The 57,671-nt window shown below is 70.4% G+C and carries 36 protein-coding genes (1 of these 36 running past the window's edge); 31 read left to right on the top strand and 5 right to left on the bottom strand.

The features are described from left to right. The first annotated feature begins 1,989 nt into the window (after positions 1-1,989). Positions 1,990-2,139 carry a hypothetical protein gene (locus tag MRBLWO14_RS06725; RefSeq protein ID WP_341935683.1) on the top strand — a complete coding sequence of 50 codons (150 nt, stop codon included), beginning with the start codon at positions 1,990-1,992 and terminating at the stop codon, positions 2,137-2,139. A 175-nt stretch (positions 2,140-2,314) separates the two neighbouring features. Further along, positions 2,315-5,476 carry a S8 family serine peptidase gene (locus MRBLWO14_RS06720; RefSeq protein WP_341935682.1) on the top strand — a complete coding sequence of 1,054 codons (3,162 nt, stop codon included), beginning with the start codon at positions 2,315-2,317 and terminating at the stop codon, positions 5,474-5,476. A 136-nt stretch (positions 5,477-5,612) separates the two neighbouring features. Here MRBLWO14_RS06720 and MRBLWO14_RS06715 read toward each other — a convergent pair whose 3' ends face one another. Both MRBLWO14_RS06715 and MRBLWO14_RS06710 read right to left on the bottom strand, forming a co-directional pair. Then, positions 5,613-6,530 (bottom strand): pirin family protein, encoded by a 918-nt coding sequence (locus MRBLWO14_RS06715; protein ID WP_341935681.1) that lies wholly within the window; start codon positions 6,528-6,530, stop codon positions 5,613-5,615. Continuing rightward, complete coding sequence (locus tag MRBLWO14_RS06710; RefSeq protein WP_341935680.1) at positions 6,530-6,904, bottom strand: GNAT family N-acetyltransferase; 375 nt, start codon at positions 6,902-6,904, stop codon at positions 6,530-6,532. The genes MRBLWO14_RS06715 and MRBLWO14_RS06710 overlap by 1 nt, the downstream gene beginning before the upstream one ends. A 114-nt stretch (positions 6,905-7,018) precedes the next feature. Here MRBLWO14_RS06710 and recQ point away from each other — a divergent pair, with 114 nt between their 5' ends. After that, the gene (recQ, locus tag MRBLWO14_RS06705; RefSeq protein ID WP_341935679.1) at positions 7,019-9,067 is read left to right on the top strand and encodes a DNA helicase RecQ; all 2,049 of its coding nucleotides are present in this window, start codon (positions 7,019-7,021) and stop codon (positions 9,065-9,067) included. A gap of 17 nt (positions 9,068-9,084) precedes the next feature. Here the strand turns inward: recQ and MRBLWO14_RS06700 are convergent, their stop codons facing one another. After that, a complete protein-coding gene (locus MRBLWO14_RS06700; RefSeq protein WP_341935678.1) occupies positions 9,085-10,368 on the bottom strand; it encodes a TetR/AcrR family transcriptional regulator in 1,284 nt (427 codons plus the stop codon). 138 nt (positions 10,369-10,506) lie between these two features. Here MRBLWO14_RS06700 and MRBLWO14_RS06695 point away from each other — a divergent pair, with 138 nt between their 5' ends. From MRBLWO14_RS06695 to MRBLWO14_RS06670, 6 genes are all read left to right on the top strand, one after another. Continuing rightward, a complete protein-coding gene (locus MRBLWO14_RS06695) occupies positions 10,507-11,805 on the top strand; it encodes an MFS transporter (protein ID WP_341935677.1) in 1,299 nt (432 codons plus the stop codon). Between the two features lies 1 nt (position 11,806). Then, entirely contained in the window at positions 11,807-13,570 is a 1,764-nt protein-coding gene (locus MRBLWO14_RS06690; protein ID WP_341935676.1) for a glycoside hydrolase family 3 N-terminal domain-containing protein, read from the top strand. Positions 13,571-13,911: 341 nt separating this feature from the next. Further along, positions 13,912-19,119, top strand: a complete 5,208-nt coding sequence (locus MRBLWO14_RS06685) for a choice-of-anchor G family protein (RefSeq protein ID WP_341935675.1) — start codon at positions 13,912-13,914, stop codon at positions 19,117-19,119. A 69-nt stretch (positions 19,120-19,188) separates the two neighbouring features. Then, positions 19,189-20,004, top strand: coding sequence for a DUF5819 family protein (locus MRBLWO14_RS06680; RefSeq protein WP_341935674.1), 816 nt, complete (start codon positions 19,189-19,191; stop codon positions 20,002-20,004). Between the two features lie 224 nt (positions 20,005-20,228). Then, entirely contained in the window at positions 20,229-21,236 is a 1,008-nt protein-coding gene (locus tag MRBLWO14_RS06675; RefSeq protein WP_341936173.1) for an HTTM domain-containing protein, read from the top strand. Between the two features lie 143 nt (positions 21,237-21,379). Beyond that, positions 21,380-23,443, top strand: a complete 2,064-nt coding sequence (locus MRBLWO14_RS06670) for an acyl-CoA dehydrogenase (RefSeq protein ID WP_341935673.1) — start codon at positions 21,380-21,382, stop codon at positions 23,441-23,443. A 201-nt stretch (positions 23,444-23,644) separates the two neighbouring features. On the opposite strand, the gene MRBLWO14_RS06665 is transcribed toward MRBLWO14_RS06670, so the two are convergent. Further along, entirely contained in the window at positions 23,645-24,583 is a 939-nt protein-coding gene (locus MRBLWO14_RS06665) for a hypothetical protein (protein ID WP_341935672.1), read from the bottom strand. Positions 24,584-24,692: 109 nt separating this feature from the next. Between MRBLWO14_RS06665 and MRBLWO14_RS06660 the strand changes: the two genes are divergently transcribed. The 22 genes from MRBLWO14_RS06660 to MRBLWO14_RS06555 all read left to right on the top strand — a co-directional run bounded on the left by MRBLWO14_RS06660 (position 24,693) and on the right by MRBLWO14_RS06555 (position 56,297). Continuing rightward, the gene (locus MRBLWO14_RS06660) at positions 24,693-25,739 is read left to right on the top strand and encodes an NAD(P)-dependent alcohol dehydrogenase (RefSeq protein ID WP_341935671.1); all 1,047 of its coding nucleotides are present in this window, start codon (positions 24,693-24,695) and stop codon (positions 25,737-25,739) included. Between the two features lie 368 nt (positions 25,740-26,107). After that, positions 26,108-27,718 carry a DUF222 domain-containing protein gene (locus MRBLWO14_RS06655; RefSeq protein ID WP_341935670.1) on the top strand — a complete coding sequence of 537 codons (1,611 nt, stop codon included), beginning with the start codon at positions 26,108-26,110 and terminating at the stop codon, positions 27,716-27,718. 63 nt (positions 27,719-27,781) lie between these two features. Beyond that, on the top strand, positions 27,782-28,363 hold the full coding sequence (locus MRBLWO14_RS06650; protein ID WP_341935669.1) for a DNA-3-methyladenine glycosylase I: 582 nt from the start codon (positions 27,782-27,784) through the stop codon (positions 28,361-28,363). Between the two features lie 158 nt (positions 28,364-28,521). Then, entirely contained in the window at positions 28,522-34,578 is a 6,057-nt protein-coding gene (locus MRBLWO14_RS06645; RefSeq protein WP_341935668.1) for an Ig-like domain-containing protein, read from the top strand. Positions 34,579-34,638: 60 nt separating this feature from the next. After that, the gene (locus MRBLWO14_RS06640; protein WP_341935667.1) at positions 34,639-35,610 is read left to right on the top strand and encodes a MoxR family ATPase; all 972 of its coding nucleotides are present in this window, start codon (positions 34,639-34,641) and stop codon (positions 35,608-35,610) included. Continuing rightward, complete coding sequence (locus MRBLWO14_RS06635) at positions 35,610-36,872, top strand: DUF58 domain-containing protein (RefSeq protein ID WP_341935666.1); 1,263 nt, start codon at positions 35,610-35,612, stop codon at positions 36,870-36,872. Before MRBLWO14_RS06640 ends, MRBLWO14_RS06635 begins: the two co-directional genes overlap by 1 nt. Further along, positions 36,869-39,280 (top strand): transglutaminaseTgpA domain-containing protein, encoded by a 2,412-nt coding sequence (locus tag MRBLWO14_RS06630; RefSeq protein ID WP_341935665.1) that lies wholly within the window; start codon positions 36,869-36,871, stop codon positions 39,278-39,280. The genes MRBLWO14_RS06635 and MRBLWO14_RS06630 overlap by 4 nt, the downstream gene beginning before the upstream one ends. Next, positions 39,277-40,857: an RDD family protein gene (locus MRBLWO14_RS06625; RefSeq protein ID WP_341935664.1), complete on the top strand. Its 1,581-nt coding sequence runs from the start codon at positions 39,277-39,279 to the stop codon at positions 40,855-40,857. Before MRBLWO14_RS06630 ends, MRBLWO14_RS06625 begins: the two co-directional genes overlap by 4 nt. Beyond that, positions 40,854-41,660, top strand: a complete 807-nt coding sequence (locus MRBLWO14_RS06620; RefSeq protein WP_341935663.1) for a protein phosphatase 2C domain-containing protein — start codon at positions 40,854-40,856, stop codon at positions 41,658-41,660. The genes MRBLWO14_RS06625 and MRBLWO14_RS06620 overlap by 4 nt, the downstream gene beginning before the upstream one ends. Next, the gene (locus MRBLWO14_RS06615; protein ID WP_341935662.1) at positions 41,660-43,159 is read left to right on the top strand and encodes an FHA domain-containing protein; all 1,500 of its coding nucleotides are present in this window, start codon (positions 41,660-41,662) and stop codon (positions 43,157-43,159) included. Before MRBLWO14_RS06620 ends, MRBLWO14_RS06615 begins: the two co-directional genes overlap by 1 nt. Continuing rightward, entirely contained in the window at positions 43,156-44,787 is a 1,632-nt protein-coding gene (locus MRBLWO14_RS06610; protein WP_341935661.1) for a protein kinase, read from the top strand. Before MRBLWO14_RS06615 ends, MRBLWO14_RS06610 begins: the two co-directional genes overlap by 4 nt. 29 nt (positions 44,788-44,816) lie before the next feature. Further along, entirely contained in the window at positions 44,817-45,533 is a 717-nt protein-coding gene (locus MRBLWO14_RS06605) for a hypothetical protein (RefSeq protein ID WP_341935660.1), read from the top strand. A 79-nt stretch (positions 45,534-45,612) separates the two neighbouring features. Next, positions 45,613-46,965 (top strand): type VII secretion integral membrane protein EccD, encoded by a 1,353-nt coding sequence (gene eccD, locus MRBLWO14_RS06600; protein WP_341935659.1) that lies wholly within the window; start codon positions 45,613-45,615, stop codon positions 46,963-46,965. Positions 46,966-46,968: 3 nt separating this feature from the next. Then, positions 46,969-48,288, top strand: a complete 1,320-nt coding sequence (gene eccB, locus MRBLWO14_RS06595; protein ID WP_341935658.1) for a type VII secretion protein EccB — start codon at positions 46,969-46,971, stop codon at positions 48,286-48,288. Then, positions 48,288-49,559 (top strand): S8 family serine peptidase, encoded by a 1,272-nt coding sequence (locus MRBLWO14_RS06590; RefSeq protein ID WP_341935657.1) that lies wholly within the window; start codon positions 48,288-48,290, stop codon positions 49,557-49,559. The genes eccB and MRBLWO14_RS06590 overlap by 1 nt, the downstream gene beginning before the upstream one ends. Before the next feature lie 84 nt (positions 49,560-49,643). After that, positions 49,644-50,387 (top strand): hypothetical protein, encoded by a 744-nt coding sequence (locus tag MRBLWO14_RS06585; protein WP_341935656.1) that lies wholly within the window; start codon positions 49,644-49,646, stop codon positions 50,385-50,387. Between the two features lie 16 nt (positions 50,388-50,403). Further along, positions 50,404-52,050: a type VII secretion target gene (locus MRBLWO14_RS06580; protein ID WP_341935655.1), complete on the top strand. Its 1,647-nt coding sequence runs from the start codon at positions 50,404-50,406 to the stop codon at positions 52,048-52,050. Positions 52,051-52,083: 33 nt separating this feature from the next. Then, positions 52,084-52,935: a hypothetical protein gene (locus MRBLWO14_RS06575; protein ID WP_341935654.1), complete on the top strand. Its 852-nt coding sequence runs from the start codon at positions 52,084-52,086 to the stop codon at positions 52,933-52,935. A 2-nt stretch (positions 52,936-52,937) separates the two neighbouring features. Continuing rightward, positions 52,938-53,690, top strand: coding sequence for a hypothetical protein (locus MRBLWO14_RS06570; RefSeq protein ID WP_341935653.1), 753 nt, complete (start codon positions 52,938-52,940; stop codon positions 53,688-53,690). Positions 53,691-53,751: 61 nt separating this feature from the next. After that, on the top strand, positions 53,752-54,483 hold the full coding sequence (locus MRBLWO14_RS06565) for a DUF2510 domain-containing protein (protein WP_341935652.1): 732 nt from the start codon (positions 53,752-53,754) through the stop codon (positions 54,481-54,483). Positions 54,484-54,624: 141 nt separating this feature from the next. Further along, complete coding sequence (locus tag MRBLWO14_RS06560) at positions 54,625-54,984, top strand: hypothetical protein (protein ID WP_341935651.1); 360 nt, start codon at positions 54,625-54,627, stop codon at positions 54,982-54,984. 11 nt (positions 54,985-54,995) lie between these two features. Then, a complete protein-coding gene (locus tag MRBLWO14_RS06555; RefSeq protein WP_341935650.1) occupies positions 54,996-56,297 on the top strand; it encodes a hypothetical protein in 1,302 nt (433 codons plus the stop codon). Between the two features lie 83 nt (positions 56,298-56,380). Here MRBLWO14_RS06555 and MRBLWO14_RS06550 read toward each other — a convergent pair whose 3' ends face one another. Next, a protein-coding gene (locus MRBLWO14_RS06550) for an FHA domain-containing protein (protein WP_341935649.1) crosses the window boundary here: on the bottom strand, positions 56,381-57,671 show its 3' portion. The gene runs 254 nt beyond the window's last position; the window shows 1,291 of its 1,545 coding nt (coding positions 255-1,545); its start codon lies beyond the right edge, outside the window; the stop codon is at positions 56,381-56,383.

Genomic DNA, 57,671 nt, shown 5'->3' with positions numbered 1-57,671 from the left:
AATACGCGTTGCGACTAGCGAATTACAGAGCGATACATGGGATCTTGAGTTCTCCGGAGCTGTTGCAGCAGAGGGTATTTTCCCGGAAGACATCATTTCTATAGACCTAAAGCACACCGGGGACCGAGAGTTTCTTTGGTCTTTGGGCATCGAGAATGTCCCGGAGCCTTGGGCATCAAGGGTTCGTTGCTCGCTCTTCGAGCGGTCCAAGACCGGAAGCCGTCCGCCGTCTGATTGGGACGGAAGTGGGAGGTTTCATGGTTCGACCCCGCTGGATCACCGTCTTGAGATGCTGGAGCGTCGTGCGACCGCGAACAACGAAGTACTCGCCTCTGGCTCGCCACTGGGAATTGTAGACTTGCGCAAATTCGTTCGCGAGGATGCCGAGGTCTTCGACTCGTTGTCTCTCGTCCTCGCGGCATTCGGCCTCTCGCTCGCTATCGTCCCTGCCTCGAGAGCCGTTTACAGCGAATCGACAGAGCCATGGCAGGAGTTCGGCGGGTCCTAGCCGAGGCATCACTGACCGTCACGGTCGATGGCACCCAGCTCGCGGATATGACATACGACGCTTGCAGAGGCTTCGGCAGGCGGCGAACCCGGACGGATTCGCGCTCACCAAGGTGGGGCGTGATAAGGCGTCGAGACGGGTCGTGCACAAGTTCAACGCCGGTTCTCTTGCGCTGGCGGCGGGAACGGGTGCAATCGGTGCAGGCGGTATCACGACCGGCATCCGTGCGGTTGTGAGTCGAGTGATCACGAAGGCCTACCCGCTGGGAAGTGCGGCGCTGAAGCGCGATCCGTTCCATATCTCGGTCGCATGGCTTCAACGAAGAATTCTCTTCTCGGGATCCGTTCGGATCACACGGGTTAGCCGAACTAACAGCTGGGGATTGAGTGTTTCGGTCCGAGGTAGCGTGAACTCCACCCGGGGGACGCAAAACTGGGTTGTTGGGCGCGGATATCTGGTGCATTCATTCTTGAAAGGAAGGTAGGTCACATGAACGAAGGCGATGCATTCCTCGAGCTCAGACGCTCTCTGACTCCGATCGAGGGTCGAGAATTTCGCGCTCTCGACCGCCCAGACTTGCACGCCCTTCGCTTCATCGATCTCGAGTTCGGATGGCACCTCGGTCTCGTCCCGCCCGCGTTGGCGTATAGGCTCACCGCAGCAAGAGCGCAGAGCGGGTCGCACCTAGACTCAGGGCAGCGGCTCATCCTTGATACGTGCGGAAACGACGATGCGGCGGTTACGGAGTTGCTGCGAAGTGACTCCCCGGATGAAGTGATCGCGGATGAAGACGCGAGACTGCTGTGGTTGCGCATCGTGTTATCCCTCATGCTCGAAGTGTGGAAAATCGGTCGTGGAGAGCCGATCTTGGAATTGAGTGAAATAACGGACGCCTGGGGCGATTCCGGGGACGACGTTTGGCATCGGACTCGACCTCGCGGCGTAGATGCCTTGGTTTTCGGCGAGGGCGCGCGACGCAGGTTGCTCAGGAGGATCGACGACTGGGTGAGCACAGAAGGTCGTCGGCAGCACGGTGCTGACACGCGATGAAGGTGGTGGGCTCGGCGCGAGGCGCTCAGGTGGGCGGTGCGGCGTGGGCGGTGACGGCGAGCATCTTGACTCTGTCGTCCACAAGAGAGTCGACTTTCCGCGATCGTGAGATCGCGACGTTCGTCGTGGCCACTGCGAACGGGTCTGGGCTGAGGGGCGCAACGGAACAAGAGGTTCATGAGAGCGGCAATCTGCTGATGAGTGCGATCGAGTGACGGGGTGCACCGGGTCACGGATGTGTCAACATACCGGGTCTGTCTCTTGAACGACACGACTTGAACTGGGGCAATGACCGAGAAGGAGCAACGAAGTGATCGATCCAGGAATCATCATCCCCGGGTTCATCGGGGGGGCCGCTGGTCATCGTCATCGGGGTCTGGGTAACCCTGAACTCCCGGCGCGCCAACGATGCGATCTACAAGCAGCAGCGCATGCTCCTGGGGAAGAGAATCGCCGACCTTTCAGCGGGAAGGCAGTCGCCGCGCACACTGCGCGTCGTCGGCGCCTTTTTCGTCCTGTTCGGGTTGTGGTTCATGTTCGTCGCCACGGTCGCGCTCGTACAGTTCGCGATGCGGGCGTGACAGTGCCGAGAGTACTGCTTGCCGGGCTGAGACCGATCCCACACGCACCTGACCATCGCCGCGGCCATACTGGCCTTTCGTCTAGGTTTTGACCCCGAACCTGGTAGTCCGATGTGAGCCCGGGTTACTTTGAGCGACATTGCGGCAACGGGCCGCACGATCATCGGAGAAGCACATGGGTCGAACACCCCTCCGGATGGCGGCGGCCACGAGCCTGGCCACGCTGTTCATCGCCTCCACGACAACCGCGGGATACGCAAGCGTCGAGGGGGTGAACCCCACCCCTGTCGAGGGCACGCCAGGTCATTACATCGTCGTGATGAAGTCCGACCCGCTCGCCAGCTATACCGGCGACATCAACGGCCTGCAGGCGACGAAGCCCGCCGAAGGCGAGCAGCTCGAGCCGGAATCGCCCGACGCACAGCGTTACGTGCAGCACCTCGAGAGCGAGCAGCAGACGCTGGCGGAGGAGGTCGGCGTCACACCCGACGTCACCTACCAGGTCGTGCTCAACGGCTTCAGCGCCCAGCTCTCGGGCGAGCAGGTCGACGAGTTGCGCGCCTCGAAGGACGTGTTCGGCGTGTACCCCGATTTCATCCGCCACCCCGATGCCCAGACCTCCACGAGCTTCCTCGGACTCGGTGACGACAAGAAGGGCAAGGGCGGCGTCTGGCAGCAGACCGGCGGCGTCGACAAGGCCGGGGAGGGCGTCGTGGTCGGCGTCATCGACACCGGCATCGCCCCGGAGCACCCCTCGTTCGAGGGCAAGAAGCTCAAGCAGCAGAAGAAGGACAACAAGCGCCACAAGGGCCGCGAGCCCTACACCGACGGCACGTCCGTCTTCTTCGACAAATCGGACGGCGGCCGCTTCCAGGCGACCATGGTCGAGGGGCAGGGCTGGGACAAGGGCGACTACTCCAGCAAGCTCATCGGAGCGCAGTACTTCTCCTCGGGCGCTGCCGCCGCCGGCTTCGACTTCCAGTACGACTACCTCTCGCCGCGCGACGGGGACGGTCACGGATCGCACACCGCGAGCACGGCGGCCGGCAACTTCAAGGTGAAGGCGACCGTCGAGGGCGTGGACTTCGGCACCATCTCGGGCGTCGCGCCCGGCGCGAAGATCTCCGCGTACAAGGCGTGCTACGTCGGACCCGACCCCACGGTCACCACCGACGACATCTGCGCCGGCAGCGACCTCATCGCCGCGATCGACCAGGCCGTGGCCGACGGCGTCGACGTGATCAACTACTCGATCGGCGGCGGCGCGGCATCCACCGTCCTCGCCCCCGAAGACATCGCGTTCTTCAACGCGGCCGCCGCGGGCGTCTTCGTCGCAGCGAGTGCAGGCAACGACGGCCCCGACCCGGTCACGGCCGACCACGCCTCGCCGTGGTACACCACCGTCGCGGCATCCACCATCCCGACCTGGGAGGGCACGGTGCAGTTCGACGGCTTCGCGCAGGCGGGAGCCTCGGTCAGCGTGCCGTTCGGTCAGACCGTGACCGGCCCCTCGGTGTACGCCGGCGACATCCCGGCATCCGGTTCCTCGGGTGCGGATGCCGCGGTGTGCCTCCCCGGCACGCTCGACGCCGCGAAGGCCGCCGGCCACATCGTGGTCTGCGATCGCGGCAACAACGCGCGTGCCGAGAAGTCGCAGGTCGTGAAGGATGCCGGAGGCATCGGCATGGTCCTCGTGAACGTGCCGGGCGGGGCCGACTCGCTCGACAACGACTTCCACGCCGTACCGACCGTGCACCTCGCCTCCGCGTACCGTGCGGCCGTGCTCGCCTACGTCCAGGGCGGCACCGACCGCCCGATCTCCCTCGTGGGCAAGAACACCACCGGCGTCACCACCCCGACGCCGCAGATCGCGGGCTTCTCGAGCCGCGGCCCGATGCTCGCCGACGGCAGCGACGTCATGAAGCCCGACATCGCCGCTCCCGGCGTCGCGATCCTCGCGGCGACCAACAACGCCCCCGATGAGGCGCCGACCTTCGGCATCCTCTCTGGCACGTCGATGGCGTCGCCTCACATCGCCGGCCTCGCGGCCCTGTACCTCGGCGAGCGGCCCAACGCCAAGCCCGCCGAGATCAAGTCCGCGATGATGACCACCGCGTACGACACGGTGAACGCCGACGGATCGCCGAACCGCGACCCGTTCCAGCAGGGCGCCGGACAGGTCGACCCGAAACGCATGTTCAACCCCGGCCTGCTCTACCTGAACGACGTGGTCGACTGGATGGCGTTCCTCGAGGGCAAGGGACTCGCCGACTTCCCCGGCGACCCCATCGACGGCAGCGACCTCAACTCCGCGTCGATCTCGATCGGCTCGCTCGCGAGCGCGCAGACGGTCACCCGCACGGTCACCGCGACCGAGAAGGGCACGTTCACGGCATCCGTCGACGTCCCCGGGGTGAACGTCACCGTGTCGCCGTCGACCCTGAAGTTCGACCGCCCCGGCCAGAAGGCGACCTACACCGTCACGTTCGACAACCAGAGCGCTCCCGTCGAGCAGTGGGCCACCGGCTCACTCACCTGGACGAGCAAGAAGAACACGGTGCGGTCTCCCATCGCGGTGTTCCCGGTCACGGCGGATGCTCCGGCAGAGGTCACGGGCACGGGCGTCGACGGATCGACCACGGTCGAGATCACGCCGGGTGTCGACGGGGATCTGCCCCTCGGGCTCTCGGGCCTGACGCCGTTCACACTGCTGGAGGACCCCGACGGCCGCGTCGTCGGGCACTCGGGCGACGAGGCATCGGGTGACGCGAACAAGGATGTGTCGTGGATCGTCGACGTACCGGAGGGCACGACGCTCGCCCGGTTCGACCTCGACTCCTCGGACGACACCGGCAGCGACCTCGACCTGACCGTCTACCGGGTGGTGAGCCCCGACGACCTGCGGTACTACGAGCAGTGGCGGTCGGCCACCGGATCGGCCGACGAGCAGGTCACCGTCACCGCCCCGACCGCGGGCACCTATCTGGTCGTCGCGAACGTGTACGCCACCTCGGCGCCGATGACGTGGGACATGACCTACGCCGCCGTGCAGCCGCAGGGGGCAGGCGCATTCACGGCGAACCCGAACCCGATCGCCGCCGTGCGCGGAGAGAAGACGAGCTACGACCTCAGCTGGACCGGCCTGACCCCCGGCACCCGCTACCTCGGGCTCGTGCAGTACGGCGACTCGGCCGTGCGGACGATCGTGACGGTCGAGACGGGGGCCGCGGCGGACGTGCCGGATTCCGACGCCCCGGAGAAGGAGGCCCCGCCGACCGAGGCTCCGCCCACCGAGGCTCCGCCCACCGAGGCTCCGCCGACCGACCAGCCCGAGTAGGCGCGCCCGGTCGTTGAGTGAGGAGCGCAGCGACGAGACGAAACGCGGCGAGGGGTCGTACGGACCTCACCGCGTTTCGTCTCGCTGCGCTCGCTCAACGACCGGTCGTTCGCTCGAGGACCGGTGAGCGCTGCCGTCAGATCTTCCGCCCGCGGGGCATCAGCCGCACGTCGGGCAGGGGCGGCGCCGGTATGCGCACGTCGTGCCCCTCCACCGATCCGAAGCGCTCGGATGCCGCCTCCCAGTCCTCGCGCGCCGACACGATCTCCTCGTGGGACCTGCCCGCGAAGTTCCACCACATGACGATCTCGTCCTCGAACGGCTCCCCGCCGACGAGGAACAGCAGGGCGCCGTCCGCGCTCGACACCTCGACGGCATCCCGCTCGTCGCCGAGGTAGAGCATGTCGTTGAGCTCCATCGGATGCTGCGACACCACGGCATCCCCCTCGACGAGCATCAGCCCGTGCTCCCAGTCGCCCCGCAGCGGCAGTCGCACGGTGCTGCCTGCGGGCAGAACGACCTCCGCGCCGACGATGGGCGTGTGCACCGTCGCGGGCGACGCGGTTCCGGCGAACTCTCCGAGCACGACGGTCGCGCGGGCATCGGGGCCCTTGATCGCGCTCACCGTGAGCTCGGGCAGGTCGGTGTGGCGCTCGAAGCCGCCGGCACCGTGTCGTGCGCTCTCGGGCAGCACGACCCAGAACTGCAGGGCGTCGAGCGGGATCGGGTCGTCGCCGATCGAGTACTCCGAGTGCGAGATGCCGTTGCCGGCGGTCATGAGATTGAGCTGGCCGCGGCGCAGGTCGGCGTCGCTGCCGAGGGAGTCGCGGTGCCGGATCTCGCCGACGAGCGGCCAGGTCACGGTCTGCAGGCCGATATGCGGGTGGGGCTCGACCCGCATGCGCGTGTCGGCGGGGCCGAAGCGGTCGAGGAAGCACCACGCGCCGATGGTGGGCAGGTTGCGGTGCGGCAGCAGACGCAGCACGTTCATGCCGCGCACGCCGCCGAGCGGCACCTCGCGCGGCTCGAGGACGATGCGGCGCTCGCCGATCATCAGGAGTCCGCGGGGTCGGTGCCGGCTGCATCCGTGCCGGCTGCATCCGTGCCGGCTGCATCCGTGCCGGCGATCGGCGCCGGTCGCTGCGGCCAGCGGATCTCCGCGCCGGGGATCTCGTGCGTCGTCAGATACTTCGCGATGTACGGGCACAGCGGCACGATCGCGTCGCCCGTCGCCGCGGCATCCGTCAGGGCATCCTTCGCGAGGATGCTCGCGAGCCCCTGCCCCTGGAACGCCGGGTCGACCTCGGTGTGGATGAAGCGGATCGCGCCGGGGCGCTGCTGGAACTCGGCGAAGCCTGCGAGCGTGTCGCCCGAGTGGATCTCGTAGCGGGAGGCGTCGTCGTTGCGGGTCACGGTGAAGTCGGTCATCGGATGCTCCTTCGGGCGTCTGCGTCCAACCTACGCCCGGGCGACGGTGCGAGCACGGAAAACGATGCCGGGGGCGGGCGCCCGGGTGTCGGCGGGGGTCGTTACGCTGGAGGGATGCCGCAGACTCCCCGTGACCCCTACGAGGACCTGCCGTTCGCGGATGAGCCGCCCTCCGACGGATGGGATGGCGACGGGTGGGAGCCCTCCGAGGCTCCGGAGCCGATGGACTGGGAGCCGCAGGGCGCCGGGTTCGAGCCTCCACTGGACTGGGGACCCGGACCGAGCACGCGGGTCGCCGCAGCCCCGGCATCCGCTCGCGCTGCGCAAACGGTCCGCCGAGCCACGCCGAGCCGGTTCGCGACGGCGCACGAGGCGCTGCGCACCGTGTTCGGCTACGAGGAGTTCCGCGGCGACCAGGCGGCGATCGTAGACCAGGTGATCGGCGGCGGCGACGCGGTCGTGCTGATGCCCACCGGCGGCGGCAAGAGCATCACCTACCAGGTGCCCGCGCTCGTGCGCGAGGGGACGGGACTCGTGATCAGTCCCCTCATCGCGCTCATGCACGACCAGGTCGACGCGCTGCGCGCGAACGGCGTGAAGGCCGCGTACCTCAACTCGACGCAGTCGATCGACGAGCGCCGCGAGGTCGAGAGGGCCTACGTGTCGGGCGAGCTCGACCTCATCTACGTGGCGCCGGAGCGCCTGTCGAGCCCGGCGACGACGGCTCTGCTGCAGCGCGGCACGCTCAGTGTGATCGCGATCGACGAGGCGCACTGCGTGTCGCAGTGGGGCCACGACTTCCGCCCCGACTACCTCGCCCTCGGCGACCTCGGCGAGCGGTTCCCCGGGGTGCCGCGCATTGCCCTCACGGCCACCGCCACCCGCGCGACGCACCAGGAGCTCACCGAGCGGCTGCACCTCGACGCCGCGAAGCACTTCGTCGCGAGCTTCGACCGCCCCAACATCCAGTACCGCATCGTGCCGAAGGTCGACCCGCGCAAGCAGCTGGTCGGCTTCATCCGGGAGCAGCCGGACGGTGCGGCGGGCATCGTCTACGCGCTGAGCCGCAAGTCGGTCGAGCAGACGGCGACTTATCTCGCCGCGCAGGGACTCGACGCGTTGCCGTACCACGCGGGTCTGCCGGCGGAGGTGCGCGCGGCGAACCAATCGCGCTTCCTCCGCGAGGACGGCGTCGTGATGGTCGCGACGATCGCGTTCGGTATGGGCATCGACAAACCCGACGTGCGCTTCGTCGCCCACATCGACCTGCCGAAGTCGGTCGAGGGGTACTACCAGGAGACGGGGCGTGCCGGGCGAGACGGCCTGCCGTCGGTCGCGTGGATGGCCTACGGCCTGGGCGACGTCGTGCAGCAGCGTCGGCTGATCGACCAGAGCCCCGGCGACCGCACTTTCAAGATGCGCATGGGGCAGCACCTCGACGCCATGCTGGCGCTGTGCGAGACGGTGCAGTGCCGCAGGCAGAACCTGCTCGGGTACTTCGGGCAGGACTCGCAGCCGTGCGGCAACTGCGACACCTGTCTCGAGAAGGCCGACACGTTCGACGGGCTGATCCCGGCGCAGAAGCTGCTCTCGACGATCGTGCGGCTCAAGCGCGAGCGCAATCAGGCGTTCGGCGCAGGGCACCTCATCGACATCCTGCGCGGAGCGTCGACCGAGCGCATCCGCCAGCAGGGCCACGAGAAGATCGCGACCTATGGCATCGGCTCCGACCTGAGCGAGCAGGACTGGCGCAGCGTGATCCGGCAGCTCCTGGCCCGCGGCATCCTGGCGGCGCAGGGTGAGTACGGCACACTCGCCCCCGGCGCCGAGGCGCCCGGCGTGCTGAAGGGCGAGACGCCCGTGCCGCTCCGGAAAGACACGATCGGGCGGCCGGCCTCGTCGTCGCGCGCCCGCAAGGCGAGCGCGGCGGATGCTCTGGATGCCGGTGACCGCGGTCTCTTCGAGGCGCTGCGCACCTGGCGCGCCGGCGTCGCCCGCGAGCAGGGCAAGCCCGCGTACGTCGTCTTCGGAGACGCCACCCTTCGCGCGCTCGCCGAGCACCGGCCGACCTCGCTCTCGGACCTCGAGGGCATCACCGGCATCGGCGAGAAGAAGCGCGAGGCCTACGGCGAAGACGTGCTCGCCGTGATCGCGAACGCCTGACCCGAGAGGCGCGGTCCTCAGCCTCGGGGCGGCAGCACGTCATCGAGGTGCGCGCGCAGCTGCGCCGCGATGTCGACGGCATCCCGGTCGTACAGCCACTGGTACTGCAGGCCGTCCCACAGCGCGACGAGCCACACGGCCTCGTGCTCGGGATCGCGGTGCGCCGGCAGATCGCCGTCGACCTGCGCGAGTCGGAAGAGCTCGGCGAAGTAGTCGATCACGCGGGTGAACCGCTGGGTGAAGTACTCGTGGGCGGGATGCCCCGCCGGCACCGCCTCGCACGAGAGCACGGCGTACACCTCGATCAGGCCGGGTTCGTCGTGCGCGTTCCCGAACGCGCCCAGCGGCAGATCGCGCAGCGCATCGGCAGCGCGGTCGAGGGGCACGGTGTCGGCGCGATCCTGGATCGAGCGGTCGCGCTCCGCGAGCACCGCGCTGAGCAGCAGCTCCTTGGACGGGTAGTGATGCAGGAGCGTCGACTTCGAGACGCCGACGGCCTCGGCGATGTCACGGAGGCTCGTGTCGCCGTAGCCATCGCGGGCGAAGAGTCGCATGGCGTCGGCGACGATCCTCGCCCTCCGCTTGCGTCCGACGGCGTAGCCGGGGTCGGTGTCGACCGGTTCGTCGACGAGGGCACCGGTGAGGCCGGGAAAGGGAGAACCGGTCTCGGCCGCCGGCTCGTCGTCGGGGTCGCGCCATCCGAGCGGCAGGGCCCACTGCGCCTCTCGTGCCTCCAGCACCGCGACCACGTCGACGCGGTCGGGCAGGTACTGCGACATGAGCTGCAGGCCGTCCCACCCGGCCATGTGCCTGATGGTCTCGTCGGCCACGTCTCGATCGGCGTCGACCGTGCCGTGCAGCCGGGCGTCACCGAGCACCTCCCCGGTCAGTGCGCGGAGTCGTTCGTACCGGTCCCGCATGCGTCGATGAGCGGGGTGCGCGGGTGCCGAGGCCTCGCCGGTGAGCGCGGCGAAGAGCTCGAGGTAGCCGGGGGTGCGGGCGTTGCGGGCGGCGATCGCCGCCGACACGAGTTCTCCGGGTTCGGCGTTCGCGGTGATGACGTCGAACGCGCGTTCGTTGTCCTCCTCGAAACCGGCGACGACCTCGGCGAGCAGGTCGTCCTTCGAGGCGAAGTGACCGAGCAGACCCGGATGGCTGACGGATGCTGCGGCGGCGATGTCGCGCAGCGAGGTCGCCCGGTACCCGTGCGCGATGAACAGCTTCCGCGCGGCGTCGAGGATGCGCTGCCGCGTGGCGGCCGCGCGCGCCTGCCGCGTGCCGGTCGGGGTCACGATCGTCATGTCCGCCTCCTCCTGCATCCTATCCTCGCTCATTACCAACCGGTCGGCATTCACTTACCAAACGGTCGAGTTTCGTGTATCGTCGTGGCACATCGGGTCGCAGACGACCCGGTGCACCCTTGCCCGAAAGGAACTCGCATGACAGAGCTGTCATCGGCCGCCACCGCTGCTGCGGTCGGAACGACCGGCTTCAAGGCCCCCGGCACGACCCCGCTGAAGACCCCGCGCGGCTACACGCCCGGACTCGCCGCCGTGAACTTCGGCGTCTTCCTCGCGCTGCTGACCCCGGTGATGGTCTCGATGGCGTTCAAGATCCAGCGCCTCGACCCGACGAACACCGAGGGCAGTCTCGGTCTCGTCATGGGCGTCGGCGCCGCGTTCGCCCTCATCGCCAACCCGCTGGTGGGCCGGCTCTCCGACCGCACCACGTCGCGATGGGGCATGCGTCGCCCGTGGATCCTCGGCGGAGCGATCGTCGGTCTCGGCGGCTTCGCGATCATCGGCGTCGCGACCTCGGTGTGGGTGGTGCTGCTGGCCTGGTGCCTGGTGCAGACCGCGATGAACGCCGTGCTCGCCGCCGCCAACGCGACCCTCCCCGACCAGGTGCCCGTGTCGAGCCGTGGCAAGGTCTCGGGCGTCGTCGGCATCACCACCCCCATCGGCATCCTCGCCGGCAGCTTCCTGGTGAACTTCCTCCCCGGCGACTTCGAGCGCTTCGTCGTGCCCGGCGTGATCGCGCTCGTGCTCGTGGTGATCTTCGTCCTCACGCTCAAGGACCGTCGCCTCCCCCAGAAGCCCGCCGAGCGCTTCACGCTCGCGATGTTCTTCGGCTCGTTCGTCTTCAACCCCCGCAAGCACCCGGACTTCGGCTGGACGTGGCTCACGAAGTTCTTCGTCATGTTCGGCTACGCCGGCATCGCGACGTTCCTGCCGCTCTACCTCGTGACGCGGTTCGGCCTCGACGAGCAGGGAGCGGTCAGCACGATCCTCATCGCGAACCTCGCGTCGATGGCGGCCATGGCGATCTCATCGCCGCTGGGCGGCTTCCTCTCCGACCGCATCGGCAAGCGCCGCCCGTTCGTCGCGGTCGCGGGTCTCATCATGGTGGTCGGACTCGTGATCCTCGCGATCGCTCCGAGCATCGAGATCGTGATCCTCGCCCAGGCGATCATCGGCCTCGGCGCCGGATCCTTCCTGTCGGTCGACCTGGCGCTCGCGACGGAGGTGCTGCCGAACCCCGACGACGTCGCGAAGGACCTCGGCGTGCTCAACATCGCCAACGCGCTGCCCCAGTCGATCGCGCCGGCCATCGCCCCCGGCATCATCGCGCTGGGCGCGGCCACGCCGCTCGGCGGCTACCCGACCTGGTACCTGTTCGGCGCGCTCGTCGCGCTCGCCGGTGCCGTGCTCGTCTACCGCATCAAGGGAGTGAAGTGAGATGACGGACGTCACGACCACGACCACCGCAAGGCCCTGGCTCGATCGCAGCCTCTCGACCGATGAGCGCGTGCAACTGCTGCTCGACGAGATGACGGTCGAGGAGAAGGCGGGGCTCTTCTTCCACACCATGATCGCGATCGGCGACCTCGACGAGGCGAACCCGGTGTTCGGGATGCCGAGCGCCCGCGAGCTCGTGGAGGGCAAGCACCTCACGCACTTCAACCTGCTGGGCGCTGCGCCGACAGGCCGCGAGATCGCAGCCTGGCACAACGAGCTGCAGCGACTCGCGGCATCCACCCGCCTGGGCATTCCGGTGACGCTGTCGACCGACCCTCGCCACTCCTTCAGCGAGAACCCCGGGGCCTCGATCCTGGCCGGGCCCTTCTCGCAGTGGCCCGAGACGCTGGGTCTGGCGGCGACCCGCGACCCCGCGCTCGTCGAGCGGTTCGCTGATATCGCCCGCAGGGAATACACCGCCGTCGGCCTGCGCGTCGCCCTGCACCCGCAGGTGGATCTGGCGACCGAACCGCGCTGGGCGCGGCAGACGGCGACCTTCGGCGAGGACGCGGAACTCACGGGCATTCTCGGAGCGGCATATATCCGAGGCTTCCAGGGCTCGTCCTTCGGTCCCGGCTCGGTGTCGACCATGACCAAGCACTTCCCCGGCGGCGGACCGCAGAAGGACGGCGAGGATCCGCACTTCGCGTACGGCCGCGAGCAGGTGTATCCCGGCGGGCGGTTCGACCTGCACCTGAAGCCGTTCGAGGATGCCATGGCCGCAGGCACCAGGCAGATGATGCCGTACTACGGGATGCCGGTCGGCACCGAGTACGAGGAGGTCGGCTTCGGCTTCAACAGATCCGTGATCACCGGCCTGCTCCGGGAGCGCTTCGGCTTCGACGGCCTGGTGTGCACCGACTGGGGCCTCATCACCGACGCGGAGATCTTCGGTCAGCCGTTCCCGGCCCGCGCCTGGGGCGTCGAGCATCTGTCGCCGCGCGAGCGGATGCGCGCGGTGCTCGAGGCGGGTGCCGACCAGTTCGGCGGCGAGGACTGCGCGGAGCTGCTGCTCGAGCTGATCGCCGACGGGTCGATCCCCGAGGAGCGGCTCGACGTCTCGGCGCGACGGATGCTGCGCGAGAAGTTCGAGCTGGGTCTCTTCGACGATCCGTTCGTCGACGAGGATGCCGCGGATGCCGTGGTCGGCGCTCCCGAGTTCCGCGCCGCCGGAGAGGACGCCCAGCGCGCCTCGATCACCGTGCTCACGAACGACGGAGTGCTGCCGTTCCGTCGGGGCCTCAAGCTCTACGTCGAGGGCATCGACGCGACGGTGGCCGGCGGGTACGGCGAGGTGGTCGACTCCCCGGATGCCGCCGATCTCGCCGTCATCCGTCTGCAGGCGCCGTTCGAGCAGCGCGAGACCATGTTCGAGAACTTCTTCCATGCGGGCTCGCTGGAGTTCCCGTCCGAGGTGGTCGAGCACGTCGGCGCCGTCGCCGCGGTCGTCCCGACCGTGATCGACGTGCTCGCCGACCGACCTGCGATCCTCGAGCCGATCGTCGAAGCGGCGGCCGCTGCGGTCGTGAACTGGGGAGCATCGGGCTCGGCGCTGCTCGACGTGCTGAGCGGCGCGTCGCCGTCGCAGGGCCGGCTGCCCTTCGACCTGCCCCGCTCCATGGCGGCGGTCGAGGCGTCTCGACCCGACGTGCCGTTCGACACGGCCGACCCGCTGTTCCGCTTCGGCCACGGTCTCGTCCTCTAGCCGCTCGCGTCCTCTTCCCGCTCGCTCATCGGAGGCCTCGCAGACGTCGTCTGCGGGGCCTCCGTCATGTCCGGACGGCGGCGTCGCAGACCGATCGTTCCGCGTGTTGCGCAGTTTGTTGACTGAACCATCATTCAATTGAGCCGTTCGCACAACCGGAATATTGGTCAAATCACAGAATGTCCAGAACGTAGTTAATCCATGCGCGAAAGCTGGACAAAACCTGGACATGAATCCGCTCCCACGGGAATACTGTCTCCAAAACATGCGCTCAGCCGATGATGTCTTCGGCACCTGGGGAGGGCCCATGACGCGGGGAAACTGCATCACGGGAGAGGCGAATGGACATTTCGGAGGGGAGGGCTCTGCGGCGACGCAGGGCCATCGGAGGGGGAATCGCAGGCGGAACAGCCGCCGCGGTCATCCTCGCGAGTGCACTGGTACCGACGGCGGCGAACGCCCTCGACGCGGCGGATCCGACTGATCCGTCGGTCGCCCAGGGACAGATCATCCAGCTGCCGGCCGGCCTGCTCGGGGGATTGGACATCGCGACGCTCGGGCACACGCTGACGAGCAATCCGTCTGCTGTCGGTCCTGAGCTCGGCGGCCTCGACGTGACCGCGCTGGACGCGCTGAGCATCGACGTCGGCACGCTCAACGTCCCGCTGCTCACGGACGGCTCGACGCCCGGGCTGCTGCAGCTCGGAGACCTCGGCAGCGCTCAGAGCTTCAGCTCCTCGCCGACGCAGACCCAGTCGATCGCCTCATCCGGCACGATCACGTCGGGCGGCGCCATCGACGCGGGGGCCATCGACGGCAGCGTCGACCCCGGCACGCTCGACCTCACTGGTCTCTTCGACCAGCTCAACGTCGCGGGGCTCACCGACGCCGTCCTCGACCAGGCCTCGGTGGGCATCGGCGCGCTCGCATCCAGGGCCGAGTCGAACGCGGGGGCCCCGACATCCGAGTACCGGATCGCCGACCTCGGTCTCGACCTGCACAGCGACCTCGTCGCCGGCCTGTCGACCACTCTCGGCGGTGCCATCCAGACCACGGTGACGCCCGTGAGCAACCTCGTCGGCCCCGGCGGCGCTCTGACCGCCCTCGCCACGACGCTCGTCGGCACGGTCAACGCCATCCCCGACGTGCCGCTCGTGGCGAACTTCACAGCGACCGGCGGCACAGCGTCGATCGCCGGGCTCGACACCGTCGGCCAGACGGTCGCGACGGAGGTGCTGCAGGAGCCGCTCGAGAACACCACCGGCTCGGTACTCGTCGACCTCGCCGACGGCACAATCTCGGTCGACCTCGCCCGACTGCTCGTCGAGACCGGCGCCGGCGCGAACCTCAACACCCTGCCCGCGAACACCCCGGTGCTCTCGGCGACCATGATCGCCGCGATCCAGCAGGGGATCACCTCGGCACTGACCGGGACGCACCCCGAAAGCCTCAACGGCAAGGTCACCTCGACCCTCACGACCGCGCTCAACGCGCTCCAGGCGACGGTGAACGTCGGCGTCACCATCACCAACCCGCTGACCGGCGTCACGCTGACCTCCGGCACCATCACGGTCGCCGGGACGCTCGCGCAGTTCGCGGGAACGGCGACGCCGGCTCCGACGACGACCACCGACATCACGCTCGCCGGGCTCGACCTCAGCCTGCTGCTCAACCCGGTGATCGCCGCTGTGACCTCCGCGGTCGCGACCACCACCGGGCCGCTCGTGAACACGGCTCTGACGAGCGTCATCCCGCTCGTGCAGCCCGCGCTCGCCGCGCTCACCACGCCGCTGCTCGCGACACTCGACCCGGTTCTGCAGGGCGTGCTCTCGCAGGTCGCGACCATCACGATCAACGAGCAGCCGACGCCGGGAGACCTCGGGGCCGGCAGCTTCACGGTGCGCGCCCTCGGCGTCGATCTGCTCCCCGGAGTCGGGGGAGGAGTGTCGCTCGACCTGGGCTCGTCGACCGTGAAGTCGGCCGTCGCCGCGGTCGCCGCGATCGACGCGGCCGACACCGTGCAGGCCGGAACGAACCTCGCCGTCACCGGCTCGGGCTTCCCCGCGACCACCGCGGTGTCGGTGCAGCTCACCGCCCCCGGCGGCGCGAACGTCGGCGGCCCCGAGACCGTGACCACCGACGCGACCGGCGGCTTCACCCTGGCCTACCCCGTTCCGGCCTCCGCCGCTCCGGCGGCAGGATACACGGTCACCGCCACCGCAGGTGCCGTCAGCGCCACCGACACGACCGAGGTCACAGCCGCCGCGGCGGTCGACGCGGCTCCGGCCGTGCAGGCCGGCACCGATCTCGCGGTCACCGGAACGGCGTGGCCCGCGAGCTCGCAGGTCTCCGTGCAGCTGACCGCCCCGGGTGGTGCAGCAGTGGGCGGCCCGGTGCTCGCGAACACCGACCCGACCGGGTTCTTCTCGATCGCCCACCCCGTGCCCGCCGGTACCCCCGCTGCGACGGGATACACGGTGACGGCGACGGCAGGAACCCAGGTCGCGACCGACACGACAGAGGTCACCGATGCGCCGGTGCCGACGGTGGATGCCGCGGCGACCGTGCAGGCCGGCACCGATCTCGCGGTCACTGGCACCGCCTGGCCCGGGAACACCCTGGTCACGGTGCAGCTGACCGCCCCCGGTGGCGCGACCGTCGGCGGCCCGGAGACCGTCACCACCGATCCGGCCGGCGGCTTCACGCTCGCCTACCCGGTGCCCGCCTCGGCGGTGCCGGGGACCGGGTACACGGTGACGGCGACCGCCGGTGCGGCGACCGCGACCGACACCACCGAGGTGACGGCGGCCGCCTCCGTCGACGCGGCCGACACCGCGCAGGCGGGCACGGACCTCGCGGTCACCGGTGCCGACTGGCCGGCGAACACGCAGGTGTCCGTCCAGCTGACCGCCCCGGGCGGCGCCGCCGTCGGCGGACCGGAGCTCGTGACCACCGACCCCAGCGGTGGCTTCACGCTCGCCTACCCGGTCCCCGCCGCGGCGACGCCCGGAGCCGGGTACACCGTGACGGCGACCGCCGGTGCGCAGGTCGCGACCGACACGACCGAGATCACCGCGGCCGCAGCCGTCGACGCGGCCGACACCGCGCAGGCCGGAACCGAGCTCGCGGTGACCGGCACCGGCTGGCCCGCCACCTCGCAGGTCTCGGTGCAGCTCACCGACCCGGGTGGCGCGCCCGTCGGCGGACCGGTGCTCGTGACCACCGACGCCACCGGCGGATTCACCGTCGGCTACCCCGTCCCCGCCACGGCGACGCCCGGCACCGGGTACACCGTCACGGCGACGGCCGGTGCACAGGTCGCGACCGACACCACCGAGATCACGGCGGCGGCGACGGTGGATGCCGACGCGACCGTCGAAGCCGGCACGTCGCTGTCGGTGACCGGCGCGAACTGGCCCGCGAACACGCAGGTCTCGGTGCAGCTCACCGCCCCCGGCGGTGCGGCCATCGGCGGACCGGTGACGGCGACGACGGGTCCGCTCGGCGGATTCACCCTGTCGTACCCGGTTCCCGCCGGAACCCCGGCCGCACCCGGATACACGGTGACGGCGACTGCCGGCACGCAGACCGCGACCGACACCACCGAGGTGACGGCGGCTCCGGTCGTCGTGGATGCGGCACCGACCGTTCCGGCCGGGACGAACCTCGCGGTGACCGGCAGCGGCTGGCCCGTGAACTCCTCGGTCTCGTTGCAGCTGACCGCACCGGGCGGCGGGGCGAACGTCGGCGGTCCGGTGACCGCGACCACCGATGCGTTCGGCGCGTTCACCGCCAACTACCCGGTCCCCGCCGGCACCACCCCCGGCACCGGCTACACGCTGACCGCGACGGCCGGCGCGATCACGGCGACCGACACCACCGAGGTCACGGCCGGCGATCCGGGCGACGTGAACACGAACGCCGCGGCATCCGCCTCCGCATCCGCCGACGCGACCGCAGACGGCGACCCGTCGGCGCAGGCGGCGGCCGAGGCTGCGGCCCTCGCCGACGCGACATCGTCGGCATCCGCCGCGGCGACGGCCGACGCGACGGCAGCAGCCGTGGCCGCGGCGACCACCGACGCCTCCACGACGGCCTCCGCCGATTCGACCACCACCGCGAATGCGGCGGCGGCGGTCGCGGCCCAGGCGGCGGCTCAGGCCGACGCCTCGGACGACGTGAACGCGGCGGCCTCGACAGCGGCCGACGCGAACTCGGCGGCCTCGTCGGAGTCGGCGGCCACGAGCGATTCGTCCACCGACGCCTCGTCGGAGGCATCGACGAACGCGAACGCGGCGGCCTCGGCATCCGCATCCGCGAACGCCGACGCGTCGAGCGCCGCAGTGGCGGAGACGGCGGCCCAGGCCGCGGCCTACGCCGATGCGACGGCCGAGGGTTCCGCTGCGGCCGACCCCGCGGCGGAGGCGGCATCGCAGGCGGCGGCGACAGCCACCGCATCGACCGCGGCCACCGCCGACGCGACCTCCTCGGCCAACGCCGGAGCCGCGATCGCGGCGCAGGCGGCGGCCCTCGCGGACGCGACGTCGAACACCGCGGCCGACACCTCGGCCACCTCGGACGCCAGCACGAGCGCGGCGGCCAACGCGAGCGCGGCGGCCATCGCCACCGCGTCGACCGACGCCTCGTCGGATGCGGTGGCCTCGGCGGACGCCTCGGCCGAGATCAACACCAACGCCTCGGCGTCGGCAGCGGCCTCGGCTCAGGCAGACGACGACAGCAACGCGGCAGCGCAGGCGGCAGCGGTCGCGGCGGCTCTGGCTGATGCCACGAGCAGCGCCTCGGCGGCGGCTGATGCGACGGCGGCGGCAGCGGCGCAGGCCGCCGCGACCACCGACGCCTCCACGGACGCCTCGACCACTGCGACCTCGACGGCGAACGCCTCGGCAGCCGCGGCGGCCCAGGCGGCAGCGCAGAACGACGCGACCTCGACGAGCGCGGCGGACGCCTCGGCCTCGGCCGATGCGGATCCGAACGCGTCGGCGGCCGCGGCGGCGAACGCCTCGTCGTCGGCCACGGCGTCGGCCACGGCGGCGGCGGACGCCTCGGCATCCGCCACCGCGCAGGCCTCGGCCTCGGCGACCGCGCAGGCCTCGGCCTCCGCTGATGCGGCAGCCGACCCCGGTGCGAAGCTCGGCATCATCATCCGGGTCCCCGTGCTCGAGCGCGGCGACCGCCAGACCGCCGTCGGCACCGGCTTCGCGCCGGGCGAGACGGTCACGGGAGTGATGACGTCGGCGCCGCTCGCGCTGGGCACGCAGGTCGCGAACGCCCAGGGCACGGTGACCTTCACCTGGACGATCCCGGCCGGATACGACCTGGGCACCCACACGGTGACGCTCACCGGGGCGAGCTCGGGCAGCGTGGCGGCGACCTTCCAGGTGGTGGCCTCGGGGCTCGCCACCACAGGCGGCCAGGTGCAGAGCGGCTGGATCGCCCTCGCAGCACTGCTGCTGGTGCTGGGTCTCGGAGCCGTCAGGTTCGGCCGGCGCCGAGCGCAGACCGTCGCGACCGACCGCATGGTCGAGTAGCGGCACTCTCGTCGGGGCCGCCGCGCACGGCGGCCCCGACACCCCTCGGCGGTCAGGAAGGTGCGCACAATGACCACGACGACACAGACATCATCCGAATCGGACACCGCGGACGAGCGCGTGGACGCGGCGAGACCGCGGCCCGCGTGGTGGGTCAAGCTCATCGCGTTCGGGGCATGCCTCCTGACGCTCTGGCACGTCGGGGCCTCCTTCCTCTGGATCGCCCCGTACTCCGCGCTGCGGGAGGTCCCCACCCAGGAGGTGCTCGCGGGGTACATGCTGCCGATGTTCGGCCAGTCGTGGAGCGTCTTCGCGCCGGAGCCGATCAACGGCGACTACCACTTCAACGTGCGCGCCGTGATCGAGAAGGGCGGCGAGCAGATCGAGACAGGGTGGGTCAGCGCGACCGACGTCGAGCTGTCGATGATCCGCTACAACCTCTTCCCGCCGCGCGCCGGCATCCAGTCGAGCGAGGTCGCCAGCGGTCAGATGAACGCCTACAACAAGCTGAACGAGCAGCAGCAGGCGGTCGTCGCGCTCGACTACACGGAGGACGGCTGGGAGGAGTGGATGGTGCGCTCCTTCGACGAGCTCGAGGGCGACAACCCGTCGACCGCGGCGTACATGGCCGAGGAACACCTCTCGACCGCGTACGCCACCCAGGTCGCCTACGCGATCTGGGGAGCGGATGCCGTCGTCGAGGTGCAGTACCGGGTGAGCAGGCAGAACGTCGTCCCCTACGCCGAGCGGAACGACCCCGGCGCCCAGCGCCCCGATCCCACGTTCTCCACGACAGGGTGGCGTCTCCCTATAGAAGAGGAAGGGCAGAGTCGCGAGAACTTCGCGAACACCTTCCGCAGCCAGTTCGAGAGGACCCAGAAGTGAGCGCCCCCGCGAAGACCCGTGGGCGGCGCCCCGCCGCGAGGACCACCGCTCCCGCGCCGGTCGAGTCACCGGCACCGCCGAAGCCGTCGCCGCCATCTGCTCCGCCATCTGCTCCGGCATCCGCTCCGCCGTCCACGCCCGGCCCCCGATCAGGGGAGACGCAGGCGTCGTTCCCGGTGCGGCTGCTGACGTTCGCGTCGTCGATGGTCGCGGGGTTCTGGGCCATGGTCGTGTCGGCGATCGATCGCATCTCGGCGTTCATCGGGGAGTGGCTCTTCTCGGGCAAGAAGGCCCTGTACGGGCTGGCGGTCACGCGGATCCTCTTCGGCGTCACGGCGATCGGACTCCTCGCCTCGAACTTCAGCACCCGCCTCTACACGTTCGGATCGGGATCCGCGTGGAACGGCGAACTCGCGCAGCCGGTCAGCGACTTCCCGACCATCTGGGTGTTCAGCGCATTCCACGCGGCGATGGGCAACGACGCGCTCTACACCGCGCTCTACCTCCTGCTCGGGGTGCTGGCCGTGCTTTTCGTGCTCGGCTGGCGCTTCCGCATCGTGCTCCCCGTCTTCTTCTGCCTGTGGGTCGGGTTCATCGAGGCGAACGACATGGTGGGAGACCAGGGCGACAACATGTTCCGCATCGCCCTGCTGCTGCTGTTCTTCGCCGACCCCGCGGCGCGGTGGTCGCTCGACGCCCGCCGTCGCGCGAAGAGCGGCGAGTGGTTCGCCCAGGGCAGCCAGCCGGCGCTGCTGGGCACGGTCTTCCACAACCTCGCACTCGTCGCCCTCACCGCGCAGGTGTGCTTCGTGTACGCGTCCGGTGCGCTGTTCAAGGCCGGCGGTGATCCGTGGAAAGAGGGGTACGCGGTCTACAACCCGCTGCAGACCGCGAGATTCGGCACCTGGCCGGTCCTCAGCGACCTGGTGACGACCTGGGGGCCGATGGTCGTCGCCGCGAGCTGGGGATCGATCATCCTGCAGGTCGCGTTCCCGCTCATGCTGCTCACCCGCCCCACGCGGTTGATCGGCCTCGTCGGCATCCTGTCGTTCCACATCGGGATCGCGGTGCTGATGGGCCTGCCATGGTTCTCGCTGACCATGATCGCGATCGACTCGATCTTCATCCGCGACCGCACCTGGTCGCGGTTGAGTGCCGGAGTCGCCCGCCGGTGGGACGACGCGAAGTCGGCGCCGCCCCTGCGCGCGTCCGCCGCGTCTGACCACACCTGACGGCGTCCGACTGTGGGCTGACGACAATCCGTCGCGGCGACGAGGTCGAGACTGGTTGGTGGAACCATACAGGTGACTTCATCATGGGTTGTGGCACACCTACCATGGAGGCATCCCCGATCTTCTCCTGAGAGGAACGCGCCATGGTCGACGCCGCCGTCCGTCCGAACACCACCCCCGCCGAGCCGAACGAGTCCGCGAGCGTGCGCCTCGACGTCGATGCGGTCACCGATCTGCTGCTCGGCACGTGGGGCGACACGCGTCGCGAGGCGCGCGAGATGATCAAGGACTCGGCGTTCTGGCGCAAGGACGAGCTCGGCAAGGACGAGCACCGCGAGCGCGTGCTCAGCCAGCTGCACCTGCTCGTCGACAACAAGGCGGTGCACCGCGCGTTCCCGAAGCGTCTCGGCGGCGAGGAGAACAACGGAGCGAACATCGCCGGGTTCGAGGAGCTCGTCACCGCCGATCCGAGTCTGCAGATCAAGTCGGGCGTGCAGTGGGGGCTCTTCGGCTCCGCCGTGCTGCAGCTCGGCACCGCCGAGCACCACGACAAGTGGCTGCCCGGCATCATGAGCCTCGAGATCCCCGGCGCGTTCGCGATGACCGAGATCGGGCACGGGTCCGACGTCGCGGCCGTCGGGACGACCGCGACCTACGACCCCGAGACCGAGGAGTTCGTCATCAACACCCCGTTCCGCGGGGCGACGAAGGAATACCTCGGCAACGCGGCCCTGCACGGCATCGCCGCGACCGTCTTCGCGCAGCTCATCACGAACGGCGTGAACCACGGCGTGCACTGCTTCTATGTGCCGCTGCGCGGCGAGAACGGCGTCGACCTGCCCGGCATCGGGCGCGAGGACGACGGCCTCAAGGGCGGACTCAACGGCATCGACAACGGACGCCTGTCGTTCGACCACGTGCGCATCCCGCGCACCAACCTGCTCAACCGCTACGGCGACGTCGCCGCCGACGGCACCTACTCGAGCGCGATCGACAGCCCCGGCCGCCGCTTCTTCACGATGCTCGGCACCCTCGTGCAGGGGCGTGTCTCGCTCGACGGCGCCGCCTCGTGGGCGTCGGCCCTCGGACTGAAGATCGCGATCACCTATGCCACCCAGCGCCGACAGTTCGACGGCGTCGACGGGCAGGAGGTCGTGCTGCTCGACTACGGCAAGCACCAGCGCCGTCTGCTCCCTCGCCTCGCCACGACGTACGCGCAGATCTTCGCGCACGACGAGTTCCTGCAGAAGTTCGACGGCGTCTTCTCCGGTCGCACCGACACCCCGGCCGACCGTGAGGACCTCGAGACCCTCGCCGCAGCGCTCAAGCCGCTGTCGACCTGGCACGCCCTCGACACGCTGCAGGAGGCGCGCGAGGCCTGTGGCGGCGCCGGCTTCATGTTCGAGAACCGTCTGGTGGGACTCCGCGCCGACCTCGACATCTACGTCACCTTCGAGGGTGACAACAACGTGCTGCTGCAGCTCGTCGGCAAGCGCCTGCTGACCGACTACGCCAAGCAGTTCACGGGCAAGGATGCCGCGGCCCTCGCCAAGTTCGCCGTCGGTCAGACCGCGGGCAAGCTGTTCCACGGCGCCGGGCTGCGACAGTTCGGCCAGTCGGTCGCCGACTTCGGTCAGGTGGCGCGGTCGGTCGAGAACGGACTCCGCGAGGAGCAGCAGCACCTGCTGCTCGCAGAGCGCGTGCAGCAGATGGTCGCCGACATCGCGGCACGACTGCGTCCCGGCGCGAAGGACAAGGCGCTCGGCTCGCGGCTGTTCAACGAGAACCAGGCCGAGCTCATCGAGGCGGCCCGCGCCCACGGCGAGCTGCTGCAGTGGGAGGCCTTCACCGACGCCGTGCACCGCGTCGAGGACCCCGACACCAAGAAGGTGCTGACCTGGCTGCGCGACCTGTTCGGCCTGCAGCTCATCGAGAAGCACCTCGCCTGGCACCTCATCAACGGACGCCTGTCGATGCAGCGTGCTGCGGCGGTGTCGAGCTACATCGATCGGCTGTGCGCTCGACTGCGTCCGCACGCGCTCGACCTCGTCGACGCGTTCGGGTACGAGCCCGAGCACGTCCGCGCACCCATCGCCTCGGGTGCGGAGAAGGAGCGCCAGGATGAGGCCCGCGCGTACTACGCCGCGCTCGCGGCATCCGGCGACGCGCCCATCCAGGAGAAGGCGCTCAAGCAGAAGAAGCGCTGACGCGCGTCGCGCTCCCCGCGGGTCGTTGAGCGAGCGAACCCTCCCGCGGGTCGTTGAGCGAGCGAGCCCTCCCGCGGGTCGTTGAGCGAGCGAGCCCTCCCGCGGGTCGTTGAGCGAGCGAGCCCTCCCGCGGGTCGTTGAGCGAGCGCAGCGAGACGAAACGCGGTTCCCTCCCCGGATCGTCCGTCCCGCTCCCTCGTCTCAGCCGACCGGAGGCGGCGGGTACTGTCCCGGGTGCCCCGGTGCCGCCGGATACCCGGGAACCGGCTGCGCCACGGCATCCTGACCCGTCCGGGCCGTGCGCGCCCGCGCGCGCACCCGCAGCAGCACAGCCGTGAAGGCGAGGAAGCCGAGTCCCACTGCGGCGCCGCCGCCGTAGAGCAGCATCGTCGGGACGACCATGTTGACGCCGCGCGGCAGCTGGACGAGCACGGGGAACGCGGCATCCGACGCGAAGAGCAGAAGCGCGCTGCCGACCAGGAGAGCAATACCGGGAAGCAGGAGGGCGTACGGCGACCATCGCGCGACCACGATCCCGGCGACCGCGAGCACGAGTCCGCCGAGCATCGCGAGCGCCGCGTCGGGACGCAGATCGAACTGAAAGCGCTGGAAGGCGAGCAGCGACCCCTCCGCAACGCCCCACGCGGTGAGCCAGGCGGCGCCGGCGAGCAGCACGGGGGAGCCGACGAGGCCGATCGCGCCGAGGGCGCCGGACCTCGGTCGCGGGTCGCGCCGCACGAGGGCGAGCACGAGGCCCATCGCTCCGAGCACGGGAAGGACCGACAGGGGGATGCCGTAGATCAGCCCGTCGCCCCACTCCCGCGGGAAGGCGCCGTAGACGGTCCAGAGCACGCCAGGGAAGATGGCGAAGGCGAGGGGGAGGACGCTGAGGATCCCGATCGCGATGAGCCCGGCGGAGCTCCAGAGCCCTGTCGCGATGACGGCGAGGATCAGGATGACGCCGAGCATCTGCAGGAGGAGGGGGCCGATCAGCGGGGTGAGATCTCTCTCGAACCCGAACGAGAAGAATGCGCGGCTCACGGCGGTCCCGCCGATCGACAGCAGTATCAGAGCCGTCGGGGTGAGGACAAGCGCGATCACGATCGAGACCAGGCGTGCGAGCATGGATGAGCGGTGCATGAGACGTCCCTCCAGAGTCGTAGCCCCACCGTACCGATCCCCCCGCCGCAGGTGCCGCCCGATCCTGTCGCGGACGGCCCCGATCCCGTGGCGAACAGAAGGAGTCCCGATGACCCGCGTCCACGCCTACGCCGCCCCCAGCGAAGCCGCCCCGCTCGAGAAGACCGTGATCGAGCGCCGCGAGCTCGGTCCGCACGACGTGCTCATCGACATCGCGTTCGCCGGTATCTGCCACTCCGACATCCACACGGTGCGCGGCGATTGGGGTCCGCAGAGGTATCCGCTCGCGCCGGGGCACGAGATCGCGGGAACCGTCGCGGCCGTCGGATCCGACGTCACGCGTCACTCCGTCGGCGACCGGGTCGGCGTCGGATGCATGGTGAACTCGTGCGGCGAGTGCCGCAACTGCGAGCGCGGGGACGAACAGTTCTGCACGAACGGCACGATCCTGACCTACGGCAGCATCGACAGGGACGGGACCGTCACCCAGGGCGGATACTCCGAGCAGGTCGTCGTGACGGAGTCGTTCGTCGTTCGCATCCCCGAGGGGATCGAGCTGGATGCCGCTGCCCCGCTGCTCTGCGCCGGCATCACGACCTACTCCCCGCTGCGGCACTGGAACGTCGGACCCGGCAGCCGGGTCGCCGTCGTCGGACTCGGCGGGCTCGGCCACATGGCCGTGCAGATCACGCACGCGCTCGGTGCGGAGGTCACCGTGCTGTCGCAGACGCTCACCAAGAAGGACGACGGTCTGCGCCTCGGCGCCGACCACTACTACGCCACGAGCGACCGCGAGACGTTCCGCAACCTGCGCTCGTCCTTCGACGTGATCCTCAACACCGTGAGTGCGGTCGTCGACCTGCGGTCGTACCTCAGCCTGCTCGACGTGGGCGGATCGATGGTGTGCGTGGGTGCTCCATCGGAGCCCCTGCCCGTGCAGGTGATGTCGCTGATCGGCGGGCGCCGCTCGCTCGCCGGGTCGAACATCGGCGGTATCCAGGAGACGCAGGAGATGCTCGACTTCTGCGCCGAGCACGGCATCGCCGCGGAGGTCGAGGTCATCCCGGCATCGCAGATCAACGAGGCGTACGAGCGCGTGCTCGCGTCGGATGTGCGCTACCGCTTCGTCATCGACGCCTCGACCTTCGCGGACTGAGCGAGGGTATCCCTCTCGGTCGCTGAGGGAGCGGACGTCCCGCTGGTCGTTGAGCGAGCGGACGTCCCCGCTGGTCGTTGAGCGAGCGGAGCGAGACGAAACGTTCTGGTGTTGGTCGTTGAGCGAGCGGAGCGAGACGAAACGCGTTCCCTCTCGGTCGTTGAGCGGGCGGAGCGAGTCGAAACGCGGCCCGTCTGGTCGTTGAGCGAGCGGAGCGAGACGAAACGCGGTGGGGTTTCGGTCAGGTTCTGTGCCTGTCCTCGATCCTGTCCGGTAGCGTTCCAGAGTTCTGGAATACCCTTCTGACCTGGCCCGTTTTGCGTGGTTTCCCCCGCGTGAATGTCGGTGGTCGCGGGTTGACTGTCCGTATGACCCATCCCGCCGAGACACTCGCTCAGGTCGTGTCCGACCTGGATGCGGTGCTGTCCGATAACACCCTGGCGGGGTTGTCGGACGCGGATCGGGTGCGGGTGTTGCAGGCGGCGGGTGCGGTGTTGCGGCGGGTGGACGCGGTGGTGGTGGAGACTCTGGGGTCGACGAACCCGGTCGATCTTGCCCACGGGGCGGGATGCCGCTCGGCGCAGGAGTTGGTGCAGCGCACGCTGCTGGTGGATGGGCCCGGTGCGGGGCGGGTGGTGAAGGCGGCGGGGCTGGTGCGGCGGGAGTTGAGTCTGGTGTCGGGGGAGTGGTTGCCGGCTCGGTGGCCTGCGGTGCGGGACGCGCTGCGGGACGGGGTGATCGGGGTGGCGGGGGTGTTGGCGGCGACGGGCCCGGTGGAGCGGATCCGTGACCGGATCGGGGCGGAGGAGCGGTTGGCGGCGGATGCGTTCCTCGCTGATGTCGCCCGCGGTCTGCACGATCAGGGTGACGATGCCGACCTCGAGGGCGAGGACGAGGGCGATGATCCCGAGGCGGGCGCTGACGGTTCGCAGGGGGCGGATGGGTCCGGTGGTCCGGGGGTGATGCCGGAGGATCTGGGGCGTGTGGCGCAGCAGATCGCGCTGGTGTTGGACCCGGATGGGCCAGAACCCGATGACCAGCAGGCGTTGCAGCGCCGCGGCCTGACGATCGGACGCCTGCACCAGGGACTGCATCGGATCACCGGGCACCTCGTCCCGGACGCGGCCGCACAACTGCAGGCGGTGCTGGATGCGATGCTCAACCCGAAGGTCGACGGCCCACCCCACCCGACCGGCGTGCGCTTCGCACCCTCCCCGGCTGAGGATGGCAACACCTCTTCCGGTGTCGGGCGTGACATCGCCGTCGATCCCGCCGCCGTCGATCCCGCTGCGGTCGATCCCGCCGCGGTCGATCTCGCCAGGGACGAGCCTGCCGGACCCGATCGCGTTCCCGTCCCGGTGGAGGGGTGGAATGCGGATCCGCGGGCGGTGATCGATCCCCGCACGCCTACCCAGAAACGTCATGATGCGTTCGCGGCAGCGGTGGGGATCGCGGCCCGACACCAGGACATGCCCTCCCTGGGCGGTGCGGCACCGACCCTGGTCGTGACGGTCGATGCGACAGACCTCGCCCGCCACACCGGGCGGGCGCGGCTTCCCGGGTCGGACGCGACCATCCCCACCGCCGCGGCCGTGCACACGGCCTGCTCCGGGGTGATCCAGCGGGTGCTGATCGATCAGGGGAGGATCGTGGGGATCACGGTCACCGACCGGGTGTTCACCGTGCATCAACGGCGGGCGATCATCGCCCGCGACTCCGAGTGCCTCATCCCCGGCTGTCATGTCCCGGCGGCGTGGTGCGAGATCCACCACGTCACCGAACACGCCCGCGGCGGGCCGACCTCCACCGACAACGGGGTCCCGTTGTGCTGGTGGCACCACCGCTCCCTGGCCACGTCCGGGTGGGAGATCCGCATGAACCACGGTATCCCCCAAGTCCGCGGACCCGCCTGGTGGGACCCCACCCACCACTGGCACACACCCACCCACAGCGCCCCACCACTGGCCAGGTCGGCATGATGCGCGGGCACTGCGCTGAGGCTGCACGATCTCGACGTCCGTGGCGGGCGATACGGTCGACCCATGCCTTCCCTCCTCATCGGTCCCGACGAACGCGCGCGCTGCGCCTGGGTCGGCGACGACGCCGAGTACCGCCGCTACCACGACGAGGAGTGGGGCACCCCGCTGCACGGCAACCGCGCGCTGTTCGAGAAGATGGCGCTCGAAGGCTTCCAGGCGGGGCTGTCGTGGATCACGATCCTCCGCAAGCGCCCGCGCTTCCGCGAGGTGTTCGCCGGATTCGACCCCGACGCGGTCGCAGCATTCGCCGAGGCCGACGTCGAGCGCCTCATGGGCGACGCGGGCATCATCCGCAACCGGGCCAAGATCGAGGCGACCATCGGCAACGCCCGCATCGTCCGCACCATGGCCGACGGCGAACTCGACGAACTCATGTGGTCGTTCGCACCGCCCGCCACCGGCATCCGCCCGGCGAGCTTCGCCGACGTCCCCGCCGTCACTCCCGAATCCACCGCCCTCAGCAAGGAGCTCCGACGCCGCGGATTCCGCTTCGTCGGCGCCACCACGATGTACGCCCTCATGCAGTCCGCAGGCATGGTCGACGACCACATCGAAGGATGCTGGAGAGCCGCACCACCGCAGTGAAACCACCCTGCCCAGGAATTCGGGCAGTTCTCCCCATCGTGCGCGGTATTCCGGCCGGTTAGGATAATCGGGTGTATCGTGCGCCGCCGTGTGCGCGATCGGGAGAGTCTTGAACGACGAGACCCTGGGGGGAACCGGGTATGAAGGCGTTGTCGTGGATGCGGGCACGACCGAAGACACTGGCGTCCGCCGCCGGTGTGACGGTGGGTGTGATCGCCCTCACCACGATGGCGATCAACTATCAGGGCTTCCCGACCACGAAGGTCGACCTCAATGACGGCGGCGTCTGGATCACCAAGGCGTCGAGCCTCCTCGTCGGCCACTTCAACCACGAGTCCACCGTCCTCGACGGCGGACTCCGCACCACCGGCGAGAACTTCGACATCCTGCAGGACGAGACGACGATCCTCGTCGTCGACGAGAGCGCCGCCACCGTCACAGCCGTCGACCCCGCCCGCGTCTCCCTCGGTGACTCCGCCCGCATCCCGTCCTCCGCAAAGGTCGCGCTCGGCCACCAGACCACCGCGATCCTCGACAAGAAGTCCGGAAACCTGTTCGTCGTCCCCGTCAAGGGCATCCCGACGTTCAAAATGGACGGCGCCGAACCCGCCGCCAAGCTCGGAGCCAACGCCGACGTCGCCGTCGCCGAAGACGGCACCGTCTTCGGACTCTCCGCCGACCGCGGCGAGGTCGTCACCATCCCCGTCGACAACGAGGGCGAGCCGCTCGACCCGTCCACGGCATCGGTCGGCGAGATCGACGACACCGGAGCGCCGCGCATCACCGCCGTCGGACGCACCCCCGTCGTGCTCGACACGGCCGCAGGCGTCGTCACCACCCCCGGAGGCTTCCGCACCGAGGTCGCCGACGCCGCGGATGCCGTGCTGCAGCCGGCCTCCGCCGAGACCACGGCCGTGGCGCTCGCGACGAAGTCCGCACTCGTCAGCGTCCCCCTCGACGGCAGCGAGCCCGTCGTCACCGACGTGGGCGGCAGCGGCACCCCCGCGGCGCCCATCTCGCTGCGCGGCTGCACGTACGCCGCCTGGGCCGGCTCCGCGCGCTTCCTCCGCGAATGCCCCGGCGACGGCAACGACGTCAACGAGCGCATCGAGGGCGCCGAGCAGTCGAAGAGCCTCACCTTCCGTGTGAACCGCGATGTCATCATCCTCAACGACGCCGTGGGCGGCGCCGCGTGGATGGCCAACGAATCCCTGCAGCGCGTCGACAACTGGAACGACCTCACCCCGCCCGAGGGGGAGACGCAGGATGAGGACAACACCACCGAGGAGACGGTCGAGACGACCCTCCCCGACCGCAAGGAGGAGAACACCCCTCCCGTCGCGGAAGACGACGAGTTCGGCGTCCGTCCCGGCGCGACCACGCTGCTCCCGGTGCTCGACAACGACAACGACCCCGACGGCGACGTGCTCGTCGCGACCCTCGCCGAGGCCCAGCCCTCGCTCGGCACCGTGCAGCCCGTCCAGAACGGGGGATCGCTGCAGATCGCCGTCGACGAAGAGGCGACCGGGTCGACGACCTTCGTCTACGAGGCGAACGACGGCCGCAACGGCAAGGACACCGCGAACGTCACGCTCACGGTGCACCCCTGGGACCAGAACGCCGCCCCGACCCCGAAGCGCAAGACGTCGCTCGTCGTCGAATCCGGCGGAACGGTGTCGTACAACATCCTCCCCGACTTCATCGACCCCGACGGCGACGACATCTACCTCAAGGGCGTCGAGCCCGCGCCCGGCGACGAGGTCGACTTCACCACCGACGGCCAGATCACATACAAGGCCACCGCGAGCCTGCAGGGCCGGAAGGAAGTGCAGGTCACGGTCGCCGACGGATTCGGCGAGACCTACGTCGGCACGATCTCGCTCGACGTGCGCCCGGAGGGCTCCACCGACCCGAAGACGAACGCCGACCACGTCGTCACCCGCGTCGGCGAGCAGGTCACCGTCGCCCCCCTCGCGAACGACACGAGCTCCGGCCGCGAGCCGCTACGCCTCGGCCGCGTCGACGAGTCGCCCGGCGCGACGATCCTGCCCGACTACCCCAACAAGACCTTCACGTTCTCGGCCGCCGCACCCGGCACCTACTACGTGCAGTACCTCGCGACCGCCGGTCCGAAGAACGCGCAAGGGCTCGTCCGCGTCGACGTGCAGGACGAGAGCGACAATGACCTGCCGCCGATCGCGGTGCGCGACGTCGCGCTCCTGCCGAGCGGCGGCGACGTGCTCGTCGGCGTCCTCGCGAACGACATGGACCCGGCCGGGGGCATCCTCGTCGTGCAGTCCGTCTCCGTCGAGCCGAGCTCCGGCATCTCGGTGTCGGTCATCAACCACGAGACGCTGCGCATCACCGACCAGGGCGCGCTAACCGACCAGGTGCGCGTCAAGTACCGCATCTCCAACGGCTCGAAGTCCGCGGAGGGCGAGGTCGTCGTGATCCCGATCCCCGCGCCCGACGAGATCCTGCAACCGGTCGCGAACCCCGACACCGCGTACGTGCGGGCCGGCGACGTGGTCTCGATCCCCGTGCTCGACAACGACACCCACCCGAACGACGACGTCATGCACGTGTCGCCCGAGCTGATCGAGTCGCCCGACCCGGAGGACGGCGAGGCATTCGTCTCTCAGGACACCGTGCGCTTCAAGGCGGGCCCCGAGGCGAAGACCGTCTACCTCACGTACGAGGCCGTCGACTCGCGACAGCAGAAGGCCGCCGCGCTCGTCACCATCCAGATCCTCCCGATCGACGAGGAGACCAACGCCGCCCCGCGTCCGCAGGACATCGTGGCCCGCGCGCTCGCCGGCACCGAGGTCAGCATCGCGGTGCCGCTCGACGGCATCGACGCCGACGGAGACTCCGTCGAACTCCTCGACATCACCTCGAGCCCCGCCAAGGGACGCATCGTCGAGACGGGCGCGAACTACTTCACCTACGAGGCCTTCGACGGCTCCGCGGGCGTCGACACCTTCAAGTACCGCGTGCGCGACCGCCTGGGCAAGGAAGGCGTCGCCACCATCCGTGTCGGCATCGCCCCCGCCGAAGACGTCAACCAGGCACCGTACGCGGTGAAGGATGCCGTCGTCGTGCGCCCCGGCCGCGAGATCGCCGTACCGGTGCTCGCCAACGACTCCGACCCCGAGGGCGACAAGATCACCCTTGTCAGCGAGAAGAACGGCGGGCTCGAGGTCCCCAAGATCGACGGCCTCTCGGCGCGGGTCTCCGGTGACCGCGTTCTCGTGCAGGCGCCGAACCGCTCTCTCGAGACGTCGCTGCAGTACACGATCCGCGACTCGCGCGGCGCGACAGCGTCGGCCGTGCTGCAGATCACCGTCGACGAGGACGTGCCTCTGCAGGCCCCGATCGCCCGCGACGACCGCGTGCGTCCCGAAGACCTCAAGGACGACACGCTCACCGCCGAGATCGACATCCTCAAGAACGACGAGGACCCCGACGGCACGACCGACGCTCTCGACGTCACCCTCGGTGCGGGCGCCACCCAGCTCGATAACGGTCTGGTGCAAGTGACGGTGCAGGAGGAGCAGCAGCTCATCCGCTACACGCTCACCGACCGCGACGGTCTCGAGGCCTCCGCGTTCATCTTCGTCTCCGCGGAGTCCGGCTTGCGCCCGACCGTCGACCTCACGAAGCCCGTCGAGGTCATCAGCGGCGAGACGAAGGCGCTCCCGCTCTCCGAGTACGTGACGGTCGCCGGCGGCGGGACCGCCCGCATCACCGAGCACGCCAAGGTCAGCGCGGTGCACGCCGACGGCTCGGATCTCGTCAAGGACGAGACGGCCCTCGTCTACACCTCGGCCGCGGGCTACTTCGGTCCGGACGCCATCACCTTCGAGGTCACCGACGGTGACGGACCCGACGACCCCGAGGGTCGCAAGGCGACGCTGACGATCCCGATCGACGTCCTCCCGCCCGACAATCAGCAGCCGGTGTTCGTGAACAGCCAGATGCAGGTCGCCCCCGGCGAGGACGCGACGGCCCTCGACCTCGCCGCGCTCACCACCGATCCGGACCCCGAGGATCAGGGCAAGCACAAGTACACCTTCGTCGGCGGCGACGGCAAGGGCGTGTCAGCGAAGGTCGACGGCACGCAGCTGCTCGTGCAGGCGTCGTCGAGCGCGAAGAAGGGCACCGCCCTCACCCTCAAGGTCCGGGTCACGGATGGGCAGACGGAACCCGTCGAAGGCACCGTGACGGTGCTCGTCGCGGCATCCACCCGAGCCATGCCCGCGGCCAACACCGACACGGTGTCGGAGGCCGACCAGGGCAAGCCGGTCACGGTCGACGTGCTCGCGAACGACTTCAACCCCTTCCCGGAGACGCCGCTCAAGGTCGTCTCGGCCGTGGTCGAAGCCGGTATGGGCAGCGTCTCGCAGAAGGGCGACCAGCTGACGGTCACGCCGGCGGCGACCTTCGTGGGCACGCTCGTCGTGCGGTACCGGATCCAGGATGCGACGGAAGACGCCGACCGCGAGGTCAACGGACAGGTCATCGTCACCGTGCAGGGCGTGCCGGAGGCGCCGGGCGCTCCGATCGTCACGAGCGTGCAGGACCGCACGGTCGTCGTCTCGTACGGCGCCCCGTCGAACAACGGCGCGGAGATCACCAAGTACACCGTGAAGGCGGTGAGCGGCGGCGCCTACACGAAGGAGTGCCGCTCGACCACCTGCACGCTCGACGGCCTCACCAACAACGTCGAGTACACGTTCCAGGTCACCGCGACGAACCGCGTCGGCGAGGGCAAGCCCTCGGGCACGTCGGCCGTCGCCCGCCCCGACGCGCGCCCCGACACCCCGAACCCGCCCACACTGAAGTTCGGCGACAAGTCGCTCGCCGTCAGTTGGACGACCCCGTCTACCCCGGGTTCGCCGGTCGAGAGCTACACGCTCGAGATCTCGCCCGCCCCGCCTTCGGGCGTCGCGCAGAAGCAGGTCACGGGCAACTCGCTCACCTGGGAAGGCCTCGAGAACGGCGGCAACTACCAGGTGCGCGTGCAGGCGCACAACAAGGCGCCGGATCCGTCGAGCTGGAGCAACTGGTCGGCGTCCGAGGTTCCGGCGGGACCGCCGCTGAAGCCCGCCGCGCCCACGACGACGCAGCTCGCGTCGGTCGGCACCGAGGCGCAGATGCAGGTCAACTGGGGCGCGCCGAACTCGAACGGCGATGCCATCGCCAGCTACCAGCTCGAGGTGCGCAACGGCGGCACGGTCGTCAACACGCTCACCCCCGGCGCGGGGGCGACCTCGCAGGCCGTCAAGGTGCCGACGTCGGAGACGCCGTACACCTACCGCATCCGCGCGCAGAACAAGGCGGGCTGGGGCGAGTGGTCCGACCTGTCGGCGCCTCGCCGCGGCGTCAACGCGCCGGGCGCGCCGACGAGCCTGAGCGGCCAGGCGGCCGACCGATCGATCATCAACATCTCGTACAACGAGGGTGCCCGCAACGGTGCCAAGTCGAGCGAGCTCACCTACCAGTACACGTTCAACGGCGGCGGCAGCTGGCAGGCACTGAACGGCAACTCGATCGGCGGCCTGACGAACGGCCAGACCTATAACCTGCAGATCCGCGCGGTCTCGACCGTCGACGGCACCTCGTATGCCGGTGCGGCATCGAACGTCGCGAGGGTGATCCCGTTCGGGCAGCCCAAGGCGCCCGTGGCGAAGGCCGAGAACCTCGGCCAGTCGGTGCGGCTGTCGTGGGACGCGAGGAACTCCGACAACGGACGGTCGATCGACCAGGTGCAGATCAGCATCGACGGCGGCGGCTGGCAGAACGTCGCGATCAACGGGTCGCAGACCGTCGGCAACGGCTACGAGGAGACGCACAGCATCAAGGTGCGGGCCCATGCCGCCGAGGGCGGCTGGTCTCCGGAGGCATCCGACTCCGCACGGACGAACAACCGCCCGGCCGAAGTCCTCAAGACCGGCAAGGGAGCATCCGGCAACTGGCCGGGTGAGTGCACGCACTCCTCGTGCGCGTACGTCACCCTCACGGTGCAGAACTTCCGGAGCCCAGGCAACTACACGCTGCGGTGCGATGACGGCGGCCAGTTCGGGAACTCGGCGCGGTACGTGCCCGAGAACGGCACGGTGCAGCTCGGATGCTTCTACGGAAACCCCGGCCGCTCCATGCGCGTCTACATCGTCGAGCTCAACCGGTACGCCGATGCCATCAACTGGTACTAGCACGACCCGCCACCGCGTCGCGCCGCACGCCCCTTCACAGAACGAGGAACCGACACTCTCATGACCATGACCCCCGAACAGGCCGCCTGGTTCCAGGGCACCTTCCAGCGCCTCGTCGACAACGTCGACCGCGCCGTGCAGGGCAAGCGCGAGATCGTCAGCCTCGTGCTCGCGTCCATGCTCGCCGAGGGCCACGTGCTCCTCGAAGACGCACCGGGCACGGGCAAGACCAGCCTCGCGAAGGCACTCGCCGCGACCGTGCAGGGCACGAGCACCCGCATCCAGTTCACGCCCGACCTGCTGCCGTCCGACGTCACCGGCGTCACGATCTACGACCAGCAGCAGCACCGGTTCGAGTTTCACAAGGGCCCGATCTTCGCGTCGATCGTGCTCGCCGACGAGATCAACCGCGCCTCGCCGAAGACGCAGTCCGCCCTTCTCGAGGTCATGGAGGAGTCGCGGGTCACGGTCGACGGCGTCACGCACGAGACCGGCCGTCCGTTCCTCGTGATCGCGACGCAGAACCCCATCGAGCAGGCGGGAACCTACAAGCTCCCCGAGGCGCAGCTCGACCGGTTCCTGATCAAGACGTCGATCGGGTACCCCGACATCGCGGTGACCGAGAGCATCCTCGCCGGTGCCTCCGACCGCAACCCGTCCGCCGGCCTCTCGGCGATCATCACGACGAGCGCCGTCGCCGACATGGCCGACCTCGGCGCCTCGGTGCACGTCGAGCCCGCCGTGCTGCGGTACGTGGCCGAGATCGCCGAGGCGACCCGTGAGGACTCCGCGATCCGACTCGGCGTCTCGGTGCGAGGCGCGATCGCCATGATCCGCATCGCGAAGGTGTGGGCCGCATCGCAGGGTCGGCACTTCGTGCTCCCCGACGACATCAAGGCGCTCGCCCGCCCCGTGTGGCAGCACCGCCTGCTGCTGGATGCCGAGGCGGAGTTCGCCGGAACCTCCAGCGACACGGTCATCGCGCGCGTCCTGGATGCCGTCGCGGCACCGCAGGCTCGAGCGGCGGCCTGATGACGACGGAGGCCCTCCCGGCTGCGACCGCGCCGATCGACCGCGACGCCGGCTGGCGCGACGTCGCGGCGGTCATCGGCGCGCGCATCCTGAGCCGCCTCCGCCTCGTGACGAGCGCGATCCGGCCGCTGGCGTGGGTGCTGATGGCGCTCGCCGTCGGCTTCTGGATCCTCGGTCAGATCGCGGGGTGGGCGGAATTCACCGTCGCCGCCGTCGTGATCGCCCTCACCGTCGGGCTGTGCGCGCTGTTCCTCATCGGCCGCACCGCCTACGACGTCTCGCTCGATCTCGCGCGCACCCGCGTGGTCGTCGGTGAACGCGCGGTCGGCGCGCTCACCCTCGCGAACCGCGGCGCCAGGGCGATCCTGCCCTCCCGCGTCGTGCTGCCCGTCGGCTCGGGGCGCGGCGAGTTCGGCATCCAGCGTCTCGCTCCCGGCGAGGAGGCGGAGGAGCTGTTCGCGATCCCCACGCAGAAGCGCGCGGTCGTGAAGGTCGGCCCCGTCAGCGTCGTGCGCGGCGATCCGCTCGGGCTGTTCGAGCGCGCGCACCGTCGCGACGAGCCCGTCGACCTGTACGTACACCCCCGCACGGTGCTGTTCGACGGCCAGTCGCTCGGCTACCTCCGCGACCTCGAGGGCCTGCCGGCCGCCGACCTCTCGCGCGACGACGTCTCGTTCCACGCCCTGCTCGAGTATCAGCCGGGCGACGACCTGCGCCACGTGCACTGGCGCTCGACCGCGCGCACCGGCACGATGATGGTCCGCCAGTACGAGGAGACCCGCCGCTCGCACTTCGTGATCGGCCTCTCGCGCTCGGCCGGCGACTACGCCACCGACGACGACTTCGAGCTGGCGATCTCGGCGGCCGGCTCCATCGGGCTCCGCGCCATCCGCGACTCGCAGCGCGTCGACGTGCGCGTGCAGGGGCGCGAGCTCGCCGCCGGCACGGGCAAGCAGCTGCTCGACTCGCTCTCGGGCGTCGAGTACTCCAAGCCCCGTGACGGCGGCATCGACCAGCTCGCCGGCGTTCTGTCGCGCACCATGCCCCTCGCGAGCGTCGTGGTGCTCGTGTGCGGTTCGCGGGTCGACACCGATGACCTGCGCGTCGCGTGCGCCCGCCTGCCCTTCGGCGCGAAGGTGCTCGCGGTGGTCGCCGATCGCAGCGTGACCGCCCCCGCCCTCCGTCGCATCGGCGAGGCCGACGTCGTCACGATCGGCGCTCTCGAACAGGTGCCCCTCGCACTGCAGAAGGTGCTCGCATGACCGCCGTGTCGACCGCTCTCGCGAAGGACTTCGCCGGGATGCCGGTGCGTCGCTGGATCCTCGATCTCAGCGCCTCCGCGCTGCTCATCGCGGTGTCGATCGTGGGTTTCTGGCCCACGTTCGCCGGACCGTCGTACCTCCCGGCCGCGATCGGCGCCCTGTTCCTCGGACTCGCCATCGCCGCCGTCGCGACGTGGCGGCGCTGGGGCATCCTGATCGTCGCCGGCCTCACGGTCGCCGTCTACTTCGTGTTCGGCGGCGCGCTCGCACTGCCGCACACGGCGATCCTCGGCGTCATCCCGTCGCTGGAGACCCTGGAGAAGCTCGCGGTCGGCACCGTCACGGCCTGGAAGCAGCTCCTCACCACGGTGGCCCCCGTGTCGGGCGCCGACGGGCACTTCCTCGTGCCGTTCCTGCTGACCCTCGTCATCACGGTGCTGACGGCGTCGCTCGCGCTGCGTCTGCCGCAGGTCGCCTGGGCACTGCTGCCCGCGGGCGTCATGCTCATGCTGGTGATCGCGCTCGGCACGCCCGAGCCCGCCTTCCCCGTGCTGCAGGGCCTCGTGTTCGCGGTGCTCGCCACCGCGTGGCTCGCGCTCCGCCAGCTGTGGGCGCCGCACAACGCCGCCGTCTCGGTGAGCGAGGTCGATCCCTCGCGGGCCGCGCACATGCGGCTGCGTCGGCTGCTCGCGGGTGTGGCCGTGCTCGCGGTCGCCGGAGGCGCGGGCATCGCGACGAGTGCGATCGCCGCCCCGGTGCAGCCGCGGCACGTGTTCCGTGACGTGATCATCCCGCCCTTCAACATCCGCGACTACCCGAGCCCGCTGCAGGCGTTCCGCAAGAACGTGCGCGACGAGGCCGGCGACACGCTCTTCACCGTGAACGGTCTGCCGAAGGGCGCCCGCATGCGCATCGCGGTCATGGACCAGTACGACGGCATGGTCTACAACGTCACCGACGGCGGTGCCGACTCGTCGAGCGCGTTCACACCGATCCGCGCGAACATGTCGCCGGATGCCGAGGGCATCCCCGTGACGCTGCAGGTCGAGATCGACGAGTACCGCGGGGTGTGGGTGCCCGACGCCGGACAGGTGTCGCAGATCGACTTCTCGGGCGGGCGTGCCGACGAGCTGCGCCGATCGACCTACTACAACACGGCGACGGGCACGGCTGTGGCGACGTCGAAGCTCGCGGAGGGCGACAGCTACACGGTCGACACCGTGATCCCGAACGAGTTCGACGACACGCAGCTCGCCGACGTCGGCTTCGGCACCGTGCCGCTGCCGAAGCAGAGCAACGTGCCGGAGGAGCTGACCTCGCTCGCCGCGGAGACGGTGTCGGGTGCCGAGTCGCCCATCGAGCAGGTGCGGGCGCTCGAGACGTTCCTCGCCGACGGCGGCTTCTTCAGTCACGGCCTCGAGGGCGAGGTGCTGTCGCGGGCCGGCCACACCGCCGAGCGCATCACGACGCTCATCGGCGGCGACCAGATGATCGGCGACGACGAGCAGTACTCGGTCGCGATGGCGCTGCTGGCTCGCGAGGTCGGCATCCCCGCCCGCGTCGTCATGGGCTTCTACCCCGACGAGGAGCAGGCCGGGGACGCCGTGTTCGAGGCGACCGGCGACAACGTGCACGCGTGGGTCGAGGTGAACTTCGAGGGGCTCGGGTGGCTCACGTTCAACCCGACGCCGCCCGAGGACAAAGTCCCCAACGACCAGAACACCAAGCCCAAGGTCGACCCGAAGCCGCAGGTGCTGCAGCCGCCGCCCCCGCCGCAGGAGCCGGTCGACCTGCCCCCGACCCTGCCCGACGACCGCAAGGGCGACGACGAGACGCTCAACATCCTCGGCATCATCGGCACGATCCTCGTGATCGGCGGCATCTCGCTGTCGATCCTCGCGCTGCTCGCCTCTCCGTTCATCGTGATCGGCGCGTGGAAGGCGGCGAAGCGCCGCTCGCGGCGCGCCGCCGCCCGGACCTCCGACCGCATCAGCGGCGGCTGGGACGAGCTCACCGACCGCGCCGTCGACTACGGCGCGCGCCTCGCACCGGGAGGGACCCGCTCGGAGGAGGCCGCGGCTGTCGTCGCGACCCTCGCCGTGCCGCGCGTCACCGATCTCGCGCAGCGGGCGGATGCCGAGGTGTTCGGACCGACCGATCCGACACCCGAAGACGTCGACGCCTTCTGGAGCGAGGTCGACACGATCGTCGGAGGACTCGGCGCCGAAGCCGGCTTCTGGAAGCGGACCAAGGCGCGCCTGAGCCTTCGTTCGCTGCTGGGCGGCTCCGCGATCTCGAACGGTCTGCAGGGTCTCCGCGATGCCGCCACCGCGCGGGTCCGACGCGAACCTGGCACTATCGAGAGCAGCACCACGACACCGTCCGCACCCGAGAGCGAGACCCCATGACGCAGCCCGCGTTCGCGCAGATCGCGCCGATCAACCGCCGCGCGATCGGCTACCTCATCGACGCGGCCATCGCCGCCGGGATCGCCGTGGTGCTCTACGGCGCCCTGATCGCTGCGATCAGCCTGTCGGGCGGGGTCGAGGCGGGGCTCACGACCCTTCTGATCGGCGGCCCGATCGTCTCGCTCCTGTTGCTCGGCTGGTTCGTCGTCTACACGCTGATGCAGGCGGGCAAGGGCTCGATCGGGATGCGAGCGCAGGGACTGCGTCTCGTGTCCGCGGTCGACGGCTCTCCGCTCGGGTTCGGTCGGGCGCTGCTGCGCAACGTCATCTTCGGTCTCGCCGCCGGCATCGTCGTCGGATACTTCACTCCGCTGTTCGACGGATCCGGACGCTTCCAGGGCTGGCACGATAAGGTCGCGAACGCTCTCGTGCTCGACGCCCGACAGTCGCCGGCCCCCGTCTCGGCACCGAGCGGCCCCGACGTCACGGTCGCCGCCGGTGCAGCCTACGGTTCCGCCGGTGCGGCGTATGGTTCCGCCGGCGGTGCACCGGTTCCGCCGGCGATCCCGGGGCTCCCCGCCGCGCCCGCCTCGGGCGGCTTCACTCCTCCGACCGTCCCCGCACCGCCCGCACCCGAGCCCGCTCCTGTGGCGGCTCCCGCAGCGAGCGCCTTCACGGTGCCGGCGGACACACCGCCCGCCGCTCCGGCGACGGCTACCCCGGCGCCCGCAGCCGCGTACGACCCGCCTGCCACGCCTCCGCGGCCGCCGGCACCGTTCGAGAGCCCCGCACCGTCGGAGAGCCCCGCGCCGGTAGAGAACCCGTCGGCGGACGAGGGATCACTGATCGCGTTCGTGCCCGGTGTCACACAGCCCGGTCCTCCGTCCAGGGTGGAGCCGCCGGCGGCCGCGCAGGAGCCTGAGTCGGACCTCGACCCGGGACTCGACGAGACGATCGTGCAGCGGCCGAGCACGCCTCCCGCTCCCGCCACACCCCCTGCTTCCGCCATACCTCCCGTCGCCGCGACGCCTCCCGTCGCCGCGACGCCTACCGTCCCCGCGACGCCTCCCGTTCCCGTGACGCCTCCCGTTCCCGCGATGCCGCCCGCACCGGAAGTGCCGACGGCTCAGCCCGCGACTCCCGAGCCCGTTCCCGTGACGCCCGCGCCCGCGCTCGCCCCGACCACGACGCCCGCGTTCGATGCGGAGTACGACGAGGAGGCCGAGCTCGAGCAGACCCGCATCAGCGTCCCCGGCCACCGCCTCATCTTCACGTGGGACGACGGCACCAGGGTCCCCGTCTCCCGCCGCACGATCTTCGGCCGCAATCCCGCCCCCGAGGACGGCGCGGTGCTGGTTCCGGTGCGCGATGAGACGCTCTCGCTGTCGAAGACGCACTTCGAGGCGGCATCCGAAGCGTCCGGCGGCTGGGTGCTCGACCGGCACTCCACGAACGGCATGACGATCGTGCGCGACGGACAGCGCTTCGCGTGCCCCGCAGGACAGCGCGTTCCCGTGCGCCTCGGCGACGCGATCGAGATCGGCGACCGCATCGTGACCGTCGGCGGCTACGCATGAGGCCCGGGCTGGTCGTCCACACGGGCTCCGCGACCCATGCCGGACTGCGTCGCGCACTGAACGAGGACTCGTACCTCGCGAGCTCTCCGGTCTTCGTCGTCGCAGACGGCATGGGCGGGCACGAGGCAGGCGAGCGCGCCAGCGCCACGGTCATCGAGGAGTTCGCGCTGTTCATCGGCCGGACCTCGCTCGCGCTCGATGACGTCCGCTTCGCGCTGGAGCGGGCCCGCGAGGGCGTCGAGCACCTGTCCACCTCGGGCAACGGCCGCGCGGGCACGACGCTGAGCGGTGTCGTGATCGCGTCGGTCGACGGCATGGGGTACTGGCTCGCGGTGAACATCGGCGACTCGCGCACCTATCGCTTCGCGGATGCCGAGCTCGAGCAGATCACGGTCGACCACTCCGTCGTGCAGGAACTCATCGACGCGGGAGAACTCACCCCCGAGGACGCGTCGACCGATCGACGGCGCAACATCATCACCCGGGCGATCGGCGCCAGCAGCACGGGGGATGCCGATTACTGGCTGTTCCCCGCAGAGCTCGGCGACCGCATCATCGTGTGCTCCGACGGACTCACCTCGGAGCTGCCCGACCGGCGTATCCGCGAGATCCTGTCGACGACGGCCGATCCGCAGGAGGCCGCGGAGGCCCTGGTCGCCGAGGCGCTCCAGGCCGGCGGGCGCGACAACATCACGGTCGTCATCGCAGACGCGGTCTCGGTGGCCTCGCGCCCCGGCACGCTGCTCGAGACCGACATCGACATGGACACTCGCCCACGCGAGTCAGCAGGAGGGGTTCGCTGATGCAGACGATCTACCGACCGGGTCAGTGGTATCTGATCGTCGTTCCCGGAGCGCTCGTCGCACTCCCGCCAGACGTGTCGAGCCAGGTCGTCGCGCGGCTGTGGGATCGGCTGCCCGCAGAGAAGACCCTCTCCTGCGTGGTGGACGTTCTCACCTCGGGCGAGGGCGGCTCGTTCTCGACGCTGCCGCCGTTCGCCGCAGCGGTCGCGGAGGGCAAGGACGTGCGCATCGCGCTGCGAGGCGGCGTGGTGGCGCGCGTCAGCAGCGGTCCCGACGAGGCCCAGGAGTTCACCGGGGCGGAGGTGACCACCTGGAGCGAGCGCTTCGTCGGCGGCGCCACCCGCATCGAGATCACCGTGGAGGAGACAGCTGTCGCGTCGGGACTCCCCGTGCAGAGCGGCGTCGTCCGCGCGGCGGCCGTCAGCGCCGAGCTCGAGGCCTCCGACGCCGAGCCGATCACGGCCGTGCTGGGTCCGGTGCCCCTGATCGAGTCAGCGCCCGAGGGAGCATCGGCGGCCGTGCTGGGTGCCGTCCCCGCTCCGCCGCTGGCGTTCTTCGGCGCGGGCACCGCTGCCGCCGTCGCACAGGTCGCGGATGCGGCATCCGCCGAGCCGGAGCGGGAGCCGGAGTCCGCGCCCGAGCCCACCGTCGAGCCGGAGCCTGCCGTCGAGCCGGAGCCCACCGTCGAGCCGGAGCCCGAGCCGGAGCCCACCGTCGAGCCGGAGCCCACCGTCGAGCCCGAGCCCGAGCCGGAGCCGGAGCCCACCGTCGAGCCGGAGCCCACCGCCGAGTCGGAGCCGGAGCCGGAGCCCGAACCCGAGCCGGAGCCGGTCGACGACGCGGTCGACGGCAACACCCTGGTCCCCAGCGAGGTCCTCGGGACGCCGTCGAGCGAGATCGACGACACGGTCGCGCCGTCGGACACCGCCGACGACACGATCGCGCCGAGCGAGATCGACGACTTCGAGCAGCTGTTCGCGCCCACGGTGCACACGGCGCCCGTACCGGTGGCTGCGACTCCTCAGCCGCCGATCCCTCCCATCGTCGAGGGCGATCACGACGGTGCGACGATCTCGGCCGCCGAGATGCGCGCGCTCCGCCAGCAGGCGCCCTCCGGCGACGACACGCCCACCCAGGTCATCCCGGTGGCGGCATCCGGATCAGGACGCATCCGCGTCTCCACCGGACAGGTCGTCGAGCTCGACCGCACCGTGATCATCGGCCGCCGCCCGCGCTCGCAGCGCGCGAGCGGCGAGAACCTCCCGCACCTCGTCGCCGTCGAGAGCCCGCAGCAGGACATCTCGCGCAGCCACCTCGAGGTCCGCCCCGACGCCGACACCGTGGTGGTCATCGACCTGCACACGACCAACGGCTCGACGCTGCTGCGCCCCGGCTCCGACCCTGTTCGTCTGCACCCCGGGGAGCAGACGCTCGTCCTGTCCGGAGATGTCGTCGATCTGGGAGACGGAGTGACCGTCGCGTTCGAGGATCTTCCGTGAGTCGTCGACCTTCACCGCCTCCGCAGCTGCCGGGGTTCACCTACGTCGAGCCCCTCGGGACCGGCGGCTTCGCCGACGTGTTCCTGTACGAGCAGCAGATGCCGCGGCGTCGCGTCGCGGTGAAGGTCCTTCTCGCCGATCGGCTGTCGAGCAACGCCGCGCAGGAGTTCGCCGATGAGGCGAACGTCATGGCCATGCTCTCGACCCATCCCGCGATCGTCACGATCTACCAGGCGGGGGTCGCGGGCGACGGGCGTCCGTACCTCGTCATGGAGTACTGCCCGCGGCCGAACCTGCAGGTGCGCACGCGCAAGGAGCAGTTCTCGGTCGCGGAGGCGCTGCGCGTCGGCGTCCAGGTCGCGGGAGCCGTCGAGACGGCCCACCGCGCGGGGGTCCTGCACCGCGACATCAAGCCGGCGAACATCCTCGTCACCGAGTACAACCGCCCGGCCCTGACCGACTTCGGCATCGCATCGACCACGGGCGCCACGAGCGAGGCATCCGGGATGTCCGTCCCGTGGTCGCCTCCGGAGTCCTTCGCGGAGCCGCCGCGCAGCGGCCCGCGCACCGACGTATGGGCTCTCGGCGCGACGCTGTACACGCTGTTGGCCGGGCGTTCGCCGTTCGAGCGCGCCGGTCAGCGCAACTCCAGTGCGGATCTCATCGAGCGCATCGAGCGGGCCGCGCTTCCGCCCCTCGGTCGCCCGGATTCGCCGGAGAGCCTGCAGCGGGTGCTCGAGCGGGCCATGGCGAAGAACCCCGACGACCGCTTCCCGAGCGCGGTCGCCTTCGCGCGGGCGCTGCAGAAGGTGCAGATCGAGCTGTCGCACTCGGTCACGCCGATCGACATCGTCGACGACCACCCGCCGGCGGAGGAGCTCGACGACGACGGCGACGGCCTGACCAGGGTCCGCGAGATCGTCAGCATCGATCCGGAGGTCGCGGCTTTCACGCGCCCCTCGGCGACGACCCAGCGCAAGGGACCAGCCGTGCCGGTGCCCGATGTGCCGCGCTTCGACTCGCCTCCGCCCGCGTCGGTCGAGCAGACCCAGATCCGCGTTCCGTCCGCGCCCGCCTCCGCTCCGGATCCGGGAGCCGACGACGACCGCACGATCGCTCGCGGTCCGAAGGTCGTGGCGCCGGATGCCGCGGCATCCGTCCCGCAGCCCGCGCCGACGTTCGCCCCGGGCGTGCCGGTCCCCGCCGAGCAGGCGGAACGCCCGCGGAGCCGGCGAGGTCTCTGGATCGCGCTCTCCGCCGTGGCCGCCGTCGTGGTCGTCGGGGGCATCGTGCTCCTGAACCTCCTGGTCGCCGGTGTCGAGACGACCCCCGAGGCGACGGACACGCCGAGCCCGCAGGACGTCCTGTCGGACGTCGTCCCGAAGGTCGGCGACCTCGAGGGCGTCAGGACGGGCGATCAGGTCTCGTTCACGTGGACCAACGCGGATCCTCTCGAGGGCGACTCCTACATCTGGAACGTCGTCAAGGTGTCGGGGGAAGTGGATCCGCAGCAGACCGATCAGACGAGCGCGCAGTTCGCCGCCGAGCCCGGGGCCGTCTGCATCGACGTGATGCTGCGTCGCGACGACGGCCGTGCCTCGGAACCGGTGCGAGGGTGCGTGGAATGAGCGATCCGATCAGGGGGGAAGAGGGATCGATGGACATCACAGTCGAATTCGCGGGGGAGTACTTCACGCCGAGACCGGACGAGCCGTTCTACGTCGGGCGCCAGGGGGATCTGGAGCTGGACGACGACAACCTCTTCCTGCACCGGCACTTCCTCGAGATCTCGCTCATCGACGGCCTCTGGTGGCTGTCGAACATCGGGGCACGGCTGACGGCGACGGTGACCGACTCCACGGGCGGGGTCAACGCCTGGCTCGCACCGGGTGCGCGGCTGCCACTCGTCTTCGAGCGGACCACGGTGGTGTTCACCGCCGGTCCGACGACGTACGAGTTCACGATCCACTCCCAGGGCGCCGCCCTCCGCATCGACTCGAACGGCGGCGCGGACGGCGGGCAGTCGACGATCGGGCACGTGCCGCTGACCTCGCGGCAGAAGCTGCTCATCCTCGCGCTCGCCGAACCCGCGCTGCGGCGTGAGGGAGCCGGGATCAGCGAGATCCCCAGTTCGTCGGAGGCCGCCGCGCGGCTCGGATGGACCAGCACGCGCTTCAACCGCAAGCTCGACAACGTGTGCGAGAAATTCGACCGCATCGGCGTGCAGGGCATGCGCGGAGGGCAGGGGCGCAACGCCGTCAACCGCAAGGCCCGCCTGGTCGAGTACGCCGTCTCGAGCCGCCTGGTGACGAAGGACGACCTGGCTCTGCTCGATGCCCCGCAGGGGGACGCGGAAGACGACGACGACGCGTAGAGCACGGCTGCGCGGCGCCGAGATCGGACAGTCCGCGCGATAGTGTGAACGCGCGTATTCATTGAAAGCAGGGGGTTCCATGTCGCCTCAGACGACAGCCGTCGCATCATCGCAACTGATACGCCTCTCGGTGCAGTGGGAGTCGGAGCGGATCGATGTCGGCGTGCCGGGCGGCGTGCCGGTCGCCGAGGTCCTCCCGTCGCTCACGCGTCGGCTGCGGATGCTCGACAGCCACTCCGCGTCCTCCGGCTTCCGTCTCGTCCACGCCGACGGCTCACCGCTCGACGGCGACCGCACCCTCGCCGCCCAGGGGGTGCAGGACGGCGACTTCCTCGTGCTGGAGCAGGGAGCCTCCGCGGCGCTCGCCAAGCGCTACGACGACCTGGTCGAGGCCGTCGCCGACGCGGTCGAGACGAACGCGCCGAAGTGGTCGACGCAGAGCTCCGTCACGACGGCGACGGTCGTGGCGGCCGTCCTCCTGCTCCTCGCGCTCGTCCCGGCGGTGTGGGCCTGGGTCGGCGGCGGGACGATCGTCACCGCAGCCGGCACCGGCGCGGCCGCGGTGGTGCTCCTCATCTGCGCCCTGGTGATGGCGCGAACGGGCGCGCCGTCGCAGGCGACCATGGCTCTCGCGCTGGTGTCGTCCGTGTACGCGGGTGTCGCCGGCTACACGCTCCTCCCCGGCGGTCCGGGGTGGGGAGTCCCCCTCGTCATAGGCGGCGCCGCGGCGCTGGCGTTCGGCGTGGTCTCCCTCCTCGCCCTGAAGTCGCTGCGCGAGTACGGTCTCATCCCGATCGCGGTCGGCGGAGCCCTCCTGGCGATCGGCGCGATCGTCGCCTGGGTCGACGCACCCGTCGCGGGAACCCTCGCGGCCGCCATGGCGGTCGCCGGCATCGCCGGACTCGGCGCCCCCTGGGTCGCTCTCGCATCCGTGCCGCTTCGCGTGGTCTCCGCTCGCGAGGAGTCCGAGGTCTACGACGCCCCCTCGCACATCTCCCCGGAGGAGGTCGCGAAGCTGTACAGCCGGGCCCACCGGTACCAGGTGTCGCTGCGGATCTCGCTGTGCCTGATCGTGCTCGTCGCGACGGTGCCGGTCGTGGCATCCGGGTTCTGGGGTCTGCTGCTGTGCGCCGTGACCTTCCTCGGCATGTTCCTCGGAACGCGGCAGGTCTACTCCCGCTACGACATCGTGGCGGTGGCCGCCGGCGTCCTCTCCGGAGTCGCCCTGAGCGTCGTCACCGCCATCCTCACCCACCCCGACTGGATCGGCGGGCTGGTGATCGGCCTCGCCGTCGCCGCCGTCTGCATCATCGTCGTGGTGCTGCTGAACCCGCGCACACGCCTGGGACTCACTCGCTTCGCCGACTTCGCCGAGTGGGCGACGATCGCGCTGCTGCTGCCGCTGGCCATCATCGCGGGCGGCTGGTTCTGATCCATGGCATCCAAGTCCGAACTCCTGCAGGCGCAGGCCTTCAACAGACGCCGTCTTCAGCGCGCCTTCGTCAGCGGCGCCCCCGGCGGCCGCGAGCTCCCGCCGGGGAAGCCGCTGCGCGGTGTGGTGGTGAGTGTCGCGCTGGGCGTGCTGACCGTCATCGTGTCGTTGCTGATCGGCACGTTCACCGGGAGCCTGCCGAAGGACTGGCGCGACGGCGCGATCATCGTCGTGCAGGGGGAGGGGTCGCGCTACGTGGCCCTCGACGGCACGCTCTACCCGGTCAAGAACCTCGCGAGCGCCCGCCTGCTGGTCGGCTCGGTGAAGATCACCTCGGTGCCCGCGAACAAGCTCGACGGCATCAGCCGTGATCCCTCTCCGGTCGGCATCGACGGAGCGCCCGACTACCTTCCGTCACCCGACCGTCAGTACGACGACCCCTGGCTGAGCTGCGTGGTCGCCGACGCCCCCCTCGAGATCTCGACACGACTGCTCGGCGACGAGGTCGGGGCCGACGACCAGGGGGCCCTCGTGCGCGACGACCGCGAGCGCTACTGGTTCGTCCAGGGCGATCGGAGGTACGCGGTGACCGACGACACCGTCGCGGTCGTGGCCAGCGTGTTCCTCGGGATCGACGACGTCGAGTCGGTGCCGACCGTCTCCGGCCTGTGGCTGAACCTCGTCTCGCCGGGTTCGCCCCTCGCGGTCGACCTCGGCGGCGAGCTGGGAGAGGATGCCGGCACCGCCGGGCTCCGCATCGGCCAGGTCGTGCAGACGCAGTCCGACGGCAACGTCGTGGCGGAGTACGTCGTGGACGGCGAGGGGAGGCTCGTGCCGGCCACGCCCTTCGCGCGCCAGCTCTTCACGGCGTACGTCGGCGTGGACCCCGTCGTGATGACCGTCGCCGAGGCGACGGACCTGGTCGATGTGAACTCCGAGGCCATTCCCGCCGACTGGCCCGAGAACGTGCCGACCGCGTCCACCGACGCGGCGACCGCGTGCCTGCAGATGACCCCCACCGCCGACGGACCCGAGGTGTCGGTCGCAACGGCGCCGCAGGACCTCGAACCGGGCACGCGCGTGACTCCGGGTGCGGGGGCGGCGATCACCTCGCGGTCGACGGGTCAGGGCGCGACGTACGGGTTCGTCTCCGAGGCGGGGGTCTACTTCCCGGTCGAGTCGGCGGACGACCTCGCGCTGCTCGGCTACACCCCCGAGCAGTCGGTGACCGTGCCGGCCACCTGGACGCAGCTGCTCGAGCAGGGTCCCACCCTCAGTCGGTCCATCGCCCGCACCACCGCATCGGGGCAGGGGGACGACTGATGCGGATGCGCATCGCGCGCACTGCCGCGGCGCTGGGGATCGCCGTCCTGCTGGGCACGGCGGGTGCCGCGGCGGGCGCTCCTTCGGCCTCGACCGATCCCGCGTCGAGCCCCGTCGTCGACGCCGGTCAGCAGTGCACACCGGGTGACAGGGCCTTCGTGTCGTCGGCGAGCTATCTCGTCGAGCGGCTCGGCCTCGAAGACGCCTGGGAGTTCAGCCGCGGACAGGGCGTGACGGTCGCGGTCGTCGACTCCGGCATCGATGCCGACAACGTGCACTTCGCGGATGCCCTGGTGCCGGGTGCCAGCACGTTCGGAGACGGCTCGGCGCCAGCCGACGACGACCTCTTCGGACACGGCACCGCCGTGGCCGGCATCATCGCCGCGCGCATGGTCGACGGGTCGGGCGTGGTCGGCATCGCCCCCGCCGCGAAGATCATGCCGGTCCGCGCCTTCGAGTCGGCGCCCGAGGACGGGCAGTCGTCGAGAGACGTGGTCGGTCCCACCGCGCAGTCGGTCGTGGCCGGCATCAAGTGGGCCGCCGACAACGGCGCGCAGATCATCAACGTCTCGCTGTCGGACGACCAGTCGGCCGATCTGTACGCGGATGCCGTGAACTACGCGCATGCGCGGGGCTCGCTGGTGGTCGCGAGTGCGGGCAACCGCAACACGGCGGACTCCGACCGCCCCGACCCCGCGAACTTCTACCCGGGCGAGCTGCCGGGTGCGCTCGCCGTCGCGGCGGTGCTCAGGGACGGCACGTGGAGCGCCGATTCGTCGTACGCCGGTCCGCACGTCGACATCGCGGCGCCCGGCCAGTCGATGCCCTCGGCGTACATCTCCGGCGGAGACTGCGTCTTCAACGGCGACTCCGCCTCGTCGAGCTACGCGACCGCCGTCGTCTCGGGCGCTGCCGCGCTCGTGGCCGCACGCTATCCCGACGAGACCCCCGACCAGTGGGCGTTCCGTCTCACGCAGGCGGCGATGCGCGTCGCTCCCGCCGAGGCGTCAGACACGGTGGGATGGGGCGAGGTGCGCCCCGCCGAAGCGCTCGCCCTGGTCGACGACGGGACGCTTCCCGGCCCTCCCTCTCCGGCGTTCGCCGCCCCCGAGCCCACGCCCGAGGAGCCCAGGACGGTCTCGGTCGACGCGGGCGCCGATCCGCTCGACCCCGCGAGGGAGATCGTCGGATGGGGGTTCGGTGCGGCGGCGACGATCTCCGTGATCGTGCTGCTGCTCGCGCGCGGGCGGACGCGACGCCTTCGGGCCTGAGCGCCCGGATGGGCACTTCTCCCCCTATGGCCTTCGCGCGGCGCTTCGTAGGATTGCGTCAACGGTCTACGGAAGAGGGAGCCCATGGTCAGCTTGGATATGGCGGACGCCAACCGTCTGATGGCAGAGCTGCAGCAGACGGCAGGCGAACTGCAGCGCGAACTGCGGGCGCTCGCCACGGCGTCGGAGCAGCTGGCGCCCATCACCGTGAAGGATGAGGAGGGCGCGGTCGAGCTCACTCTGGCCGCGAACGGCGCCGTGCAGGCGCTCGTCCTCGACGAGGACTGGCGCGACACGATCGGCGAGGAATCGCTCGGGCTCGCCGTCAGCGCGTGCTACCAGTCCGCCATCGAGCAGCGCGCCGCCCAGTGGCTCAAGGCGTACTCCGAGACCACCGACCACGAGGGAGCGTCGCCGGTGGCCGCACCCGAGCCGGTCGAGCTTGCCGACCCCAGTTCCGCCTGGGGCCTCGAGGGGCGTGAGCAGCTGCGCGAGATGTACGCGGCAGCCGACGCGGAGCAGGCGGACTTCCTCGCCCACCGTGCGCAGCGCGCTCGTGAGCCGCGCGACGGCGTGAACTCCGCGAGGACCATCACGGTCACCCGCGAGGGCGACACGATCACCGCGGTGAAGCTGGATGAGCGGTGGGTCAAGAACACCAACGACGGTGTGATCGAGAAGGAGATCGTGCGGGCGCTGAACAACGTCATGGCGATGTCGGCTCGCGAGCGAGAGAACAAGTACGAGGGTTTCCCCGCGATCGAGCAGCTGCGGAAGATCGCTCACAACCCCCACGAGCTGATGCGCCGCATGGGCGCGATCCGCTGAGCCAGGGAGAGACGCAATGGGACTGAGAGATGCGTTCGGCGATGTCGTCGACGCGGTGAACCCGATCGACGAGATCGTCGACTTCGGTCAGAACGTCATGGACGGCGACCTTCTCGGCGCCGCCGGCAACGTGCTCGATGCCGCGACGCCGCTCGACGAGATGGTGAGCGCGGGATTCCACCTGGCCGGTGGCGGCGGAGGAGGCGTGAGCAGCTCGGGCGGCATCCGTCCGGCGGCCCCCGCGCCGCTGAACGACGTGCCGGGGGAGTCGATCCTGCCCGACCCGTCGCCGCAGCCCTCACCCTCGACCTTCGGGCCCGAGGGAGAGGTGAACGTCGAGACCGAGTACCTCCGCAAGGATGCCTCCGCCTTCGACGCGGCTGCGGGGTCGTACGGAGACATCACCTCGGCGGCCCAGGGACTGACGATCGACGCGGCTGCGTTCTCCTTCATCGGAGGACAGGCCTCGAGCGCGTACAACACGTTCCAGGCGACCATGGTGGCGCTCCTCGGCACCGCCCCCGACGCCCTCACGGGCTTCGCGGATTCGCTCCGCCTGACCGCCGACGCGTACGACACGACCGACGTCGAGTCGGCGCAGAACCAGAACCAGGACGTGGACACCGACTACACCGCGCCCGACGGCGGCGGCAGCGGTGGCGGGAGCGGCGGGGGCAGCGGCGGCGGGTCGTCCGGCGGCGGTGGATCCGTCGGCGGCGGAGCAGGCGGCGGGGGCACGCCGTCGGTCGACGACCCGCGCGTGGACGGTTCGCTCGACGGCGAGACCGGCGACGACGAAGCCAGGGCCGAGGCCGATGCGAAGGCCGACCGGCTCGATGCGCGGGCCGACGCGCTCGACAGGCAGGCCGACCAGGCCGACCAGCACGCCGACAAGGCGCAGGAGCAGGTCGAAGCGCTCGACAAGCAGATCGACGAGCTCGAGGAGCAGGCGTCCGCACTCGATCGCAGCGCGACCGACACCGAGCGCCGCGCGACCGAGCTCGACCTGAAGGCGACGCAGCAGGAAGCCGCGGGCGACGACGCCGGTGCGCTGCAGACCCGCACCGAGTCGGCTGCGCTGCGCGCGGACGCCTCGGCCCAGCGCGCGGAGGCCGCGGAGATCCGGGAGCGGATCGAGCAGCTGAAGGAGAGCCGCGACGCCGCCGCCGAGGAGATGGCTGACGCCAGGGAGGATGCCGCGGAGCTGCGCGACAAGGCGGCCGAGCTGCGCGACAAGGCAGCCGATCTGCACCACGAGGCTGCCGGTCTCGACCACGGAGACCGCGGCGGTGTCGCGGAGGTCGGCGGCGAGGCGAACGTCGACGGCGACATCGACGGAGGCATCGACGGAACGGATGCCACGGACGGCGCCGGCGACACGGGCGTCGTGCCCGAGGACCAGGCGGAGAACCCGGCCGATGTCCCGGCGGAAGCGACCGACGGCGGAGCCGGCGAGACCCCGGGCGCGGATGCCGACGGAGGCGTCGACGCCGGCCCGGACGCCGGCCCGGATGCCGACGCAGGCGTGGATGTCGACGGCACCGACCCGACCGCGACCGACGAGGGTGCCGGATCGGTCGATCCCCAGCCCGACGACCTCCTCGGCACACCGGTGACCGCCCAGCCGGCGACGGCTGCCTGGCAGTCCCGACTGAACAGCTGATCGCAGACTCCACGACTGGAAGAAGACGTCATCATGGTTAGAATTCCCTCGCCTCCGCGTCCGCGCCCGGACGGTCCCGACGCGCCTGTCGGTCGCACCACCCCGCACGGGGACGGTCCCGGCGCCCCCTCCGGCCGCAGCACGCCCCACGGCGGCGGTGACAACGCCGGGGACGTCGAGCGCTCTCGATCGAAGTTCACCGAGTTCGTCGACGGCGCGAGCTCGGTCGTCGACCTCATCAACGGCATCCTCGAGCTCGCCGGCCACATCCCGCTGATCGGCGACCTGATCGACCGCATCAACGACCTGATCCGCAGGATGTTCGAGAAGGTGAACGAGGCCATCTCGAAGACGGCGGAGATCTTCGCCTACGTGGGAAGTCCGACCACTCTCCGCCAGACAGGCATCAGCTGGGTCCAGAGCGTCGGCACGCCGGCGACCGTCGCGACCTCCACCGTGGTGCTCTCCTCGCTCCCGAGCACCGGTCACTGGACCGGTGCGGCGTACAACGCCTACTCGGCGCGCGTCGAGCTGCAGCAGCCGGCATCCGACAGCATCTACGCCAAGTGCACGATGATCGACGAGCAGCTGAACACGTTCGCGGACGCGATCGTGGACTTCTGGGTCGCGTTCTCGATCGCCGCTCTCACCACCGCCGTCGGCGTCGGCCTCGGCATCGCGGAGATCGTGTCGGTGTGGGGCGCGCCGGGCGGTGTGGCCACGATCATCATGGAGGTCGTCTCGTTCATCGCCGACGTCGTGAACCTCGTGAACATCATCCTGACCGCCAACCAGGCCGCGGCCGACTTCATGACCCAGGTCACGAACGAGCTCGGTGCGGTCAGCGCCTTCCCCGGCGGGGCCTGGCCCCGTCACACGGCGTGACGATGGCGGACTCGGGAGGGACGGCGAGCCGGGAGACCCAGGCGGGCGCGGCGATCGACCTCGATTTCGGTGGTCGGCGGAAGCGCATCCCGGCCGGCTCGACGTTCGTCATCGGGCGGGGCGCCGACCTCGCCATGGACGACAACCAATACGTGCACCGGCGCTTCCTGGAACTCGAGCAGCGCGAGGGCATCTGGTGGCTGTCGAACGTCGGATCGCGGTTGACGGCCTCCGTCGCGTCCGCCGACGGGATGGCGCAGTCGCTGCTCGCGCCCGGGGAGTCGACGCCGCTGGTGTTCCCGGCGACCACGGTGATGTTCACCGCGGGGCCGACGACGTATGAGATCGAGCTGTCGACGGAGTCCCCGTTCTATCAGGTGTCCACCCCGTGGGCGTCGACGCCCGACGAGGCAGACGTGGTCGGTCTCCTCTCCCCGGTGCAGAAGATCGTGCTCACCGCCCTCGCGGAGCCGATGCTCCGCCAGGCGGCCCAGGGGTCCGTGCGCCTGCCGCCGATGGGCGACGTGGCGGTCCGCCTGGGGTGGCCGCTGGCCAAGCTCGAGCGCAGGGCCGGAAGCCTGTGCGACAAGTTCGCGCGGCATGGCGTGCGCGGCCTGCATCGAGACTCCGAGGGACGGATGCCGGATGCCGTGCGCTCGCGCCTCGTCGAGCATGCCGTCGGTGCGCGCATCGTGACGCCGGATGATCTCGAACTGCTCGAGGCGTTCGATCCCCAGGGCGCCGTCGTCAGCTGACGCTCCGCCGTAGGATGGGTGTTCGCGTGATGCGGACCGCAGCGACGAGGAGGGTGAGCGCATGAGCATGCCGGCTGGGTGGTACGACGACGGTTCAGGGCGACAGCGCTGGTGGGACGGTGCACGGTGGACCGACGACTACGCGCCCGTTCACGACGCAGGCTCCCCGCAGCCCGGTGCGAGCGCGCAGGCGCAGGCTCCCTCCGCTCCGCCCGCAGCAGCCCGCCGGTCGCCGATCCTCGGGTTCGTCGGACTGGGTCTGGCCGTGCTCGGCACGATCCTGGCCTGCATCCCTGTCGTGTTCGGGATCGGCGTGGTCCTTCTGCTCGCGGGCTTCGTGGTGTCGCTGATCGGTCTGTTCACGAAGGGTGCGGCGAAGTGGCCGTCGATCGTGGGCATGATCCTGTCCGTCGTGGGTGGCGTGATCGGAGTCGTCGTCCTCGTCGTGACCCTGCTGGCGAACGCGCCGGCGCCGATCGATACGGCTCCGGCCACGAGCGTCCCGTCGCCCTCCGCCGAGCCTTCGGATCCGTCCACCGACGCGAGCGACAGCCGCCCGTCACCGGAGGAGATAGCCGAGGAGTTCGCCGCGACGATCAGGGCCGGCGGCGTCACGACATACGACGACATGCCCGAGTTCTATCCCTGTGTGGGGCAGTTCCTGTACGACTCCGACCTGTCGGATGAGGCGCTGCGGCTCATCATCGTCGGCGATGACCCGCCCGAGTCCGAACGCGCGGCCGCGGAGAAGGCGATCACCGATGCGGTGCTCACGTGCGACCCTCAGCCGTAGTGTGAGCGTTCGTCCGTCGAGGGTCATGACCGCCCAGCGCTGATGCGCGTTCTCCATGGGGAGGTCTCCCCATGGAGAACGAGCGACGACCCGGGCTATCATCGTGATGCTCAGGATCGTCGGAGGGGGAGCGCAATGATCATGATGGTTCCAGACTTCGGTATGGACGAGGAGACGGCCCAGACTCAGATCGACCTCATCAAAGAGGCCTGGGACACCCTGGTTCAGTCGCGCACCACGCTCGAGCATCTCTCGGAGGGGCAGACCGCGTCCCTCTGGACCGCGGACGGCAAATCGGTAGACCTCGTCGCCGCACTGGGCGAGAGGTATCAGTCCGCGCTCAAGTGGCTCGACGCGATCCAGCTGGAGCTGAACGACGCCTTCGTGAACCTCGACAAGGCGATCCAGGAGACGAATCAGCTCGATACCGATCAGAAGGTCGCGTACCAGACGCTGCTCCACAAGGCCGTGGGCGGGCCCAACAAGCCGATCGCGGTCTGAGGGGAGAGATCATGGGAAAGAACGTCGAGCGACTCGACCGTCTGCAGAACAATCGCGCGGACTTCGCCGTCGTGGTTGTGCGGACCACTCAGTCCGTGCAGCGCGCCGCTGCCTCCGAGGCTGTCGACACGGTGGCGGCGAACGTGCAGAAGGCCGCGAGGACGGAGGCCTTCGAGGGCAAATTCGGCATGACCGTCGCCGAGGCTCTCACGAAGATCCGGAAGGACCTGGTCAGCTTCGGCGAGTACCAGGCGGCGCTCAACACCGCCATCGCGGAAGCCGACGAGGCCCTTCAGCAGACGGCGAGCGGCACCTCCGGTCTTCCGGGAACCGGGCTCTCCGCCGAGCAGCAGAACACGATCGACATGGCGGCGAAGACCGACAGCCCGGTGCAGGTGTCGCCGGGCGTGACGATGACCCCCGCTCAGGCCCAGCAGCACTACCTGGACCAGGCGGCCGCGGCCCAGGAAGAGGAGGCCCGCAAGCTCGCGGACGCCCTCGACCAGCGTCTGCAGGAGATCATCGACGGGATGCCGACGAGCGACTACGACGAGCACAAGCCGACCGACGAACCGAAGGACGGCGAGGGGCCCGGAGGGCGCACGCCGATCGACTACCCCGGCGTGAACGGCGGTGGCGGCTCCGGCGGTGGCAGCAACGGCAGCGTCGGCGGCGGCTCGGTGATCGACGGCGGCGGCAACGGCGGCGGCGGGAACGGCGGCAACGGCAACGACAATGACAACGGCACCATCGGTCGCCCGCCGATCATCCGGGAGCCTCCGGTCAACCCTCCCGTCATCGAGGAGCCGCCTTTCCCCCGCCCGAGGGACGACGATCCCCGCATCGACGGAGGCATCGGCGGCGAGATCCCCGGCGTGAGTCCGGGTGGCAACGGCGCGTTCCCCGGTGGCACCACCGGCGGCGGAGCCGGCTCGGTCGGCGCAGGCGTCGGCGGGGTCGTGGGCGGTGCAGGACTCGCGGGAGGCGCGGCCCTCGCGAATCGTCTCAGCGGCGGTGCCGGCCTCATCGCCGGCGGCGTTGGCGGCGTAGGCGGTGCGGGCGGCGCAGGAGCCCCGGGAGCGACCGGAGTCGTCGCCCAGTCCGGCGCGGCGGCCGGTGGCCGAGGCGGTGCCATGGCCGGAGGCGCGATGGCCGGCGGAGCCGGTCGCGCCGACAAGCGCAACCGCCGCCGTGGCCAGGACCTGATGGCGTTCGAGGTCGAGGCGGACGACGACGAGTCCGTGCCCGACATGGGTTCGGCGGGTGCCGCCGGACGCTCGACGTCGGAGGGGCGCGAAGAGCTCGGCTGGTAGTCCACCAGACGCCGAAGCCGCTCACCCGCATGCGCGGGTGAGCGGCTTCTCTTTCTGCTCCGATCGGATGCCGCGGGCTGGCCTCACACGGCGATGACCCGGATGACGCATTCGCCGAGCTGCAGCACGGTGCCCGGGGTCAGGCCGAATCGCTGGTGGGGCGTCATCGGTCCGGTCCGGCCGTCCTCGGTGCGCAGCGACGAGCCGTTGCCCGACCCGAGATCCTCGAACCAGGTCTGCCCGTCGACGATGCCGAATCGTCCGTGCGTGCGCGAGACCGAGCGGTCTCCGTCCGGAACGGCGACGAGTACGGCATCCGCCCGCTCGCCTTCCGGCAGACGCGGCGCGCGTCCGATGTAGCCGAGGCCGTGGATGGGCACGGTCGTCCCGTCCTGGAACAGCAGGGCGATGACCGGTGCTGCTGCCACGGGGGCAGGAGGTGCCGGAGTCGGCGCGGGCGCCGCGGCCGCGGGCGCCGCGGCCGCGGGCGCTGCAGGCTCGGGCGCCGGCGGTACCGGCTCGGCTGTCGGCGCGGGCGCGGGGTGCGCGATCTGTGGGGCCGCATCCGGTGTGGCCGGAGCCGCCGGGGTCTGCGCAGGCCCGAGCCTGGCCGAGACCGAGGGTGCGTCCGACGCGGATCCGGTCGGCCGGCCGCCCCGGGCGACGATGCGTCGGTAGGCCAGTTCGGCATCGGTGTCGAGCACGAGCACGTCCCCCGGAACGAGGAACCCGGGAACGTGCGGAGCGAGTTCCGAGACCGTCCCGTCGGCGTGACGGACGGACGCCCCGTTCGCCGACCCCAGGTCCTGCACCCACAGCTGACCGTCCTCGAGGCCGAACGCGGCATGCGTGCGGGACAGCGAACGGCTGCCCTCCGGGACGCGGATGAGGATCGCGTCGGGGATCGACTCCGGGGCGCGCGGCGCCCGACCGATGAACCCCAGACCGGTCGCCTGGATCACCGTGCCGTCCGAGAGGACGAAGGCCGGGACGGTGCCCGCGTCGCTCTGCGGTGCGGGCGCCGCGGTCGGCGTCGGGGCGGCGATCGCGGCCGGCGCCGCCGTGAGCGGGGTCTGGGTGATGACGCCCGGCTGATCGGCGATGGCGGTGGTCGAGGAGTCGGCGCCGGTCACCCGTGCCGTCAGATCGAGGGTGCGGGGCGCTCCGTTCTGCGCGATCACGCGGCTCTTGCGGACGTCGATCACCCGCGCGCCGGCGAGGCCGTCGAGCAGACCCGAGGCGGTGAACCCGACCGGGAGCAGCACGGGCACGACGTGCGACAGACCCATCGCGAGACTCCGGGGGAACAGCCGCAGTGCTCCCACGCTGAGATCGCCGTCGCGCTGCACGGTGCGGATGCCGCAGACGAGGTTG

Origin of the sequence: Microbacterium sp. LWO14-1.2 (assembly GCF_038397715.1) — a bacterium.
GTDB lineage: Bacteria > Actinomycetota > Actinomycetes > Actinomycetales > Microbacteriaceae > Microbacterium.
The sequence above is the reverse complement of the archived record's forward strand: the minus strand, read 5'-3'. Positions and strand labels throughout refer to the sequence as shown.

Coding starts and splice junctions, on each gene's coding strand:
- MRBLWO14_RS06725 (WP_341935683.1), top strand. CDS start 1,990: ATGCTCCTGGGGAAGAGAATCGCCGACCTTTCAGCGGGAAGGCAGTCG.
- MRBLWO14_RS06720 (WP_341935682.1), top strand. CDS start 2,315: ATGGGTCGAACACCCCTCCGGATGGCGGCGGCCACGAGCCTGGCCACG.
- MRBLWO14_RS06715 (WP_341935681.1), bottom strand. CDS start 6,530: ATGATCGGCGAGCGCCGCATCGTCCTCGAGCCGCGCGAGGTGCCGCTC.
- MRBLWO14_RS06710 (WP_341935680.1), bottom strand. CDS start 6,904: ATGACCGACTTCACCGTGACCCGCAACGACGACGCCTCCCGCTACGAG.
- recQ (WP_341935679.1), top strand. CDS start 7,019: ATGCCGCAGACTCCCCGTGACCCCTACGAGGACCTGCCGTTCGCGGAT.
- MRBLWO14_RS06700 (WP_341935678.1), bottom strand. CDS start 10,368: ATGACGATCGTGACCCCGACCGGCACGCGGCAGGCGCGCGCGGCCGCC.
- MRBLWO14_RS06695 (WP_341935677.1), top strand. CDS start 10,507: ATGACAGAGCTGTCATCGGCCGCCACCGCTGCTGCGGTCGGAACGACC.
- MRBLWO14_RS06690 (WP_341935676.1), top strand. CDS start 11,807: ATGACGGACGTCACGACCACGACCACCGCAAGGCCCTGGCTCGATCGC.
- MRBLWO14_RS06685 (WP_341935675.1), top strand. CDS start 13,912: ATGGACATTTCGGAGGGGAGGGCTCTGCGGCGACGCAGGGCCATCGGA.
- MRBLWO14_RS06680 (WP_341935674.1), top strand. CDS start 19,189: ATGACCACGACGACACAGACATCATCCGAATCGGACACCGCGGACGAG.
- MRBLWO14_RS06675 (WP_341936173.1), top strand. CDS start 20,229: ATGGTCGTGTCGGCGATCGATCGCATCTCGGCGTTCATCGGGGAGTGG.
- MRBLWO14_RS06670 (WP_341935673.1), top strand. CDS start 21,380: ATGGTCGACGCCGCCGTCCGTCCGAACACCACCCCCGCCGAGCCGAAC.
- MRBLWO14_RS06665 (WP_341935672.1), bottom strand. CDS start 24,583: ATGCACCGCTCATCCATGCTCGCACGCCTGGTCTCGATCGTGATCGCG.
- MRBLWO14_RS06660 (WP_341935671.1), top strand. CDS start 24,693: ATGACCCGCGTCCACGCCTACGCCGCCCCCAGCGAAGCCGCCCCGCTC.
- MRBLWO14_RS06655 (WP_341935670.1), top strand. CDS start 26,108: ATGACCCATCCCGCCGAGACACTCGCTCAGGTCGTGTCCGACCTGGAT.
- MRBLWO14_RS06650 (WP_341935669.1), top strand. CDS start 27,782: ATGCCTTCCCTCCTCATCGGTCCCGACGAACGCGCGCGCTGCGCCTGG.
- MRBLWO14_RS06645 (WP_341935668.1), top strand. CDS start 28,522: ATGCGGGCACGACCGAAGACACTGGCGTCCGCCGCCGGTGTGACGGTG.
- MRBLWO14_RS06640 (WP_341935667.1), top strand. CDS start 34,639: ATGACCATGACCCCCGAACAGGCCGCCTGGTTCCAGGGCACCTTCCAG.
- MRBLWO14_RS06635 (WP_341935666.1), top strand. CDS start 35,610: ATGACGACGGAGGCCCTCCCGGCTGCGACCGCGCCGATCGACCGCGAC.
- MRBLWO14_RS06630 (WP_341935665.1), top strand. CDS start 36,869: ATGACCGCCGTGTCGACCGCTCTCGCGAAGGACTTCGCCGGGATGCCG.
- MRBLWO14_RS06625 (WP_341935664.1), top strand. CDS start 39,277: ATGACGCAGCCCGCGTTCGCGCAGATCGCGCCGATCAACCGCCGCGCG.
- MRBLWO14_RS06620 (WP_341935663.1), top strand. CDS start 40,854: ATGAGGCCCGGGCTGGTCGTCCACACGGGCTCCGCGACCCATGCCGGA.
- MRBLWO14_RS06615 (WP_341935662.1), top strand. CDS start 41,660: ATGCAGACGATCTACCGACCGGGTCAGTGGTATCTGATCGTCGTTCCC.
- MRBLWO14_RS06605 (WP_341935660.1), top strand. CDS start 44,817: ATGGACATCACAGTCGAATTCGCGGGGGAGTACTTCACGCCGAGACCG.
- eccD (WP_341935659.1), top strand. CDS start 45,613: ATGTCGCCTCAGACGACAGCCGTCGCATCATCGCAACTGATACGCCTC.
- eccB (WP_341935658.1), top strand. CDS start 46,969: ATGGCATCCAAGTCCGAACTCCTGCAGGCGCAGGCCTTCAACAGACGC.
- MRBLWO14_RS06590 (WP_341935657.1), top strand. CDS start 48,288: ATGCGGATGCGCATCGCGCGCACTGCCGCGGCGCTGGGGATCGCCGTC.
- MRBLWO14_RS06585 (WP_341935656.1), top strand. CDS start 49,644: ATGGTCAGCTTGGATATGGCGGACGCCAACCGTCTGATGGCAGAGCTG.
- MRBLWO14_RS06580 (WP_341935655.1), top strand. CDS start 50,404: ATGGGACTGAGAGATGCGTTCGGCGATGTCGTCGACGCGGTGAACCCG.
- MRBLWO14_RS06575 (WP_341935654.1), top strand. CDS start 52,084: ATGGTTAGAATTCCCTCGCCTCCGCGTCCGCGCCCGGACGGTCCCGAC.
- MRBLWO14_RS06570 (WP_341935653.1), top strand. CDS start 52,938: ATGGCGGACTCGGGAGGGACGGCGAGCCGGGAGACCCAGGCGGGCGCG.
- MRBLWO14_RS06565 (WP_341935652.1), top strand. CDS start 53,752: ATGAGCATGCCGGCTGGGTGGTACGACGACGGTTCAGGGCGACAGCGC.
- MRBLWO14_RS06560 (WP_341935651.1), top strand. CDS start 54,625: ATGATGGTTCCAGACTTCGGTATGGACGAGGAGACGGCCCAGACTCAG.
- MRBLWO14_RS06555 (WP_341935650.1), top strand. CDS start 54,996: ATGGGAAAGAACGTCGAGCGACTCGACCGTCTGCAGAACAATCGCGCG.